Here is a 56,566-nt window from a genome sequence, read left to right as displayed (position 1 = left end):
GTCGGCATGGCCTTCGCGGTCTCCGCGTCGTCGTTCTGCCCCCTGCTCGTCCTGGGCATCTGGTGGCGGCGGCTCACCCCGCCGGGCGCGATCGCCGGCCTGCTGCTCGGCGGCGGCTCCGCGCTGCTGTCCGTGGCCATCACCGTCAGCGGCGTGGTGCGCCCGCCGGGCTGGCCGCACGCCCTGCTGGCCTGGCCCGCCGTCTGGTCCGTACCGGTCGGCTTCCTCGCGATGATCCTGGTTTCCCTGGCCACTCCGGGACGGATACCCCCTGGCACCAACGCGGCCATGACCCGCTTCCATCTGCCGGAGGCGCTGACCTCGGGACGTATGCGATGACCGGGGCCGGGATCGCCGTCATCGCCGTGCTCGTACTGCTGCTTTTCGGTACGGGCTTCCTGCTGGGCCGCACCGCCCGCCCCGTACGCACGAGCGATGTGGGCACGCCGGTCGAGCACGCCACCTTCGAGACCCTGCACACGGCCTCCCTCGCGGCACCCCCGCTGCGCGCGGGCCTCACCGAGGAGAGCGCGCGCAGGTCGGCCCGGGGGCTGCGCTCGTTGCTCGGCACCGATGCCCTGTGTCTTACCGACCGCGACCGGGTGCTGGTGTGGGACGGCGAAGGGGACCACCACGGCAAGGACGTGATGCAGCAGGTCGAAGGACTCCTCGCCAGCGGCAGGGACACCGCCTTCCACACCGGCTGCGGCGACCTCGACTGCCCGCTGCGCTGGGCCGTCGCCGTCCCGCTGACGGTCGACCACCGGGTGCTCGGCACGCTCGTCGCCTACGCCCCCCGGGAGTCGGCGGTGCTGGCCAGAGCGGCGGGGGAGGTGGCCCGGTGGGTCTGCGTACAGCTGGAACTCGCCGAGCTGGACCGCTCCCGTACGCAGCTCATCGAGGCCGAGATCAAGGCACTGCGGGCCCAGATCTCCCCGCACTTCATCTTCAACTCACTGGCCGCGATCGCGTCGTTCGTCCGGACCGACCCCGAGCGGGCGCGTGAGCTGCTCCTGGAGTTCGCCGACTTCACCCGCTACTCGTTCCGCAGGCACGGGGAGTTCACCACCCTGGCCGACGAACTCCACTCCATCGACCAGTATCTGGCCCTGGTGCGGGCACGGTTCGGCGAGCGGCTCTCCGTGACCCTCCAGGTCGCCCCGGAGGTGCTTCCCGTCTCGCTCCCGTTCCTCTGCCTCCAGCCCCTGGTCGAGAACGCCGTCAAGCACGGTCTGGAGGGCGCCGTCACCCCTTCCCGGCCTGTCGGCGCCGCCCGTGCGGGCGACGCCCCGATCCGCATCACGATCAGTGCGCTGGACGCGGGCGCCGAGGCGGAGGTCGTCATCGAGGACGACGGCACCGGGATGGAACCGGAGCGTCTCCGGAAGATCCTGCGCGGCGAGGGCGGCACCTCCAGCGGCATCGGTCTGCTCAACGTGGACGAGCGGCTTCGCCAGGTGTACGGGGACGACTACGGCCTGGTCATCGAGACGGGAGCCGGAGCGGGCATGAAGATCACCCTGAGGCTGCCCAAGTACCGTGCGGGCGTACACGGTTCATGACCGGCCGTCCGTCCCGTGCTCAGTACAGATGGACGGCCAGATGACCCAGCGGCAGCCCCAGCTGCCACGCGGGCGTCCACACCTGGGTCTCAGCCTCCTCCCCGTCGTCGTCCACCGGTTCCCACGGCGGCGGGCTGATCGCGTCGAGGTCCGCGGCCAGCAGCTCGGTCTCCTCCAGCCACCGCCAGGCGGCCCGCGCCATCGAGAGGTCGGGATCGGGGGCCCCGGCCGGGGCGGTCGGGCGCTCCAGCGCCTCCAGTCGCGCGCAGACCCAGCGCCTCCAGCCGGCGCCGTACGCCGTGAGCAGCCGCAGCTCGTCCACCCGCGCGGCGGGGAGGTCGTCGGCGCCCGCCCCGTCGGAGAGGAAGATCGTCAGGGCGAGCGCGTCGCGTCCCGCCCGGTACTCCAGGGTCGTCGGCTCCATCAGGTCGCCGGTCACCAGGACCTCGTCAGCGATGTACTCGGAGTACATCCAGGCCATCGGGACCGGCAGCCCGCCCCCGCCGGTTTCCTCATGATGTTCGGGACGCATCCCGTCTCGCCTCTTTCGTCTACTCGGCACCGGGCTACACGCAGCATTGAACCGGGGGCACGCTCCCCGCGTGGGCAGAAGGGCAGGATCCGTCGGGAGATTCGAGGTGCGATGACCGCCGACCGCGGCGACGACCCGCATGTGCGGCAGCTGCTGGGCGCCTACGTACTCGATGCCCTGGAGCCGGACGAGAGCCGTCCGGTCGCCCGGCATCTCCAGCGGTGCGCGGCCTGTGCCGCGGCCTATGTGGAGGTCGCGGAGGCGGTGTCCCTGCTGGCGCTGCTCAACGTGGACGACCTGCTCGAGTAGCCGGGCAGATTGCAGCTCAGCAGCCGCAGCGCGTAGTACGAGCGGGACTTCACGGTGCCCGCGGGTATCCCCAGGGCCTGCGCGGTCTCGCCCACGCTGAGCCCACGGAAGTAGATCTGGACGAGCACCGCCCGGTGCTCGGGGCTGAGCGTGCTCACGGCCTCGCGCACATCGAGGGCGTGGACCGCCGAGTCCGCGGTGTCGTCCTGGGCGGGGGCGCTCTCCAGAACCGTGTCGCTGACCTCGGTTGGGCGGGCCTGGCGGGACCTGCGGGCGTCGATGGCCAGCCTCCGCGCCACGGTGAAGAGCCACGGGCGCATCGAGTCGTAGGGAGCGTCGAACGCCTCGGGGTGCTGCCAGGCGCGTACCAGCGTCTCCTGCAACAGATCCTCGGCCCGCTGCCGGTCGCCGAACGTCAGTCCCAGCAGGAAGTGGAACAGCGCGGGCCCGTGTTCCCGCTGCAGCTCCGCGATGGCCCGCTCATCGGCTGTCGCAGTGATCATCGTGAACGTCCTTTCCCGAAGAGGCCCTGACGCCTCGCTCCCGCCTGGCGTATACGAACGCATCGGGACGTGGGGGAACAGGCGGTGCACCGAGGTGTGCGCCGAGCGGTCGCACGGAGCGGCGAGTGGTGCGGTGAACGGTCGGCAGAAGCCGATACGGCCGATTCAGGTACTTAGATGCTTTTGTTCTTGACTCACCGATATGAATATATGTGTATTCGGATGGCCGAAATCATCCGAACTGGGAGTCGTGCCGATGACGATGCGCATCCGACAGGGCGCGGCGATCGCCGTCGCCGGTCTTCTCGCCACCGCAACAGCCTGTACCGGCCAGCAGTCGTCACCCCCCGGTTTCGCGGGCCGGCACCTCTCCGCCGAGCGGGGTGCGGGCGGCGCGGGTGCCGACGGAGCGGAGAGCGCGCGCGCCTTCACGCTGCTGGCCTCGGGTGACATCCTGCCGCACTCCTCGATCATCGACCGGGCCGCGGCCGACGCGGAAGGCAGGGGTTACGACTTCGCCCCGATGCTCAAGGGCGCCGCTCCCGCGGTCTCGGGTGCGGATCTGGCCATCTGTCACATGGAGACGGTGTACGGCCAGGACGGTGGGCCGTACACCGGCTATCCGTCCTTCAAGTCACCGCCCGAGGTCGCGGCCGGCCTGCGTGCCACCGGCTTCGACTCCTGCTCCACCGCCTCCAACCACACCCTGGACGACGGCGCCCAGGGGATCGGACGCACACTCGACGCACTCGACCGCGCGGGCATCGCCCATGCCGGTTCCGCGCGTTCGGCGAAGGAGGCGGCCCGCCCCACCCTGCTCCGGGCGGGCAAGGGCAAGAACGCGGCGAAGGTCGCCCACCTCGCCTACACCTACGGCACCAACGACATCCCGCTGCCCGCCGGGCAGCCCTGGGCGGTCGACCTGATCGACAAGGACAAGATCGTCGCGGACGCCCGTGCCGCCCGTGAGGCGGGCGCCGACGTGGTCGTCGTCTCCCTGCACTGGGGCACCGAATGGCAGGACGCCCCCGACGACGTCCAGCTCGCACTCGGCCGCGAACTCACGGCCTCCGGCACCGGAGAACGCCCCGACATCGACCTGATCCTCGGCACCCACGCCCATGTCCCGCAGGCGTACGAGAAGGTCAACGGCACCTGGATCGTCTACGGCATGGGCGACCAGGTCGCCGGTGCCATGGTCAACCACGAGGGCGCCCAGGACCCGCGCGCCAACGAGAACTCGATGGGCCGCTTCACCTTCGAGCCGCCGGCGAAACCAGGGCAGCGATGGGCGGTCAAGAAGGCCGAGTTCATTCCGCAGTGGTTCGACCCCGAGGCGGCGCGCGTCGTGGACCTGGCCCCCGAGGCCTCAGGCTCCGCCAAGAAGACCGAGGGTCGACTGCGGGAGATCCGCGACCGGATCCAGGCCGTCGTCCTCAGCCGTGGTGCGGCCCAGGACGGGCTCGTGGCCGGGAAGTGACATCCGGCACCCGCCGGTGTGTCCATGGGGCGAAGGGGGGCACCCGCAGGCGTCACGGCACCACGGTGACGGGCCAGCGCCCGGCCTTCACGAGCCGGACCGCCACCGAGCCGACGAAGCGGTGCCCGGCGGACTCCGACGCGCCCACGATCACCGCGTCCGCCGTCAGCTCGTCGGCCGCCGTCACGAGTCCGTTGTACGGATCACCGTGGAAGGTATGGAACTCCCACCGGACATTCCATATGTCCTTGAGCCGCTCGGTCGCCGTCCTGATCTCGCTCACCAGCCCTTCGGCGACCTCGCCGGTCGCCTCGGCGACCGGGGCTCCCAGGGAGGCGCCGGCCGACATCACCGGCTGGACGTAGACAAGGGCGAGCATCGCGTTCTGCCGACGGGCGAGGCCCGCGGCGTACGCCGCGGCCCTCATCGAGGACTCGGATCCGTCGATGCCCGCGACGATCACCTTGGGGCCGTCCGTGCCGCGCTCGAAGCGTTGGTGTTGCTGGTCAGTCACGGCCCTGAGGGTAGCCGCTCGCACGGTCCGCCCTCCGGGCGCCTCCGTGGAACCCGGAGCCTCCCCGCCGGATACCTCCGGGGCACTCCATCCATCGGGTGCAAAACATTACATACCCGGTGTCGGCGGTGGGCGCAGGCGTCGCCCCGTGCGAGCAGTTGGTCATGAAGCATGATCAGATTCCAGCGGAACGCCGCACCTTGCTGCGTCTCGCCCTCGCGCTGGGGGCGGCCACCGCGGTGCACACGATCGCAGCCGATCCGGCCGGGACGCCATCACGCCCCGGTGGTGAGCCGTCGGCTCCGGCCGCCGGGCCCCAGGCGAGGGCCCAGGCGGGCCCCGGCTCCTACCGGCTGCGGCCCATGACCTCGATCACACCGTCCCGCTTCCGGCCGGCCGCGCCACCCGTCCGAACCCGGCCCTTCGAGGAGCTGCCCGAGCTGGGCAGCGACGCCATGGTGCTCAGCTTCGACGACGGCCCCGACCCGCGGTACACCCCGGACATCCTGGCCACACTGCGCAGGTACGGGGTCCGGGCGATGTTCTTCGTCTGCGGCGAGATGGCGGACGGCAACCGTGATCTGCTCCGCGAGATGGCCGACGACGGGCACGTGGTCGGCAATCACTCCTGGTCGCACCCGCTCGTCCCGAAGCTCTCCCGAGGCGCGATCCGCGACGAACTGGGCAGTACCAGCGAGGTGATCGAGAAGACGCTGGGGGCCCCGCCGCTCTGGTACAGGGCCCCGTACGGCGCCTGGAACCGCAATTCCTTCGAGATCGGTGCCGCGATGGGCATGGAGCCGATGGCCTGGACCGTCGACACCCTGGACTGGACCACGCCGGGCACCGACGCCATCGTCCGCCGGGTCAGGGAGGGCGCGGCACCCGGCGTCGTCGTGCTGTCGCACGACGCGGGCGGAAACCGGTCCCAGAGCGTGGCCGCCCTGCGCCGGTATCTGCCCGCGCTCATCGGTAGTGGCTACCGCCCGACCGTCCCGCACCGGAGCTGACGACGGACGCCGGGTGTCCGGCCCGGCTAGCGCGTCTCGACCAGGCGCGCGAAGACCACCACGTTCCCGTCGTAGCCGTCGGCCTTCGAGTAGCCGCCACCGCAGGTGATGACCCGGAGCTCGGCGTGCCCGGTGTCGCCGTACACCCGAGGCCCGGGGAAGTCGTTCTTGGAGAAGACCTCGACGCCGTAGATCTTGAACACCGCGACCCGGCCGTCGTAGCGGGACACCTCGATCTGCTGCCCCTTCTTGAGCGAGCCCAGTCCGTAGAAGACCGCCGGGCCGGCGAGATTGTCGACGTGGCCGACCACCACGGAGGTCCCACGCTGGCCGGGGGCGATGCCGTTCTGGTACCAGCCGGCGAGGTTCGGGTCCTGGGCGGGCGGCGCCTCGATCCAGCCGGCCGGGTCCAGGTTCACGTCGACCATCGGTGCGTCGACCTCGATCGACGGAATCTGGATGCGCTCGGCGGGGGCGTACGCGAGCGGCTGTACGGCGTCCCCGTCGGCCGGTGCGGACACCGTGGTGTCCCGGGGGCCGGCCACCGAAGCGGCGGCGGCCGGCTGCGGCGGTCCGGGGGACGTCTCCACGCCGTTGCGCATGAGGGCGAGCCCGGTGAGCATCACCAGGGCGATGGCGCCCCACGGTGTACGTCTGCTCCGCTCGGCGCCCCACTGGTCCCGGCCCATGGTTCTCCCTTCGTCGCGACACCGTCACGCTAGGCGCGGCTCCGCGCGGCGGCGATCAGGGAAGGGCGAACGGGTGGCTGCCGGCCGGGAACCGTCGGCCTCGTCTTCTCTTCGGAGTAATGAGCGGATAAAACTTCTGACGGTCCGTGACCTGCGGCTCCGTCAGATTTCCGACTCGGCCCACGGCGTGTCGCCTCACCGGGGTGGAGCAGTGCCGAAGTGCGACACCTGAGGTATCTGGTGAGGGTTCGTCATGGGAGGCGTTCTCGCCAACTCCCGGATACCAAGACTCCGGGGCGCTTCCCGCTGGAGGTTCAAAGATGCGTGCTTCACGCACTCTCGCGGTGACCGCTACCGCGTTCGCGGCGGTCGGGCTCGCTGCCCCGCTGGCCGCCGCCGGCGGCGGCCCGGGCAGCAACCCGAGCAACTTCCCGACCAATGTCACCGTCAACCCGTCCTCGGTCCACCAGGGCGCCACGACGCAGGTCAGCGCAGAGGGCTGTGGTCGCTCCGGCGGCAAGGTGTGGTCGAACGCGTTCCCGACGGTCAATCTCTCGCCGGGCCGGGTCGGCTATGCCACGGCGCACATCCGGAACAACGCGACGCCGGGGCAGTACAGCCTGTCCGTGAAGTGCAACGACAGTGACAACAACTTCGGCGGCGGCAACGGAGGTGATGGCGGCCAGGGCGGCAACGGCGGCCAGGGCGGAAACGGAGGCGAGCGTGGCCAGGGCGGCAACGGTGGCCGCGGTGACCAGGGCGACCCGGTCGCGACGGCCCGCTTCACCGTGCTTCCCTCGCGGGGCGCACAGGGCGGACTCGGCGGCTCGATGGGCCCCAGCTCCGTCGAGATGCAGGTCGGCGGCGGTCTTGTCGCGGCGGCGGCCGTCGGCGGAGCCGTCTTCCTCGTCCGTCGCCGGATGAGCAATGCGGCGATCTGACGCGTCCGACCTCCCGCCCGGCCCGATACGCCCGTCGCCCCGAGTCCTGGACCAGGACCCGGGGCGACTGTCGTGTGCCTGTATTCGGTGGCGAACCGTCAGTGCTGGCGGCTGGTGCGGCGCCTGCGCAGGATGTAGAAGGCGCCGGCCGAGGCGGCCGCCACCAGTGCGGAGCCGGCCGCGATCTCCGCGGGGTCCATCGTGTCGACGCTGCCGCCGAGACCGCCCAGCACACCGCTGGGAGAGGCGGTGGAGCTGGTCGTGGGGGCCGTGGTGGGGCTGGTCGTGGTACCGCCCGTGATGGTCAGGTTCGCGGACTTCGTGGCGGTGCCGCAGCGGAAGGTCACCTCGTAGGCAGCGCCCCGTTTGGCCTCCCGGTCGACCGTGGCCGTGGCCGACCTGCCGCTCGGGATCGTCGTCGTGTCGAACACGCCCGAGAAGGCGGTCGCATTACTGGTGCACCCCATGGCGCCGAGCGTGACCTGGCCTCCCGGCGCGACCGTCGACGGAGTGATGGTCGGCGTGAACGAGGTGGACGTGCCGCCGTTGAGCACATCGGCCGACGCGGCCGGTGCCGTCAGGAAACAGGCGGCGGCGCCCAGCAGGGCGACGGGTGCGACACGTATCGCGCGCATGGTGAATCCTCCGGGTCCCGAGGAGCAGCCGCGGAACGGTTTCCGCGAGGTATGAGAAATGCACCTCGATGACCGAAACGGTAGAAGTGCCGCATACCACCCGCGATCGGTGTCAGGCGAATGGGGCAGCCTTGTCCCTCGGCCGGCTCACCGGCCGAGGGACAGGACCGGGCGTACGCGCTCCTATCCGCCCGTGGCGTGCGGGAAGAGATCGATGAAGGGCGCGGTGGTCGCGGAGATGCCCCGGCCGAACGGGGCGTCGAAGTCCCAGATGAGGAAGAGCAGGAAGGCGATCAGGACGCTGAAGAGGCCTGCCAGCAGCAGTTCACGGAAGGTTCTGCGGATCTGGAGCGTGAAGATCAGCCCGACCGTGACCACGGCCCCGGTGATCAGACCGAACCAGACCACCCCGGGCATGGTCGCCCCCGCGTTCTGCCCACGGGACCCCCGTGCGTCGTCGACCGCGGCCACCTGGTCCACCAGCGGCTGGTAGGCCTGCCCTTCGTGGTCCGTCCGTGGCTTGTACTCCGTCACGTCGGCCCGCACCCGGTCGAGAAGTCTGGTGCCCTCCTCGGTGAGACTCTGGTGGTCCGTCATCGACCGCCATTCGTCACCGACGACATGAGCCACGTACGCGTCGACGTCGGCGCGGATGCGGTCGCGGACCTCGACGGGGTAGACGGCGGACCGCGCGCTCACCTCGTGCAGCGCCTGGGCCTCCAGGCGTACCGACTCCTGGGCGGCGCTACGGCCCTCCCAGACGCCCGCGATGGCCAGGCCGAGCACGATCGCGTACACGACGCCGATCATCATCGTCATGTACTCGATGACGTCGGGCGTCTCGGACGGATCGTCGTCCTCGGCGATGCGCCGGTTGCTGAGGACGGCGGTGGTCAGGACGACGGCGCATGCCGACGCCATCGCAATGGTCAGAACAAGCCATTCAGACATGAGTTCCCTTCTTCGGTCAGCGGGACGAGCGGGGCCGCAGCACGGCCACGGCGAAAACGGCGGGCGCGGTGATGAGAAGGGTGAGCGAGACCAGTGACGGCCCGGTCCGGGGTGATTTGCGGGGCGGCTTCCGGTAGGTGGGCAGCGCGACGGGCGCGGGGGCGGGAGGAGCGGGGCGCACGGTGGCCGGCGGCGGCGCGGGTTCCGGCTCCGGCTCCGGTGCGGGTGGCACGGGCGCCGGAGGCGGCGGTGGAGGCGGTGGTGGTGGAGGAGGCGGCGGCGGTGGTGGAGGAGGTGGTTGAGGCGGCGGGGGAGGCGGCGGGGGAGGCGGCGGTGGTGGTGCGGGCTCCGGTTCGGGTTCGGGCTCGGCGATGACCGCCCCGCACCGCCCCTCGCCCGCCACCGCGACGGACGGGCCGCCGTCCCCCTGTCCGATGGAGGCGACGGCGCAGTCGTCACCGGCCGCCGGCAACGGGACGGCGAGCAGAAGGAGCAGGGTGGTGGCTGTCAGCCGCCATATGCGTGATCCGTACACGCCGGGGAGCATGTTCCCCCTGGCCGCCGGACACGCGGAGCAAGGAGTTGATTCGCCTGATGGAGGGGACATTCGGCAATTCACGTTTGCGCCCGCCAAAACTTGTCCGGGCCTCCGTTGAACGCCGGGGTACCGGCCGCCCGTACCAAGGGCCACCAAAGGCGCGGACTCGCGTCCCGGACGGCAGAAGGACAACGGGAGTCGACATGAGTACCTGGCGGAACGCCTCGCTCGCGGTGACGGCGGCGGCCATGTTGGTGCTGACGACGGCGTGCGGTCAGAAGAAGGGCGACGCGTCCCCGAACGGCCAGGCGGTGGAAACGCCGCGCCGGCGCAGCAGTCGGCCGACGGCGGCTACGGCTCGGACGCGACCGCGGGGGACGCGACGAAGGAGGCCGGGCAACTCGCGGTGTGGGACAGCAGGAAGCTGGGCAAGGTCCTGACCGACAGCGAGGGTTTCACGCTCTACCGGTTCGACGGGGACGCCGCCGAAGCCGCAGCGGGGACCGATCCCTGGCTGATCGGAGCGGCCAGGAGGACCGACGGAACCAAGCAGCTGACCGTCGCCGGCTGGCCCGTGTACCGCTATGCCGCGGACACCGGACCTGGTGACGCCGGCGGGCAGGGCGTCGGCGGGACATGGTTCGCCGCCGCTCCGGACGGAAGGAAGGCGGCGGTGAACGCCGACGCACCCTCCGGCGGCCAGGCCGGCCTCGCCGGACTTTCGGTCCGCAAGGATCCGGAACTCGGGGACATAGTCGTCGACAAGCGCGGCATGACGGTTTACCGCTTCAAGAAGGACTCGGCGTGGCCGATGAAGTCCGCGTGCAATGGCGACTCTCCGAAAAAGTGGCCGGCCGTCGCCCCCGTGCCGAAGAATGACGTCGAAGGCGTCACCACCAGGGGATTCGTCACCTTCAACCGTCCGGACGGCATCGAGCAGCAGTCGCTCGACTCCTGGCCCGTCTGCACCTTCTCCGGCGACCTGCGGCCGGGAGACACCAACGGCCAAGGCATCGGGGGCACATGGTACGCGGTGTCGCCCGCCGCGAAGCTCGTAGGGGCCCCCAAGTGGCCCCGGGAAGAGCCTTCGTGGTTCCGGTCCGTCGCCGAATGCGCACAGCCAGCGACGGACCACCGCACATGCCTTCGGTGTGTGACCAATAACGGATCTCTAATTTCCGTTTCCACTCGCTCTCCTGGCGGTCGATCAGTAGCCTCTGGTCAACACTGACCATGAACATGGCCGGATCGCCGTGGCGACTTGTTGGAGACATCGATGGAGCGTCCCGCCTGGGCACCGCAAGGCATTGACATCTCGGTGCCGAGCGTGTCTCGCATGTACGACTTCTATCTGGGCGGTTCGCACAATTTCGAGGTGGACAGGGAAGCGGCCCGTAAGGCCATGGAGTTCATGCCGGGCCTGCCCAAGGTCATGCAGGCCAATCGTGCCTTTATGCGCCGGGCCGTGCACTACGCCACTACTTCAGGCGTCAACCAGTTCCTGGACATAGGGTCAGGCATACCGACCTTCGGCAATGTTCATGAAGTCGCCCAGGCGGCCGATCCCGAGGCCCGGATCGCCTATGTCGACCACGACCCGGTCGCGGTCGCACACAGCCAGGCGGTGCTCGAGGGCAACGACCGGGCGGTCATAGCAGCCGCGGATCTGCGCAAGCCGCAGGACATCCTGGCGAACCCGCAGATCAACAGCCTCCTCGACCTGAAGAAGCCGGTGGCGCTGCTCCTGGTGGCGGTGCTCCACTTCATCGAGGACTCCGACGATCCGTACGCGGCGGTCGCCGAGCTGCGCGACGCGTTGGCCCCCGGAAGCCTGCTGGTCCTGACCCACGCCTCGTACGAGGGGATCCCGCTGACCCCGGAGGAGGCGGGCGGGACGGTCGGTGTCTACCGCACCATCCGCAATCCGCTGATCATGCGTTCGCGCACGGAGATCAGCCGCTTCTTCGAGGGGTACGAGATGGTCGAGCCGGGGCTCGTCTCCATGCCCGAGTGGCGTCCGGAGTCCTCCGGCACGCTCGCGAACGAAGATCCGTTCGCCTTCTCGGGCTTCGGCGGGGTTGGGCGCAAGGCGTGAGCATTCCCGCCCAGTCGTCAGGCGCGCCGGACGCGGAACCCGACGGCCCCGAGGGCCGGCTCCGGAGATTCGCCACCATCTGGAGCCGGGCGATCTTCCCGTCCACGGCCACCTCCATGTCCCGCCCGGAGTTCGAGGAACATCTGCTGCCGCTCGCGCGGGAGCTCAACGACATCCTTCACACCCGGATCTTCGACGCGACCCCCGCACACGGTGTCGGAGCCTCGCTGGTCGCCGCGCACTGCACGGATCCCGACGCGCTCAGCTCCACGCTCGGCGTCGTCGACTCCTACCTGGTCCTCTACTGCGGCGGCAACGGGCCGGTGGAGCTCTCGACTGAGGACAGCCGGGCCCGTTGCGCGCGGATCCAGCACGCGCTGGCCGGCGGGTTCACCCAGGCACTGCGTGAGCGGACACTCGCCGAGCAGGAAGCGATCGCCCGCTCGGCGCTCACCGCCCGCTCGGACGCAGAGCAGGCGTTGCACGCCACAGAGGCGCGCTTCCGTGCCGTGTTCAAGGACGCCGCCGTCGGGATCGGCATCGCCGACCTCGACGGGAACATCCTGGAGATCAACGACACCCTCACCCGGATGTTCGGCGGCCTGGAGAATCACGTCCGCAGCCACAGGGTGAACGAATGGGTCCACCCCGAGGACTCGCCGTACGTATGGAAGTACTACGACGAGCTGGTGCGCGGCGAGCGAGAGCACTACAGCGTCGAGAAGCCCTACTACCGCAACGACGGCACCGTCCTGTGGACCAACCTCACCGTGTCGCTGCTGCGCGACGCGGAGGGGCGGCCCGAGTACCAGCTGGCCCTCATGGAGGACACCACGGAGCGGCGGCTGCTCAACCTGCGGCTGCGCTACGAGGCCACCCACGACGCGCTCACCGGCCTGCCCAACCGGACGCTGTTCTTCGAGCGTCTGGAGAAGGCCCTCGCGCCCAGGGAAGGCATGCGTTTCGGGCTCTGCTATCTGGACCTGGACGGCTTCAAGGCGATCAACGACAGCCTGGGCCATGCGGCGGGGGACCGGCTCCTGGTCGAGGTCGCCGACCGGCTGCAGAGTTGTGGGACCGCCCCCGGCGAGATGGTCGCGCGGCTCGGCGGTGACGAGTTCGTGGCTCTCACGACCGGACCGCGTACCCAGGACGAGGTCCACGAGCTGGCCGGACGTATCCTCTCCGCGCTCGCCACGCCCATCCGTCTCGACGGCCGGGAGCTGACCGTACGGGGATCAATCGGCGTCGTCGAAGGCCCGTCGGGCGAGCGCACCGCGGCCGAGGTGCTCCGCAGCGCCGACATCACGATGTACCGGGCCAAGGCGGCGGGCGGCAACCGCTTCGCACTCGCCGACGCCGAGGCGGACGCCCGCGCCATCACCCGCCATGGACTGACCACGGCGCTGCCCGCGGCGCTGGACCGCGGCGAGTTCTTCATCGAGTACCAGCCGCTGGTGCACCTCGGGGACGGCAGCGTGCACGGCGCCGAGGCGCTGGTGCGCTGGTGTCATCCGCAGCACGGCGTGCTCGGCCCGGACCGGTTCATCCCGCTCGCCGAGCACACCGGGCTGATCGTGCCTCTCGGCCGCTGGGTCCTGGAGGAGTCCGTCCGGCAGGCGAACTTCTGGCAGGAACGTCACAGCGACGGCGGCCCCCTGCGGATCAACGTCAACCTCTCCCCGACCCAGCTGCACCACCCGAGTCTGGTCGCCGAGACCGTAGACGTGCTGGAGCGCTCCGGTCTTGAGCCCGGCGCACTCTGCCTGGAGGTCACCGAGTCCGCGCTGATCGGGGCGGACGACGATCTGCTCAAGCCGCTGCGTCAGCTGGCGGAGATGGGCGTCGACATCGCACTGGACGACTTCGGCACCGGGTACTCGAATCTGGCGAACCTGCGCAGGCTGCCGGTGAGCATCCTCAAGCTGGATCGTTCCTTCACCCAGGGTATGCAGCACCATCCGGCCGACCCGGTCGACCTGAAGATCGTCGAGGGAATCGTCTCGCTCGCCCACAGCCTGGACCTGACGGTCACGGTGGAGGGTGTCGAGACCGGCGCTCAGGCCGAGCAGCTGCGCCGGATCGGCTGCGACACCGCCCAGGGCTGGTACTACGCGCGGCCCGGCGCCCCGGACCGGATCCACTCGCTGCTGCTGGCGGACGCGGTGTGACGGCTCCGTCCTCAGCCGCCGTCCGGGCCGGACCCGCCGGCGGCTGAGGACACGGCGGGCGGCCCCGCTCCCAGGAGCATCCGCTGGAGCTCGCGTGCCGCGCGCGGCGGTTCGACGTCGCTGCGGTGCGCCAGCGCGATCGTGCGCCGCAGACCCGGCGAGGCCAGCGGGGTCGTCCGGAGGTCCTGGCCCGCCCGCACGGCGACCATGCGGGGTACGACGGCGATCCCGAGACCCGCCCGTACGAAGCCGAGCACGGCGTCCATCTCGCCGCCCTCCACCGTGAACGAGGGCTCGAAGCCCTCCGCCCGGCAGGCGGCTACGGTCAGCTCCCGCAGGTCGTATCCGTGCCGGAACATCACCAGCGGTTCGTTCTCGAGATCGGCGACGTGCACGGCGCCCTTCCGTCCCGGTGCGGGCCGTGACGCCGACGACACCACCACCAGGTCCTCGTGCAGCAGCTCCACCGTGGTGAGCGCCGGTGAGGCCGCGGGCAGCGGCAGCACGAGCAGCGCGAGATCCAGGGCGCCCCGTGCCAGCTGCCGTACGAGGTCGTGGGAGCCGCCCTCCTCGATCAGGAGCTGGATCCCCGGGTGCGCGCCGTGGAAGGCGCGCAGCACATCGGGAAGCAGGCCCGTGCAGACACTCGGGGTGGCGCCCAGTCTGATCCGCCCACGGCGCAGCTGCACGAGCTCCTGCACCTCGTGTCGCGCGGTGTCCGCGTCCGCCAGGATCCTGCGGGCGAGCGGCAGCAGAGCCTCGCCGGCGTCGGTCAGCGCGATGTTGCCGCGCGCCCGGCTGAACAGCTCGGCGCCCAGCTCGTTCTCCAGGGCCTTGATCTGCTGGGAGAGGGAGGGCTGCGACACGTGCACCTCCTCGGCGGCCCGGGTGAAGTGTCTGGCCTCGGCCACCGCCACGAAGTAGGAGAGCTGCTGAAAGTGCATGCGGCCGACGATAGCGAACTCCATAGCTGTTGCCTATGGAGATGAGTCATTTCATGTCTTGGACTGATGATGCCCTTCGCCTCTAGCGTCGTGTCCATGGCATTGGCAACGCGGACGGACCGACGGCCGTCCATGACGCGTACGCTCTGGGACTCGTCCGTCGGCAAGAAGACGATCATGGCTGTGAGTGGCCTGATCATGCTCGGCTATCTGGCGGTCCACATGTTGGGCAACCTGAAGATCTTCTTCGGATCCGGCGAGTTCAACCACTACGCGCACTGGCTCCGGACCCTCGGCGAGCCCTTCCTGCACTACGAGTGGGCTCTGTGGATCATCCGCGTGGTGCTCGTCGCGGCCGTCGTCCTGCACGCCGTCTCCGCGTACCAGCTGAGCCGACGGGACCTCAGGGCCCGCCCGACGGCGTACGTCCACAAGAAGGCGCGCTCCAGCTACGCAACGCGCACCATGCGCTACGGCGGCATCATCCTCGCGCTGTTCATCGTCTGGCACATCCTGGACCTCACGACCGGCACCGTGCACACCGGGGGATTCCAGCCCGGGCACCCCTACCAGAACGTGCTCGACACCTTCTCGACCTGGTACGGCAACGTCATCTACATCGTCGCCGTGCTCGCCCTGGGGCTGCACGTCCAGCACGGTTTCTGGAGTGCGGCGCAGACCCTCGGTGTGGGGAGCGCGACCCGGGACCGCGTCCTGAAGACCCTCGCCAATGTCCTCGCAGTGGTGCTGACGGCCGGATTCGTCTCCGTGCCCGTCGCCGTGACGACCGGAGTGGTGAGCTGACATGAGCGACTACACGAACTACCGCACCGGCGAGCCCGTCTCCGACGCCAAGGCGCCGGAGGGCCCCGTCGCGGACCGCTGGGACACCCGCCGCTTCGAGGCGAAGCTCGTCAACCCGGCCAACCGCCGCAAGCACACCGTCATCGTCGTCGGCACCGGCCTGGCAGGCGGATCGGCCGGCGCCACGCTCGCCGAACAGGGCTACCACGTCGTCCAGTTCTGCTTCCAGGACTCGCCCAGGCGCGCCCACTCCGTCGCCGCGCAGGGCGGGATCAACGCGGCCAAGAACTACCGCAACGACGGCGACTCGGTGCACCGGCTCTTCTACGACACCGTCAAGGGCGGCGACTTCCGTGCCCGGGAGTCCAACGTCCACCGACTGGCCGAGATCTCGGTGGAGATCATCGACCAGTGCGTCGCCCAGGGTGTCCCCTTCGCCCGCGAGTACGGCGGCCTCCTCGACAACCGCTCCTTCGGCGGTGTGCAGGTCTCCCGCACCTTCTACGCCCGCGGCCAGACAGGGCAGCAGCTCCTCCTCGGCGCCTACCAGGCGCTCTCGCGCCAGATCGCCGAGGGCAACGTCGAACTGCACTCCCGCACCGAGATGCTCGACCTGATCGTCGTCGACGGCAAGGCCCGCGGCATCGTGGCCCGCGACCTCGTCACCGGGAAGATCGACACGTACTTCGCCGACGCCGTCGTCCTGGCGAGCGGCGGCTACGGCAACGTCTTCTACCTGTCGACGAACGCCATGAACTCCAACGCCACCGCGATCTGGCGCGCCCACCGGCGCGGCGCCTGGTTCGCGAACCCCTGCTTCACCCAGATCCACCCCACCTGCATCCCGCGCACCGGCGACCACCAGTCCAAGCTCACGCTGATGAGCGAGTCGCTGCGCAACGACGGCCGCATCTGGGTCCCCAAGGCCAAGGGCGACGACCGCCCCGCCGACCGGATCCCGGAGGACGAGCGGGACTACTACCTGGAGCGGATCTACCCTGCCTTCGGCAACCTCGTGCCCCGTGACATCGCCTCCCGCGCCGCGAAGAACGTCTGCGACGAGGGCCGCGGCGTCGGCCCCGGCGGCCAGGGCGTCTACCTCGACTTCGCCGAGGCCATCGCACGCATGGGCAGGAAGAAGGTCGAGGAGAAGTACGGCAACCTCTTCGACATGTACGCCCGCATCACGGCGGAGAACCCGTACGAGACGCCGATGCGCATCTACCCCGCCGTGCACTACACGATGGGTGGCCTCTGGGTCGACTACGACCTCCAGACCACGATCCCCGGCCTCTTCGCCATCGGTGAGGCCAACTTCTCCGACCACGGTGCCAACCGCCTCGGCGCCTCCGCGCTGATGCAGGGCCTCGCCGACGGCTACTTCGTCCTGCCGTCGACCATCAACGACTACCTCGCCCGCAACCCGCACACCGAAGCGGTGGACGCCGGACACCCGGCGGTCACGGAGGCCGTCGCCGAGACCGAGGACCGGCTCAACCTCCTCCTGGCGGTCGACGGGGACCGCACCCCGGACTCCTTCCACCGCGAGATCGGCGAACTCATGTGGGAGTTCTGCGGGATGGCCCGCACCGAGGAGGGGCTCCGGAAGGCCCTCGACCGGATCCCGCAGATCCGCGAGGAGTTCTGGCGCCGCATCAAGGTGCCCGGTACCGGCGAACAGTTCAACCAGTCGCTGGAGAGGGCCAACCGCGTCGTCGACTACCTGGAGCTCGCCGAGCTCATGTGCCTCGACGCCCTGCACCGCGTCGAATCCTGCGGCGGCCACTTCCGCGAGGAGTCGCAGACCCCGGACGGTGAGGCCGCCCGCCGGGACGAGGAGTTCTCCTACGCCGCGGCCTGGGAGTTCAGCGCCACAGGCGACGCCCCCGTCCTGCACAAGGAAGACCTCGTCTTCGAGTACGTCCACCCCACCCAGCGGAGCTACGCATGAAGCTCACCCTGCGCGTATGGCGCCAGCAGAACGCCGAGGCGCCCGGCGCCATGGCCACCTACGAAGTCGACGGCATCTCGCAGGACATGTCGTTCCTGGAGATGCTCGACACCCTCAACGAGGAGCTCATCCTCGGCGGGGACGAGCCCGTCGCCTTCGACCACGACTGCCGCGAGGGCATCTGCGGCGCGTGCAGCCTCGTCATCAACGGCGACGCCCACGGACCGGAGCGGACCACCACCTGCCAGCTCCACATGCGGTCCTTCGACGACGGCGACACGATCGACATCGAGCCGTGGCGCGCCTCGGCCTTCCCGGTCGTCAAGGACCTCGTCGTCGACCGTTCCTCCTTCGACCGGATCATCCAGGCCGGCGGATACATCTCGGCGCCCACCGGCACCGCACCCGACGCGCACGCCACTCCGGTGCCCAAGCCGGACGCCGACTCGGCCTTCGAGCACGCGGAGTGCATCGGCTGCGGCGCCTGCGTCGCGGCCTGCCCGAACGGTTCGGCGATGCTCTTCACCTCCGCCAAGGTCAACCACCTCAACGTGCTCCCGCAGGGGGCGCCCGAGCGGGAGACCCGGGTGCTCGACATGGTCGCCACCATGGACGACGAGGGCTTCGGCGGCTGCACCCTCGCCGGTGAGTGCGCCACGGCCTGCCCGAAGGGCATCCCGCTGCCGTCGATCACCGCGATGAACAAGGAGTGGCTGCGCGCCAACCGCAAGGTCCGCCGCTGACCCGGCGGCGGGGAGTCAGTCCGCTCTCAGCGCCTTCGCCAGGTACGCGGCGGTCCGGCTCCCCGTCGCGCGGGCGACCTCCCGGGGCGTGCCGGTGGCGACGATCCGGCCACCCCGGTCGCCGCCGCCGGGCCCCAGGTCGATCACCCGGTCCGCACCGGCCACCACCGCCATGTCGTGCTCCACGACCACCACCGTGCTGCCGGCGTCCACGAGTCCGTGCAACTGCCGCATCAGCACCTCCACATCGGCCGGGTGCAGCCCCGTCGTCGGCTCGTCCAGCAGATAGAGCGTGTGCCCCCGCCGGGCACGCTGGAGCTCCGTGGCGAGCTTGATCCGCTGGGCCTCACCGCCCGACAGTTCCGTGGCGGGCTGGCCCAGACGCAGATAGCCGAGCCCCACGTCCAGCAGGGCCCGCAGACTGCGCTCGGCCGCCGGCGTCCCGGCGAGGAACCCGGCCGCCGCCTCCACCGTCAGGTCCAGCACCTCGGCGATCGTGAGCCCGCGCAGAGTCACCTCCAGCGTCCGCGGGTTGTAGCGCGCCCCGTGACAGTCCGGGCACGGGGCGTACGTACTGGGCAGGAAGAGCAGCTCGACGGAGACGAATCCCTCGCCCTGACAGGTCGCGCACCGCCCGCCCGCCACATTGAACGAGAACCGGCCGGCCGGGTACTTCCGGGCGCGTGCCGTCTCGGTGTCCGCGAACAGCTTCCGTACGACGTCGAACAGCCCTGTGTACGTGGCGAGGTTGGACCGGGGCGTACGGCCGATGGGCCGCTGGTCCACCTGTACGAGCCGGTCCACCGCGTCCAGTCCCTCCGCCGACGCGCAGCCCCGTACCACCGGCGCCACGGTGTCCTCCGCCGTCTCCGTCGGCCGCCGGTCGGCGAGCACCCCCGCCAGGACCTGGCCGACGAGGGTCGACTTGCCCGACCCGGACACTCCGGTGACCGCTGTCAGCACGCCGAGCGGGAACGCGGCGTCGACATCGCGCACGTTGTGCAGGTCCACCCCGCGCAGCGTGATCCAGCCGGTGGGGGTGCGTGGCTCGCGCACCGGAGCCGGGCCCTCGTCGAAGAGGAAGCGCCGGGTCGCGGATCCGGCCACCCCGGCGAGGTCGGCCGGCGGACCGCTGTGCAGGACCAGGCCTCCGTGCTCGCCCGCGAGCGGCCCGACATCCACCAGCCAGTCGGCCTGTCGCACCACATCCATCTGGTGTTCCACCACGAACACCGAGTTCCCCGCGTCCTTGAGCCTGCCGAGCACGCCGAGCAGCGCCTCCGTGTCGGCGGGGTGGAGGCCTGCCGACGGCTCGTCCAGCACGTAGACGACGCCGAACAGCCCCGACCGCAGCTGGGTGGCGAGTCTCAGCCGCTGCAGTTCGCCCGACGACAGGGTCGGGGCCGTACGGTCGAGGCTGAGATAGCCGAGACCCAGCTCGGTGACGGGTCCGATCCTGGCCAGCAGGTCGGCCGTCAGCACCCGTGCCGTGTCACTGCCGCCGCCCGCCTCCAGCAGTACCTCGGTGAGGGCGGTGAGAGGGAGCGCGACGAAGTCGGCGATCGTACGGCCGGCGAACGTGACGGCCATGGCCTCGGGCCGCAGCCGGCTGCCCCCGCACACCGGACAGGGCGCGCTCGTCAGGAAGCGCTCCGCCTTCGTCCGCAGCGTCCGGCTCCTGGAGTCCGCGAACGTGTGCATCACATAGCGGCGCGCGCTCATGTACGTACCCTGGTAAGGGCGATGGATGCGGCCCGCGTCGCGCACCGGATGGACCGTCACCACCGGCTGCTCGTCGGTGAACAGGATCCATTCGCGGTCCGCCGGCTCCAGCTCCCGCCACGGCCGATCGATGTCGTACCCGAGAGCGTCCAGCACATCGCGCAGGTTCTTGCCCTGCCAGGCTCCCGGCCAGGCCGCGATCGCGCCGTCGCGGATCGACAACGACGGGTCGGGGACGAGCAGTTCCTCCGTGGTGCGGTGAGTGCGCCCCAGGCCGTGGCAGCCGGGGCACGCCCCGGCCGCTGTGTTCGGGGAGAAGGAGTCGGAGTCGAGCCGTTCGGCACCCTGCGGGTAGTCACCGGCGCGCGAGAAGAGCATGCGCAGGGAGTTGGACAGCGTGGTGACCGTCCCGACGGAGGAGCGCGACCCGGGCGCCGACCGGCGCTGTTCCAGGGACACGGCCGGCGGCAGACCGGTGATCTCGCCGACGTCGGGTGCCCCGACCTGATGGATCAGCCTGCGGGCGTAGGGGGCGACCGACTCGAAATACCGGCGCTGGGCCTCCGCGTAGACAGTGCCGAACGCCAGGGAGGACTTCCCCGAGCCCGAGACGCCGGTGAAGACCACCAGGGTGTCGCGCGGAATGTCGACGTCCACGTCGCGGAGGTTGTGCTCACGCGCGCCGCGTACCCGGACGTACGGATCATGAGGGGTCGACATCGGCGGCACGGCTCCGTGGGGGATCGGTGGGGTGGGCATGCTTCTGCCGGTGATCCTCCCGCACGCGGAAGGACCACCGGCAGCGCGGGGCGCCGGACCTACACCATCGGGTCCATGCCACGGTCCGTCATGGAGCTCTCCTGCTCGCTCTGCTCGCGCAGGCGACGGGCCTTGTCCTGGAGCCGCTGGCGCTGCTCCGGATCGGTGGCGCGTTCCGCGGCCTCGTTCAGTTCCTGCGACTTGGCACGCAGCTGCTGGGCACGGCCGCCGGACTCACCTGCAACGCTCATGATCACTCCTGGATCTGTGGGGGAGCGGACCCCACCAGCGAAGCAGCGCCCGGCCCCGTCTGCATCTCGAACCGCCACGCTCCGCCAGGGGCGTGGGCCGGCGCCGTGCCCCGTTCGGACCTCTCGCCCGGCAGGCGTGGACACGACGGTGTGGGGTAGGGGGTGCGGCGGGTCACCTCCGTCGTCCGGAAGCGAGGAGAGGTGCCATGCCCGCAGGATCCAGCTCGAAGCGTGAACGTCAGTACGAGCACATCAAGGACGGTGCCGAGGAGCGCGGCACATCCACGAAGCGCGCCAAGGAGATCGCGGCGCGGACGGTCAACAAGGAGCGCGCCCGCTCGGGGGAGTCCGGCACCGCGAGCCGGACGTCCCTCAGAGACCCCAAGTCCGCCTCCTCGCGCGGTGGACAGCGCTCCCACAGCGGAGCGCAGGGGCCGACGAAGGACCAGCTGTACGAGGAGGCCAAGAAGCGCAACGTCGAGGGCCGCTCCTCGATGACCAAGGACCAGCTGCGCAAGGCGCTGGGGCGCTGAGGTCCAGGAGCCGCCGGGAAATTGCCCCGGGGGACGCCCGCCCGCAAGCCGGCGGCTCCCCGTACCCGGTCAGGCGTCTTCGTCGAGCCGGAAGCCGACCTTGAGCCCCACCTGGTAGTGGGCGATCCGGCCGTCCTCGATATGGCCCCGGACCTGCGTCATCTCGAACCAGTCGAGATTGTGCAACGTTTCGGCGGCTCTCGCGACGCCGTTCCGGATCGCCGCGTCAAGGCTCTCCTCGGAGGTTCCCACGATCTCGGTTACCCGGTAGGTGTGATTAGACATCTAATGTCTCCTTTCGTGGTTCCACGGTGCCTCACTCCGGGGTGGAGCGCGAGGTATCCGCCCGGCGACCCACAGCCGGTCAGGGCTTGACCTGCCCATTGGTCCATACCAAACTCCGGTCCATACACCCGTGCGAGCGCCGCCCGCAGTCCCCCACCCGGGTCCTGTCATTCGTCGTGCCGTTTCGCAGAAGGTGACCCCCGTGAAGATCCGCATACTGGCCGGAGCCGTCGCGCTCGTTTCCTCCGTCGCGCTGAGCGGCTGCGGCTACCTTCCCGGTGCGGGCGCCGGCAGCAGCACGGTGACGGTGTGGCTGATGAAGGGAAGCACGTCCCAGGGCTTCCTGGACCGCTTCAAGGAGTCGTACGAGGACGAGCACCCCTCGGTCGAACTGGAGTTCATCCTTCAGGAGTGGGGCGGTATCGGCCCCAAGGTCATGAAGGCGCTCGAGGGCGACGACGCACCGGACGTCATCGAGGTCGGCAACACCCAGGTCGCTCAGTACGCGGAGAGCGGTGAACTGCGCGATCTCACACTGGAATCCATGCGTGAACTGGGCGGGGAGGACTGGCTTCCCGGCCTCGCCGAACCGGGCAAGGTCAACGGCGGACAGTACGGAATCCCCTGGTACGCGGCCAACCGTGTCGTGATCTACAACAAGGACATCTTCGCGCAGGCGGGGATCACCGAACTCCCCAGGACCCGTGAACAGTGGGTGGACATCAGCGAGCGGCTGAACACCTCCGGCCGGCAGGGCATCTACCTCGCCGGCCAGAACTGGTACGTACTCGCCGGGTTCATCTGGGACGAGGGCGGGGAGCTGGCCGACGACAGCGGCGGTGACTGGGAGGGCGCACTCGACTCGCCCGCCGCGCTGCGCGGAATGGACTTCTACAGGACACTTCAGGCGCTCGGCGGCGGACCCGAGGACGCCGACGAGCAGTCGCCCCCGGAGACCGATGTGTTCGCCGAGGGCGATGTCGCCCAGATCATCTCCGTGCCCGGCAGCGCCGCACTCATCGAGCAGGGGAACCCCGAACTCAGGGGAAAGCTCGGCTACTTCCCCATCCCGGGCAAGAGTGCGAAGAGGCCGGGGTCCGTCTTCACCGGGGGGTCCGACCTGATCGTGCCCGAGAACGCCGACCAGCGGAGCGAGGGCATCGAGGTCGTCAAGGCCCTCGCGGGGGAGAAGTGGCAGACGGAACTCGCCCGGACCATGAGCTACGTGCCGAACAAGCCCGCCCTCGCGAGAGTCGTCGAGGGCGAGGAGGGGACCTCCGCGATGGCGGAGGGCGCCACCGAGGGCCGCGCCACCCCCAATTCGCCCCACTGGCCCGCCGTCGAGGCGGACAACCCGATCAAGCCGTACATGACGGCGGTGCTGGAGGGCGGCGATCCGGCGGAAGAGGCGAAGAAGGCGTCCGACCGCATCACGTCCAAGCTGATCACCGGCTGACCGGCGCGGGAGGGGCCGTCCGCCGGGTGCCCCGGGGATTCAGCCGTCGCACATCCCCTCGCTCCACAGCGGTCATGTCGAATCCAGCCGGTCACGGAAGAAGTGAGAGGGGCCGGGCCGTCGCACTCTTGCGGCAGCCGCCGGCCGCCCCGCTGATCCGTCCCCCGGAGACCGCCATGACCGTGCTGCCGCTCCTCACTTCCACCTCCGCTCCCCTCGCCTCCTCCACCCCCGCCGTTGTGCCCGCGCCCCGGCCGGCCGCGACCGGTGCTCCCTCGGGATACCGGGTCTCCCTGGCCACCTGCCAGGACGACGTACGGGCCGCCCAGCGCCTGCGGCACCTCGTGTTCGCCGGAGAGCTCGGCGCCCGGCTCGACAGCGCCGAACCCGGCCTGGACAGTGACGCCTTCGACGCGTACTGCGACCACCTGCTGGTGCGTGAGGTGGCCACCGGAGAGGTGGTCGCCACCTACCGGCTGCTGCCACCCGAGGGGGCCAGGCTCGCAGGCGGCCTCTACGCGGAGCGCGAGTTCGACCTCGCGCGCCTCGCCCCGATCCTCGACGACCTCGTCGAGGTGGGGAGGTCCTGCGTCCACCCCGCCCACCGCGACGGCGCCGTCATCGCCCTGATCTGGGCCGGACTCGCCCGCTACATGGAGCGCACCGGCCACACCTGGCTGGCCGGCTGCTGCTCCGTACCCCTGAGCGACGGAGGAGCACTCGCCGCCAGGAGCTGGGACACCGTACGGACCCACCACCTCGCTCCCGAGGAGTACTGGGTCACCCCACACCGCCTCTGGGACACCACGGGCCACCCCGGTGGCGGCGCCGGCGGGCGCGCCGGACTGCCTCCGCTGCTGCGCGGCTACCTGCGTCTCGGCGCCTGGGTGTGCGGAGCGCCCGCCCACGACCCGGACTTCGATGTCGCGGACCTCTACGTCCTGCTCCCGATGCACCGTACGGACCCGCGCTACCTGCGCCACTTCCTCTCGCTGGCACCGCTGCGATGAGTGCCTGGCTGCCCGTCGCTCCCTGCACCCCACGCGACTGCGCGCACCACGAGGGTGCCAGGCGGCCGCCACCACAGGCCGTGGCCCTCCTGCTCGCCGGGTGCGCCCTCACCTTCTTCGGGGTGCTCTGCGTGCCCGCGGTGCTGCTCCTGGGACCGTCGCTCCGCGACCGGCTGGTCCGCCGGTGGGCGTACGCCGTGGTGCGGGCCTTCGGCGTACGCATACGGGTCACCGGCCGTCCGGTGGAACGGGCCCGGCCACCGGCGGGCGAGCTCGTGGTCGCCAATCACGTCTCGTGGCTGGACATCCCGCTCGTGGCGGCCGTGCTCCCCGCCCGGATGGTCGCCAAGAGCGAGATAAGGGACTGGCCGCTGCTCGGCCCGCTCGCCGCGCTCGGCGGCACCCTGTTCATCGAGCGGGACCGGCTTCGGGCGCTGCCGCACGCGGTGCGGGCCCTCGCCGGGGCTCTGGCCTCCGGGTCACGGGTCGCGGTGTTCCCGCAGGGCAGCACGTGGTGCGGCCGGAGCGGCGGCGGCCGGTTCCGGCCCGCCGCCTTCCAGGCGGCGATCGACGCCGGCGCCGCCGTCCGCCCGGTCCGCATCAGCTACCGGACGGCGACGACGAACGCGGCGGGAGCCGCCGCGTTCGTCGGTGAAGACCCGCTCGCCGCCTCACTGTGGCGCGTGGTGACCGCCGCGGGGCTCACCGCCGAGATCCGGGTCCTGCCGCCGGTCCGCACGGACGAGCGGCCCGACCGGCGTTCACTGGCGAGGGCGGCTCAGTCCGCGGTCGCCAGCGACAGCGCGAACCTGCCCGCCGTATCCGTCCACCACTGATCCAGCCGCAGACCCGCCACGGCCAGCTCGTCCCGCACCCTGTCCTCACGGAACTTCGCGGAGATCTCCGTGCGCAGTTCCTCGCCCTCCTCGAACTGCACCACCAGATCCAGCTCCCGGACCTTGACCGTCAGGGCCCGGCGGGCGCGCAGCCGCATCTCGATCCACTCGTTGTCCGGGTCCCAGAGGGCCACATGGGTGAAGTCGTCGGGCGGGAAGTCCGCCCCCAGCTCACGGTTCACCACGGCCAGCACGTTCTTGTTGAACTCGGCCGTCACCCCGGCCGCGTCGTCGTACGCCGCGACGAGGGTCGCCTCGTCCTTGACCAGGTCCGTACCGAGCAGCAGTCCGTCCCCGGGGGCGAGCCGCGCCCGCAGGGAACGCAGGAACTCCGCGCGCTCCTCCGGAAGGAGATTGCCCAGCGTCCCGCCGAGGAAGACCACCAGCCGGGGGCCGGGGCTCTCCGGCAGCTCCAGGGCCTGCGTGAAGTCGGCTACGAGCGCGTGCACGGAGAGCCCCGGACGTTCGGCCAGCAGTGGCTCGGCCGCGCCCGTGAGCGCGCTCTCACTGACATCGACCGGCACATAGGTGTGCAGCGCCGGCATCGCGTCCAGCAGGTGCTTCGTCTTCTCCGAGGAGCCCGACCCCAGCTCGATCAGGGTCCGCGCCCCGGACGCCGCGGCGATGTCCCCGGCACGGGCGATGAGGATCTCCCGCTCGGCACGGGTCGGGTAGTACTCGTCCAGCCGGGTGATCTCCTCGAACAGGTCACTGCCGCGCGCGTCGTAGAACCATTTGGGCGGCAGCGTCTTCGGGTGCCGCGTCAGACCGCTCAGCACATCGGCGCGCAGCGCCGCGTCCGTCGCGTCCGCAGGCAGGGTGCGGGTCAGCAGATAGGGACTCACGCGGTGGGCTCCTTGAGCGGGGTCAGCAGGACATCGGTGCGCGTCGCGGTCAGCAGAGTGCGGTCCGGGACCTCGCGCCAGTACGGATCGTCGTCGTAGGGCTCAGAGGCCACCACCGTGCGGCGGCCCGGCTCGTGGAGGTACCAGAGGGAGTCACCCCAGGTGGTCGCCACGATCGTGGAACCGTCGGTGAGCAGGAGATTGAGGCGTGAACCGGGGGCGGCCGCGCCGACATCACGGACCGTGTCGGCGACGGCCTGGGCTATCTCGTCACCCTGCGCGGCCCGGTGCAGCACCAGCGCCCAGATCAGCGCCGAGTCGCTCCGCGCCGCGAGGGCGAGCAGCCTCTCCGGCGGCAGGCCCCCGGCGAGCCCTGCCAGGGAGCCGGGCCAGCCCCGCACCGCACCGTTGTGGCTGAACAGCAGACGTCCATCGGCGAAGGGAGCCGCCGCGGCCTCCCCGTCCGCCCCGGCGAACGTCGCGTCACGGACCGCGGCGAGCAGCGCCGTGCTGCGCACCACGCGGGCCAGATCGGCGAAGGTCTCGTCGCCCCAGACAGGCCCGGTGCGGCGGTACCGGCCGGGCACGGGGTCCCCCTCCGCGTACCAGCCGATGCCGAACCCGTCGGCGTTGACCGTGCCGTTCTGCTGGCGCCGGGGCTCCCAGGACTGGCGCACGAGCCCGTGAGCGGGGGAGACGAGCACCTCTCCCAGTGCCACCGGGGGCCCGAGATACGCGATATGACGGCACATCAGGCATCCCTCGCAGTGCGGAAGCCGGAGAAGATCTGGCGCCGGACGGGAAGGTCCCAGTTGCGGAACGTGCCGCGGCAGGCCACCGCGTCCACGGCGAACGAACCACCGCGCAGCACCTTGTGCCCGGGTCCGAAGAACACCTCCGAGTACTCGCGGTACGGAAACGCAGCGAAGCCGGGATAGGGGAGGAAGTCGCTCGACGTCCACTCCCACACGTCGCCGATCAGCTGGCCGGCTCCCGCCGGGGACCGGCCGGCCGCGTACGCGCCGGCGGCGGCGGGCCGCAGATGGCGCTGGCCCAGATTGGCCCGTTCGGGTGTCGGTTCCTCGTCGCCCCAGGGGTAACGCAGCGAACGTCCGGAGGCGGGATCGTGACGGGCGGCCTTCTCCCACTCGGGCTCGGTCGGCAGACGCCGGCCCGCCCAGCGGGCGTACGCGTCCGCCTCGTACCAGCTGACATGGAGCACCGGCTCGTCCGCCCGCACGGGCTCGGTCACCGCGAAGCGCCGCCGCAGCCACTGGCCCGCGTCCCTGTGCCAGAACAGAGGCGCGGTCAGGTCGTGCTCGCGGACCATCGCCCAGCCCTCGGGCGCCCACCAGCGTTCCTCGGTATAGCCGCCGTCCTCGATGAAGCGCTGGTACGCCCCGCAGGTTACCGGGGCGGTGTCGATGTGGAACGCCGCCACCTCCCGCCGGTGGGCCGGCCGCTCGTTGTCCAGGGCCCAGGGCTCGGTGGAGGTCCCCATGGTGAAAGGGCCTCCGGGGACCAGGACTTCGGCGGGCAGCGTGACGGTGTCGGTGGAATCCGGAGGCTCCGGAGCACCGAGCACCGCCGGTCCCGAGCGCAGCTGATGGGTGATCAGCATCGTCTCGTCGTGCTGCTGCTCGTGCTGGGCGACCATGCCGAACGCGAACCCCGCCCGCTCCAGCGGACGTCCATCGCCGTGCAGCGGCGCGCCGCCGAGGATGTCCAGGGCCCTGCCGCGCACGTCGGCGGCGTAGGTGCGTGCCTCCGCGGGTGCCAGCAGGGGCAGCGAGGGGCGGCTGGCCCGGGAGTGCTCGAAGGCGTCGTACAGCCCGTCGATCTCGGGGCGCATGGCCTCGCGGCCGCCCACGGCGCGCAACAGCCACAGCTCCTCCTGGTTCCCGATGTGCGCCAGGTCCCAGACCAGGGGTGACATCAGGGGAGAGTGCTGTGCGATGAGCTCGTGGTCGTCGACGCTGTCGGTGAGGAGGGCGGTGCGCTCGCGGGCGGTGAGGAGTGCGGCCAGGGCACGCTCGCGCAGCGTCTCCGCGTCGGGTTCCTGGCCTGTGTGCGGAGCAGAGGTGTCAGTCATCGGGCCAAGCCCTTTCCGTACGGAGCCCGTGTCGGGTCGATGAGATCGTCGGCCGGAGATCGGCCCCGGGCCACGTAGCGGTCGTGGAAGGCGGCGACGGTCCCGATGACGTGGTCACTGGCTCCGATCCTCGGCAGCGCCTCCATCGCGGCCGTGAAGCAGGCCGCTGCGGCCGCCGCCAGCTCCGGATCGCCCAGCCCGTCACGGGCGGCAGCCTCCCAGAGCGGATTGCGGGGCGCGGGCGCCGGGCCCGCCGTCTCGGCCAGGGGTTTGACGGTGCGGTACACGGTTTCGGCTGCCTCCGGGTCGTCGAACATCGCGGTGGTCACGGCCAGCGGCACCAGCCAGCCGTCGGGGCCCGACTGGGCGTCGATCATGCGCAGTTCCAGATGTCCGCGCGGGCGCACCGGCGGGAACAGCGTCGTGAGGTGATAGTCGAGATCGGCCCGCACCGGCGGCCTCGGCCCACCGCCACGGATCCAGTCACGGAACGTCAGGCCGTGGGGTACGGCCCAGGGTCCGTCGTCGCTCCGGACGCACATCACCGGCGTGGCGAGCACATGGGCGGCCCAGGCGTCCCGGGGTGCGAGACGGCTCTGCGGAGCGAGCGTCCTGGCCGGATCGAGCCCGGCCCACAGCGCCTGGCGGGACGACCGCCAGCCGGTGCGCCGGCCCTGTCGTAAGGGCGAGTTGGCGAAGGCGGCGACCAGCACCGCGCCCAGGAGATGCCCGAGCTGCCAGCGCCGTCCGTAGCCCAGCGGCCCCGGCTCCTCCTCACCGGCGTCCAGGCAGACCTGGACGGACGCGGAGGTGCACATCATGGCGCGGCCGTCGGAACCCGACCGGTCGAGAGCGGCTTCCATGGCGTCGTAACGTGGCTCCCGGAGCAGACGGCGCGGCGGATGCCACGGGTCCACGCCCAGCCCGGACAGGGTCAGCCCGGTCCGGCCGAGGGTGTCACGTACGGACGCCAGATCGGCGCCCGTGGCGTCGATACACGCCATCAGGGAGCCGGCCGGCTGCGAGCTGAGCTCCAGCTGACCTCCTGGCTCGAAGGTCAGGGCGGCGTCCAGCGGGGTCGCGCGCACCGCGTCGGCCGCGGCGCGGAGGCGGTCGTGGGAGACGGCGACCTCGGGATGTTCACGGTCGTGAATGAGCCATTCCAGCTCCACACCTACCGTCCGGGGCGGTCCCGTCTTGAAACATATGCCGCGGAGCAGGTCCTCCGCTTCTTCCTCACCGAGCGGCGCCGCGCCGACGGGCGGGCCGTGCTGGCCGAGAGTGTCCGGGGGCATTGCTGGCCTCCTTTTCGGGTGCTTGTGTTCCACCCAAACCCTTACCGGGAGTTCGCACAAGAGTGCCCCTGGGCGACGGAAAACCGGTTGCGTCCATGCCGCTGAGGCGTCCAGCATGCCCCGTATGCACCACACGGGGGCGCGCCCATGAGCGCACGACTGCGCGGCATCGCGCGCGAGACCGAGTCCATCGTCCTGGCAGGCCGGTACCGCACGCCCGAGGGGCGCGAGGTGACGATCGAGCGTGCCCTGGCCGTCGCACTCTCCGGCACCCGGCTGTACGGCCCCGAGCCCGTCCACGTGGCCGTCCTGGACACCGACCGCAGCCCGGTCGTCGAGGTGACGGGCGAGACGAGCCTTCAGGCGGCACACCGGATGGCGGGTGAGTCGGCGGCCAAGGTGGCCGTGCTGAACTACGCCTCCGCCCGCAATCCCGGCGGCGGCTATCTGAACGGCGCACAGGCCCAGGAGGAGTCCCTCTGCCGGGGTTCCGCACTCCACGCCACACTGCTGCGGGTCCCCGAGTTCTACGCGCACCACCGTGCCGAGCGCAGCGCGTTCTACACCGACCGGGTCATCCACTCACCCGGCGTGCCGGTCTTCCGCGACGACCGGGGAAGGCTGCTGGAGTCCCCGTACACGGCCGGATTCCTCACTTCGCCCGCACCCAACGCCGGAGTCATCCGCAGCCGGGACCCGGACCTGGTCCCCCGCATACCCGCCGCCCTGGCGAGCCGCGCCGAACGGGTGCTCGAAGTGGCCGCCGTCCGTGGCTACCGACGGCTGGTGCTGGGCGCGTGGGGCTGCGGCGTCTTCATGAACGACCCGGCCGACGTGGCGGGCGCCTTCCGCGCCCTGCTCACCGGCGGCGGGCGGTTCTCCGGCCACTTCGAGCAGATCGTCTTCGGCGTCCCGGACCGCGATCCCGACTCCGCCGTCCGGGCGGCCTTCACCCGTGCGTTCGGCAGTCAGCTCCAGCCGTAGCGCTCCCGCAGCCGCCCCACGACCAGGTCGAACCTGCCCCGGTCCAGCTCACAGGCCTCGCGCCGCATCCCGTCCTCGTGTACCCGCAGGACCCGGTCCAGGTCCACCCAGGACGGCCGTCCCGAGCTGTCCCAGGGACCCGCGCCCAGGGAGACCCACTCGTGGTCCCTGTCGTGCTGCTTGCTGGACAGCTGGACGGCGAGAACGGTGCCCTCCTCCTCCCGGGCCACGACGAGAACCGGCCTGTCCTTGCCGCGCCCGTCGTTCTCCTCGAACGGCACCCAGGTCCACACGATCTCGCCTGGGTCCGGATCACCGTCACGGTCAGGGGTGTACGAGGTACGGACGGGCCCCACATCGCGCGGTTCGGCCTCCGTGGTGGCGGCCGGGCCGCTGCGGCCGGGGAAGTCGGTCGTGCTGTCGCTGCTGTGGTTGGTGTGCTGGAACGTCATCGCAACACCGTAGGACCTTTCCGGCCCGGTTCGTGGAGCGGGTCGGCGAAACGGGGCGCGGTCTCGATCCCATGAGGGCGTGCCGCCGGATCCGGCCGGTCGTCACCGGCAGCTGACACCGCCGTTACGGTGCCCCGGCCCGACGACGGGACAAAGGGGTCTGGAAGACTGCCGGACGCCATGAGCCAGTTATCCGAGCAGCCCGCGGACATCTCCGTACCGACCAGCGCCGATGTGGCGCGGCTCGCAGGAGTCTCCCGGGCCACCGTGTCCTACGTACTGAACAACAACACGACCGTGCGGATCAGCGAGCCCACCCGTCGCCGGGTCAGGGAAGCCGCCGCCGGCCTCGGCTACGTCCCGCACGCGGCGGCACGCAGCCTTCGGGCCGGGCACACCAGAATGGTGCTGCTGCCCGCCGCGCAGGCCTCCGCGGCCCCCCTGTACCAGCGGTTCTTCAGCGGGCTCGAATCCGGTCTGCGCCGCCTCGACTACACCGTCGTGCAGTACGGCAGCGTCGGCCTGGACGCCGACGAGGCGGCCCGGGCCTGGGCGGAACTACGCCCCGTCGCCGTCGTGTCGCCCGGGGACATGGCCCTCACTCCGTACGGCATAGGAGTGCTCACGCGCTCCGGTGCCAAGGCCGTGATCACCCTGGGCCCGCAACCGGTGGACGGCGCACACGCCCTCGTCGTGGACCAGCGCGAGGTGGGCGGCTGCGCGGTCCGGCATCTGCTCGCACGCGGACGGCGCAGGATCGGGGTGGTCGTGCCCCAGGAGACGGACCTGGCCCTCTCCGCCGAACCACGCCTCGCCGGAGCGGTGCGCGCCGTGGAGGAGTCGGACGCGGACGCCCGCATCCAGCCACTGCCCCTGCGGTACGAGGAGGAATCAGCCGAGGACCTCGCCGCCCGCTGGCGGACACTCGGCCTGGACGCCGTGTTCGCGTACAACGACGAATACGCCATGCTGCTGATGAGAGCGCTCCAGGACGCCGGTGTCGACGTACCCGCCGAGACGGCCGTGATCGGCGCCGACGACCTGATGCTCGGCAGGCTCCTGCGGCCCCGGCTCAGCAGCGTCACCGTGGAACTGGCGGCCGAGCAGTCACCGGCCGGGCTGATCGACCGCCTGGTGCAGAACCCCGGCGGAGCGCCTGAGCGCCACGACCTGCTGCGGGCCGCGGTGGTGACACGCGAATCCAGCTGACCGGGCCGGACGGGCGGCGTTGCGACATGCGCGGGTGGCCGCCGATGTCTAGCGTCGACGGCATGAGCCATCCGCAGAGCTACGAGATCCTGCTGTTCCCGGAACCGGAGGAGCCCGTGACCGGGGCGCCCGCGCCCGGCACCGCCATTCGCTCCGCGGTGGTGGCGGCCATCGGGGAGACCGGCACATCGGGCTATCCGCGTTACGCCGGGGACGGCATGGAGGCGGACATCGACCCCGCCTCGCACACGGTGGAAGCTCTGCTGGTGGACGGCGCGGAGCTGGACTACGGGCTCACGGCCAGGATCGCCGAGCGCATTCCCGGCCCGGAGGACGCAGTCGGTGAGGAAGCGGGCCCGGAGCAAGCCGGCACGGAGCAAGCAGGGACGGGGGCCGGCACGGAGCAGGCCGGGAGGGACAGCTGAACCGGCGCCGCCCGTGACGAAGGCCCGGCCGCCCCGGCCGGGCCTTCACCACGTCTGCCGTAGGTCCGCAGGGACTACTGCTGCTCCTGCTGTGCCTGCTTCTGTTCCTCGACGGACTTGCGCACCTCGTCCATGTCCAGGTTGCGGGCCTGGCCGATGACATCCTCCAGCGCCGACTCGGGGAGCGCCCCGGGCTGCGAGAAGACCGCCACATTGTCGCGGACGATCATCAGGGTGGGGATGGACTGGATCTCGAAGGCGGCCGCCAGCTCCTGCTGCGCCTCCGTGTCGACCTTCGCGAAGACCAGGTCGGGGTGGCGGTCGGACGCCGAGTCGTAGACCGGTGCGAACTGCTTGCACGGACCACACCAGGAAGCCCAGAAGTCGATCAGCAGGAATTCGTTGTCGCTCACGACCTGATCGAAGTTTTCCTTGGTGAGCTCTACGGTGCTCATACTCTCTTACCTCTTCCTGGGACCGTTCGGACCTGTCCGGCACAACGGTGACGTCACTTGCGCTATTCCGCCTGCCCATGTGGCCGCCGCGCACACCCACGAGGACACTGTTCCCATGACTGATGCGGATGGTGTGCGGAGCAGCGAGTACGACGTCGTGGTCATCGGGGCCGGCCCGGTGGGGGAGAACGTGGCGGACCGTGCCAGAGCGGCCGGGCTGAGTGCCGCGGTGATCGAGTCCGAACTCATCGGAGGTGAGTGTTCGTACTGGGCGTGCATGCCCAGCAAGGCACTGCTGCGCCCGGTCGTCGCACGTGCCGACGCGCGCCGGGTACCCGGGCTGAGCGGGGCGGTGCGGGGGCCGCTCGACGCGGACGCCGTCCTCGCACACCGGGACGAGCAGACCTCCCACTGGAAGGACGACGGGCAGGTCGGCTGGCTGGACAGCATCGGCGCGCACATCTACCGCGGCATGGGCCGGCTGACGGGAGTCCGGCAGGTGTCCGTCACGGCCGAGGACGGGTCCGAGCAGCGCCTCACGGCGCGCCACGCCGTGGCCGTCTGCACCGGGAGCCGGGCCGTGGTCCCCGCGCTGCCCGGCATCGCGGACGTCCGGCCGTGGACCAGCCGCGAGGCGACCAGCGCCAAGGAGGTCCCGGGCCGGCTCGTCGTCGTCGGCGGGGGAGTGGTCGGAGTGGAGATGGCCACCGTCTGGCAGGGGCTCGGCGCCCAGGTGACGATGCTGATCCGCGGCAAGGGTCTGCTCCCCAAGATGGAGCCCTTCGCCGGTGAGCTCGTCGCCGAGGCTCTGACCGAGGCCGGCGCGCGGATCCTGACCGGAGTGTCGGCAACGGACGTACGCAGGGCGGGCCACGACGGGCCGGTCACCGTCGAACTCGACAACGGGGAACGGCTGGAGGCCGACGAGATCCTCTTCGCGACGGGCCGGGCCCCACGCACCGACGACCTCGGCCTCGACACGGTGGGCCTCCGGCCCGGGTCCTGGCTCTCCGTCGACGACAGCTGCCTCGTGGAGGGCAGCGACTGGCTGTACGCGGTCGGCGACGTCAACCACCGCGCGCTGCTGACCCACCAGGGCAAGTACCAGGCCCGAATCGCGGGAGCCGCGATCGCGGCCCGCGCGCAGGACACCCCTCTGCTGGAGACGGACCCCTGGGGCGCGCACGCGGCCACCGCGGACCACGCGGCCGTCCCCCAGGTCGTGTTCACGGATCCGGAGGCTGCATCGGTCGGCCTCACGCTCGCGGAGGCGGAAGCGGCGGGCCACCGGGTCCGCGCCGTCGACTACGACCTGGCCTCGGTCGCGGGCTCCGGCCTGTACGCACAGGGGTACAGGGGCCGGGCCAGGATGGTCGTCGATCTGGACCGCGAGGTCCTGCTCGGCGTCACCTTCGTGGGACCCGGCATCGGCGAACTCCTTCACTCCGCGACCGTCGCGGTCGCCGGCGAGGTACCGATCGAGCGGCTGTGGCACGCGGTGCCCGCCTACCCGACGATCAGCGAGGTGTGGCTGCGGCTGCTGGAGACTTTCAGGGGGTAGGAACCGCCGTTAAGTGCACACAGCAGGAGCAGGTCAACCCCTGTCCAAAGTGGCGAGCATCGGTGGGGCGCCGAGCGCACCACTGGGCCCCGCTGACCAGAGGCCCGGGAAGGGATCAGCGAACGCTGTGCCCTGCCGCTACGAGTGGCTGATGGCTGCTGACCTGTGCTAACGGAAGGGATGCAGTCGGTAGTGGCCTTGAGTGAGGAAGTGGCCGCGCTAGTGGCTCGTCTCGCATCGTTGGCCAGGTAATCGACGTGCTGTCCGGCGGCCAGCAGACTTGCCTCCAGGACTGATCTTGGAGGTGGTCGTGGGACGTCGATCGAGTGTGTTGTTCGTCCGACCGGTCAGCATGGACGAGGGCCGCAAACTGCAGAGGATTAGCCGGACCGCGAAGGATCCGGTGCGGCTGAGGCGGGCGATCGTGGTGCTGATGTCCGCCCAGGGCCAGACGGTCAAGGACATCACCTCGCTGATGCGGGTCAGCGAGGACTGCGACGCGTTCAACGAGCGGGGGGTTTACCGCGCTGGACCCAAAATGGAGCGGGGGACGCCCGAGGGCGATCAGTGAGCGGGTGCGTGAGCACATTCGCTTGATCGCCCGGACGTCCCCCGCCGACTAAGGCATCACCGGCTTCGCCACCTGGAACCTGTCCAAGCTCGCCGACCACCTGGTGCAACGACACGTGGTGCCGAGGATCAGCCGGGAGACCCTGCGCCGCATCCTGCGCGAAGGCAAGGTCTCCTGGCAGACCACGACCACCTGGAAAGCCTCCACGGATCCGGAATTCATCGCCAAGATGAACCGGGTTCTGGCCCTGTACGACACCCCGCCGGCCGACGGGCGGGTGATATGCGTCGACGAGTTCGGGCCGCTCAACCTGCAGCCCCGCAAGGGCAAGGCATGGCGCCCGGCGGGCAGGCCACGCAGGCTGCGGGCGACCTACCTTCGGTTGGCGGCGTGATGCACATGCTCGCCGCCCTCGATCTGGCCACCGGCAAGATCTACTACCGGATCCGCAAGCGCAAACGCTGGCGGGAGTTCCTCGGCCTGCTCAAGAGCCTGCGGGCCCGCGGCCCGAAGAGAAGCTGTGGGTGGTGCTGGACGACTTCTCCCCGCACAAGCACGCCGAGGTCCGCGCCTGGGCCGCCGACAACGACGTCGAACTGGTCTTCCTGCCGACCTGAACTGGATCGAGTCCGAGTTCGCCGCCTTGCGCTACTTCGCGCTGAACGGTACCGACCACCGCACCCACGACGAGCAGAACGCCGCCATCAACGCCTACACCCGCTGGCGGAATACCCGCGCCGAGCCCAAGCTCACCTTCGCCCCCGACTCACCCGTCCGGACCTGGCCCAGTACCCGACCCACGCTGTCTGACCGGCAACCCCGGGTGGTTTCACAGGCAGCGGTTTGCTCGCCCCTATCGGGCGAGGGGCGACGTGTCGCTCGCAGCCAGACGACGGGCCAATACGCGGGTGGTGCTGCCGTCGTCTTCTTCGATGTCCCGGACATGCTCGAAACCGATTCTGTCCAGCAGGGTCAGTGAGGCCTTGTTCGGTGCAGCTACGGTGGCGTGCACCTTGGTCAGTCCGAGCGTGTCGAAGCCGTAGGCGACGATCGCCTCTGCCAGCTCGGCCCCCAGGCCAAAGCCCCATGCCGCCGGCGCCAGAGCGTAGATGATCTCGTGGCCTGCGACGACGTCCGTCGGCTTGATCTCGGCATGCCCGACCAGGAGTCCGTCTCGACGAACAGCCCAGACATCGAACAGGTCCTGGGCATAGACCTTCGTGAAGATCCGCCCGAACAGAGCCCGGTCTGCTGCTTCGGAAGCAGGGCCGTCCCCCATCCACTGCGACATCCTGGTGTCCTGGAACAGAGCGACGAAGCCCTCTTCGTCCTCGGGGACGTACGGCTCTAGGAGCAGCCGCTCGGTGCGTAGAGTCGGGGGCACAGACGGCGACGCTACCCACGCAACACCCAGGTCAGCAAATCACTTTCGCCTGCGCCGATATCGCCCTCCCTGAGCGCCATGCCGACCATCTTCCGGAGCAGTAGACCGAGCCCTCATGCTCAGCCATTTACACGGCCAACGCTCCGATCCGAGCCACTAGCGCAGGGAGGTTCGGGGGACCCCGTTCGGGTCGGCCGATTCCGGCTCGCGGGCCACCCTAGTCGGACGGGTCGAGGGGCCGAAGCACTGCGGATCTCGGAGGAGAGCTTGCTGGGGGTGATCGCGTCTCCGCACTGGCATATGAGCTATCACGCCGTCAACGTTGTCTTGTGGGCGCCATCTGGCGTACAGGAAAGCGCTCCGCTTGTTCGGTTTAGGTGTATTCGGCCGTGAGGAAGATGCGGAAGCGCCCGCTGTGTGCTCAGGCAAAGTGGTGAATGTGCCGCAGGAATGCCAGGAGTGGGCATAGCCTTCGTAATCACCGCAGACGAGCCGGGGCGGGCTTGTGGTGGGGGTGGAGGTGCCATGGGTGGGGACCCGCATGAGCCGACTGCGGACAGTCAGCGTGGAATGGATGTGCCCGACCCGTATGGGGAACGGGCGCTGCTCACGCCCGCCATGACGGCAGGGCACGACTCGGTGCCCGAGCACGAGCGGGAGCGGCTGCGAAGTTTCCTTGAGGCTGTCGTGGCTGCCCGTCTGGCGCCTGTGCACACTGCGGTTGCCTTCAACGCTGCGTATTTCGGGTACGACCTCGGCGGCGAGGGGTACGGCGCGAGCCCGCTGCGCCCCGAGGACTTTCCTGTGGTCACCCTCGGTGAGTGCGCCCCGGTGCTGCCGGTCGGTGCGATGGTGTGTGTGACCTCAGGGTCGGATCCGCTCTTCGCGGAGATCGTCTACCGGGAGGGCGCTCACCCTGAGGCGAGTGCGCACGGTGACGTGCCCGCGTGGGTGTCGGGAGCGCCCGCGGGGGCCACAGGGCCGGGCGAACCGGGGGAAGGGGCCGCGCCGAGACGCAGGGAACTGCTGGTACCCGACCTCGATGCCTTTGGACCAGCCCTGCGTCTTTCGCCAACCCAGCTCCACCGCCTGCGTACCCGTCAGAGATGGATCAACGCGAACGGACATCTGGTGGTCGACGTCTGCTACCCCTCCCAGGAGGCTGCCCAGCGCGACGAACTGTCCGCGTACGCTGAGCATTTGCTGAGCACAGCCCGGGACCAGCTACTCAGCCCCTTCGTGCCCGTCTCCATCGCCGAACTGGTCGGCGGGACGCGTGACGAGAATCTGCGGGCAGGGCTGGCCGGCATCTTCGACACCATCCGGGACGTCCTCGACTCCAGCGAACTGCTGCGTACATGGGGTCAGTACGCCATGACCAGAACCTCCCTGGCCGAGTGCTGGCGGGACACTGGCCCGCTGGGCGGCGACGACCTCAGATCCCTGGCGGCGACGTTGGAGCACGCGGCCGTGCCGGTGAAACGGCGTTACATGCACACTTCCGCGCACCCCGTGTACACCGCCGTCGGCCCGAAGCTGCGCGCCTTCCCCGGGGCGGCGGATCTGCTCACCGGAACTGGATACGCTGCCGCGGTGTGCCGGGCGAACCTGGCGCTCGCCGATGTCATCCAACGGGACAGCGAACAGGGCCTGTTTGCGAGTGGATCCCAGATCACCCTTGACGACGCCTTCGAGAGCGGAGGCGTCTGGCGGTCTCACCACTCCGGTGCTTCGGAGCCTTCGGGGGACCCCCTCAGGCCGGCCGGGCGCGGCTGGGCCTCGACCCTCCCCCCGGAGGCTGAGGCCGGCATGGACCTGGAGCCGGTCGATCTGCCGCTTGCTGACGACACTTCTCTCGGCTCTGGTGAGCTTTTGCGCAGAGACAGCACCGATGTCGTCTGGTCGGCGCCCCTGCGACTGGCCCACCTCAGCGAGGGTTATTTCCCCCTGCCCTCAGAGGCCGTAGGCGACCTCTGCTGGTCCCAGGGCCGGTGCCCGACTCTGCGTCTAGAACTGAGCCATCCGGGGCAGACGGTGAACGAGAAAGAGGCGAAACAGGACGTCGCTGTCGGCATCGAGCAGGAGGCGCCACGGCTGACCGGGATCCTCTGGCCGCTCGACTTCTTCCCCGGCCTGATGATCGAGGTCCACCGCAGTCTCGGCGGCGCCACGATCCGCATGACCACTAGGCCCCTCCGCGAGCGGGTACTGATCGGAGACCGCGAGACCGGCCACCGCTACGACCCGCGTGTGCTCACCCGCGAAGACGTTCCGGGAAGCGACCGCCACGGAGACAGTGCGGCCGGACTCGGCCCACGACAGTTGGTGATGCGCACCGTGCGGCGCTGTGGCTTGCTCACTCCGGACGGGCACGCCCTCATGGACCGCGTGGCACTGCCGACGGCCGCCTACGGGCAGCTTCCGGTCGGCGCGGAGACCGTCTCCCTCGAGTCGGCCGTTGTGGAACTGATCGAGGAGCGGGTGCTGGAACCAGCCCTCGGTAGCCGGGATGCCCTGGGGCAACCCCACCACCCGGCGTGCGATGGACAGCCGGTCATCGCGCTGATCGGCTACCGACCGCTGGAACGACGAGTGATACGCCCCTGGAGCGGTGCGGAAGAGGGCGGTGCGCTACTCGGCGTCCAGTTCGTTCCTGGTCATCTGCGCCGCCTGCGCCCGGGGTGCTCTCCTAGCGAGGTCCAGCGCCAGGCCTTCCGCGACTATTGCCGCCGTCTCGGCAAGGCGGACGGTTGGGAACTGCCATACGGCTACACATTCGTTACCGAGCACACGCGCGGACATTGAAAGGCCGCGCGTCCGTGGTCGACCCCCGAGATCCACACCGATTGTGCGACCTCTGGCTGTCCCCGAGCCCGCCCTCAGGCACCTCACCTGCCATGGCGGGCCCGTATCTGTCAGATCGGATCAGCCGAGCCCGGCCCGCACACCGTTCAAGCACGAGGAAACGGAGTACCCCCGTATGAGAGATCGCTACCACGTTGTCACGGGGCCACCGTTGTCCCCGCAAGGCGTCCCCGCCGAGGAACTCGAAGGTCTGGCGGAGGCGCTCAGGGCCTTGACATCGCCAGCTGCCGCCGCAGTGCACGACCTCCCCGTCAGCGCGGTGGAGCTGGCGTTCAACTCTCTCTTGCCCAAGGGACGTCAGCATCTGCTGGACAGCCTGGGTATCCGCATCGCGGCACCACGGCGAGCGAGCAAGTCCCTGTGCCGGGACGTGCTCGGCAGGCTTCAGCGTGACGCGCGGCAGAAGGCGTGTACCTGCGCGGTCAAGACACTCACGCACACCGTGATGAACCAAGTCGGCCAACATGCCTGCGCCCCCTCGGGGGACGCTGCGTCCGATCCTGTGTCCCGCTGGGGAGAGCCACTGGTCAGGGCCACGGTCTTCGTCTGGTGCAACGCCTCGGTCGGCGACGCCCACATACTGGCCTGGGCCGCGGACCAGGACTGGTTCGCCGGGAACCCGCACGAGGAGGAGAAGGCACGTTTCGACAGGGTCGGCGAGCTTGCCAGGAAGATCGCCGCCACCTACCCCACCTTCCAGCCCGGCATGCCCGGAGAGCGGGAAACCACGCCCGAGGACAGCGCGCAGCGAGGGATGCCGCCGACGGCTGCGGACATCGTCGCTGCCGAGGCTCCTGGGGCAGGTGAGAGGGCGTGGCCGGAGCTGGGCGAGATTTGCCGAGAGCTGGAGGCGGGCCTTGCCCTCGCCCGACAGGCCGCTGAGAAGGTGTTGGTCGCGGTCGCGGACGGAAGTCCGCCACTGGGCGAGGACATGCTGCGGCTGACCGGGCTGAACGTCCTGTTCGACCGTGCGGAGGCGGCGTTCCGCGCGGCCGGAGTCAAAGGGGTGCCCCGCCGCCTGGAGGACATGGTCAGCGCCGCGGATTCGCACCGGGCGGCGAGTCAACAGGACGTCCTTGCGCGGGAGGCCCTGCGGGAACTGCTGGATGTTGTATGCCGCCCCGACAGCGCTGCGGCCTTGGCCACAGAGGCCGCACGGGAAGCGGCGCGGAGCCTGCTGAGGGATCAGACATGGGGGGAGGAACAGCGCGAGGAGAGCGTGGCTCTCCTGGCGCTGGCGCGGATCGTGCGACTGGGGAGACAGGCGGAGGCGGCGGCGGAGATCCTCGCTCTGCAGGAACAAGTCGTCCGGGTACTACCTGCTTGTGCGATGGCTGCCGTCATGGTCACCGATCTGTCGTTCCCGCAGCTCGAGGCGCCTCTCCGCACGTCGGGTGGGGCGGAAGCGAAGGCGGAGACCGGCGAGGGACAGGTCGGCGCGACGGACGGGGAACCTGCGGAGGGACCGCCTCCCGCATCGGCAGATCTGATTCCGGTGGATGACGCTGCTGCTCAGACCCGCAAAGCCACGTCCGACTCCGCCTCCGGGAAGCGGACCGCCCTGCCCGCGGTGATGGTTCCCGCACCCTTCAGCCTGGCAGCCCCGCCGCCCACGGCATCCGCGGACAGCACCTCGGCGCCCACACTCGAGCCCGTCACCGAGCCCATGCCCACCAGTGCAGTCGAGAGTCCAGGCGCGCCCACCGTGGCATCCGCGAGCGTAGCCGCGGACATGCCCGGCGAAGGCGTGTCCTCCCCTGGGACAGCCCACGCTCAGGAGCCGTCCCGGCATGACGACAGCCCTTCCGTGGACGGAGAGCCGGATGAGGAGAGCGCCGAGGAGGCCGCGGGCGAGCGGGTCCTCTCCCGCCTGATTGTCGAGCGGCGCTTCGGGCTCGCCCATCACATGGCGCGTGCCGTGGGTCGTCCCGAGCCGCAAGCCGCGGCGCTCCGGCTGGCCGGTGCCGCCGCGCTGCTCAGTTCCGGCGACAGCCGCGGCGCGCGACTCACCACCGACCTTCTGGACAGCTATGGAGGTTACACGGGTCGCGACACCGAAGGCAGCGAACTTTTGCTGCTCCCCGCTTTGTTGCGGACAGCGCTGATCACCGGAGACCACTTGGCGGGGGCCCAGCTCAAGGCGCTGGGAACCCGTCTGCCCGACCAGCTCGGCGGCGCGGCGACCGCGGTCGCTGACCGGGCGCTCAGCGGTGCCCTGATTGCATCGCCGCTGGTCGTCATCGCCGATGACGCCGAACGGGACGCACGCCTTGCGGAGTTGCGCGATCACTGCAATACGTTGCTGGCGCCGCAGCGGTTGCGGTTCGCGCGGGCGACGGAGATCGCCAAGCGATGGTTGGCGCCCGAGGGTGGGCTGCTCGGCTCGCTTCTGACGGCCGTCGCGCTGGACGACCGGGCCGCGATCCTGCATGTGCGAGAGCAGGCGGAACGCCTGTCGAAACTGGCCGAGGTCAACAGCGAGATCGATCGGATGGATCGTAAGTATCGCTCGTCGAGCGGCAAACCCCTTCAGGGATCCGGACGGCAGGACCTGGTGCACTTGGTGGAGCGTGCCGTCGGTCCGGCCAAGGAGTGGTGCCTGGTGGTCGACGGCACCCGTCGGGGCGACCGGTCCGACCGCAATCGCGCGGTCAAGGAGATCTCCGCCCTTCGGCAGTCGCTCCTGGACGGAAAGGACGGCGTACTGGCGGAATTGAAGCAGCTGGCCGACCGCTCGGCAGGTCTCGCCGCCGCGACGGCGTGGGCGGCCCGTGCCTCGATGGAGGAGCTCTACGCCCTGCTGACCGGGGACAATGCGACCATGCGGACGGGCGGACCGATCCCTCCTGAAGTCGTGCTGGATGCGGAACTGCTCAAGGTGTGCGACTCGGTGGAGGAGCGGCCGTCGTCGGCCGCACTGCTCGCCGCGGTCGACCGGGGCTGGCCGGAAGCCGTCGCCGAGCGATTGGATCGTGACGCCTTCACCGCAGTCCGTACCATCGTGGAACTGAAGGGCCGGGGGCTGCTGCCCGCAGCCCGCGCCGGGGAGTTCCTGCCGCTCTCGCTCACCGAGGTCGAGGAGCGCGAGAGCGGTCGACGTGTGGAATTGCGCGGGCAGCACGACGAACTCGTAGCCGAACTGCACCGTGCACAGGCTGACGGCGCTGTGACTGACGATCAGGATCTGCGTCTTCAGGAACTGCTCGCGGACGCCGGGGAGCGGCTCGACAAGGCCGAGACGCACGACCTGGTCGCCGTGCGGCGCGGCCTCGACACGGTACGGAGCGGCCTGCCCGACTTCCGGCGGGAGGCGGCTGACCGAATCCGGGCCCGGCTCGAGGTGCTGGACAGTACCGCGGACCAGCGGGCACAGGTGCTGCGAAGCCTGGAGACCAACGACCTGGCCACCGCCGCCGACCTTGTCTACTTCCTAGAGATCGGCGAGGACGTTCCCGAGATCGAGAACGGTGAGTCCCACCTGGCGGAGTTCTTCCCGGCGGTGCCCGACGGATTGCGCGGCGGTATCGACCGCGCCCTGATCGGCTTGGTGCGATCTTGCGGCACTCATCCCGCCGTTCCCATGCTGGACTACAGCGCGCTGTCCACTGACGAGGCGGCACTCGCGGCCGACGCCCTCGACGAGTGGAAGCTCATGGGCACCACCGAGCCGAAGGACAGGCTGCATGTGGCACACACACGGCGGGTGCCACCGCTCCTCAAGCTGCTCGGATACGACGCCAAGAGCGCACGACAGCTCGACGAGCGGTCCCAGAACCGGCGCGAGTATCGGCTCTTCGAGGCGACCGACGTGGTGATCAACGGCAGGGCCAAGGCGCCGGCCTTCGGCTCCCAGATCCGGGAACACGGCGGGAACCTGCGGGTAATGCTGGTGTGGGGTCGGCCGCCCGCCAAGGTCGTGATGAGCTGGGCCGAGCGCGACACCAGTGGAACAAGCCTGGTCGTGCTCTACTTCGGCATCCTCAGCCGCGAGGCGCGCATCGAGCTCGCCGTGGGCTCGGGGCGGCTGTCCCAGCCGTTGCTGGTCGTGGATGACGCCGCACTCGCCTACCTCGCGGCCCACGGCAACCGCCAGGTCAGCATCGCCACCCAGACTCTGCTGCCGTTCTCCGGTGTCAACCCGTACATCAGGGAGAAGCGGGGCCGGATCGGTGGTGAGATGTTCTACGGCCGGGACGCCGAGCGCAAGAGCATCCTCGACCCGCGCGGCACCCAGATCATCTTCGGCGGCCGAGGTCTCGGCAAGTCGGCACTGCTCGCCGACGCCGGAGACAAGTTCATGGAGCAGTACCCCGACTACCACCTGTCGGTGTACGTAAACCTTGACCAGGAGAACATCGGCAAGGGCAGCTCACTTGGGCCGGAGACGCTGTGGAGCGTCCTGGACCGGAAACTCACCGAGGCGCAGGTGCTTGGTCTTCCCCAAGGCCGTAAGCCCGTGAAGGACATCTCCGAGCGGGTGCGCGCGGGGATCCAGGCATGGACTGACGGTGACACACGTCGACGGCTGCTGATCCTGCTCGACGAATGCGACCAGTTCTTCGAAGCGGACGCTCCCCGATTCAACCAGACCAAGAAGCTCAAGGGCTTGGGGGACGACACCAAAGACAGGGCCAAGGTCGTCTTCGCCGGCCTGCACTCCGTGCAGCGGTTCTCCAAGATGGCGAGCAACGGACCGTTCGGCCATCTCGCGCAGACCCCCAAGGTGATCGGGCCGCTCGCTCCGCAGTTCGCCGCCGAGCTGCTGGTCGAACCCATGCGGGCTCTCGGCTTCGAGTTCCTCGACCTGGACCTGGTCAACCGGGTGCTCGGATACTGCTCCTACCAGCCGTTCCTGCTCCAGATGTTCGGGCACCGGCTGGTGGAGGTGATGCACCGCAAGCGGGCGCGGCGTGGGCCCAACGGGCCGGTGGGGCCGTTGTACAAGGTGGAACTGGCGGACATCGAGGTCGTGGAGTCGGACACCGGGCTGCGGGATAGCATTTCGGCCGCCTTCAAGGACACGCTTAGCCTCGACCACCGCTACGACGTGATCGCCAACGTGCTGGCCTATCACGCCCGGCACCACGGCCTGGAGGTACGACTGAGCGACACCGAACTGCGTGAGGAGTGCGAGACATACTGGCGCAAGGGCTTCGAACAGCTCGACACCGAGGGTTTCCGCGCCTACCTCTCCGAGATGGTCGGCCTCGGTATCCTCGCCCCCAACCACGACGGTCTCGGCTGGCACCTGCGGGGTCCTAGCGCCCTGCGGATGATCGGCAGCTCCCACGAGGTGGAGGCCCGACTGCTCAGGGCGGAACAGGACTGTGAACTCCAGGAGAGCATCGTGCTGGAGGGCCGTCCCGAGCTGCCGGACGGCCGGCCCGCCCCGCTCACCATCACCCAGCTCGACGACCTGCTCGGGGAGCGTTCCAACCAGGCGCGGGTTGTCCTGGGCAGCGCCGCAACGGGTGTCACCGACGTCGGCGACACCCTGCGCAGGGTCGCAGGACGCATCGCCGACTGGAAGCTGCCGACTGTCGGCAACGGGCGCGTGTACCGGCAGGAACTCACGGGCGGAGCGCCGCGCGAACGGAGGGTCGTCATCAGCGACTTCGCCAGCTATCCGGCCCGTCCAGAAACGTGCCGGGAGGCCGTCGATCAGGCCGAGACGCTGCTGCCCGGCACGCCCGGCGTGACTCGCGCGGTCGTCCTCGTCACTGATGTCGACCAACTGGATCTGTGGCGCGCGCTGTTGACGGGCGCCGAGCGCACCCCTGCGGCTCCGGTCGTGCTGCGCCGCCACGATCGCCGCAGTCTGCGGGGCTGGGCTCAGCGCGTCGAGATGTTCCACACCGAGGACCGTCTGGACCGACTCCACGAACGGACCGGAGGCTGGCCGCTCCTGGTCGGCCGAGCGCACCGGCTGCACGGCGAACTGGGCGACGCCGATGAAGTGTTGCGCCAGCTCGCCGACATCCGCATGGACCGGGCGGACGCCCGCGCCTTCACCGAGGCGACCGGGGTCTACACGGACCCCGTGCTCGCTGCCGGTTATCAGGCGCTATCCACCGAGTTCAAGGAGGACCGGTTCGACCTGGTGAGCGCGGTGACCGCTGTGGCACTCGCGGTGGCAGGGCTGGAGGACGAGGAGGAGGCCAGATGGATCGTCTCCTGCCTCGATGCCCTTCAGGTCTTCGACCGGGAGGACGGTCACCTTCGACTGGAACCGCTCCTGCGGGAGTGCGTGACGCTCCACAGATGAGGCCGTGACCGCGGCCGAGCCGCGTCGTCCGGCCCGAGGACGGAGGAGGAGCAGAGCGACAGAGGAGCAGAGCCCGGAGCGGGCGGTGCCGGGTGCCGGGGCCGGTAAGACACGATCCGGCCGCAGCCCCTTGTTTTTGCCCACGAGGGATGCCGGCCCCGAAGGGTCGGCACGGTGTGGATGACCTGCTACGCACCGTGCCGAACGCAATACAGACGAACAGCCTCTGCCTGCCCTGGCCGCCAGATCGGCAACTAACAGAGATGGAGCGGGTGCTTAGAAGCCGTATCTCAACCGAACGTGATCGTTTGATTTTTGCTGGTCAGGAATGGTTTCGGCTTGGATGAGGGAGAGTTTCGACGTTCTGTTCCGCCTGTTCGGTGAGGGGTGTGCGGTGGCGTCGATGCTGGGGTTGTTGGAGGCACGTGAAGCGGCTGCTCGCGTGCGAGTCGAGGATCTGCGGGAGGCGGCGGCCCGGGCGGCTGCCGTGCTGGAGGCGGCGGAGATCGAGCTGGACCGGCGGGTGATCGCGCGGGAGGAACTCGTCGAAGCTCTGGCCGTGTCCGCTGCGGAGACCACCGCAGTGACCGAGCCGGAGGCGAAGGCAGAATTGCCCGTGCCCGTGCCCGTGCCCGTGCCCGTGCCGTTGCCGGGGAGGACGGTGCCGTTCTGGCGGGAAGGGCTGCCTGCGACTGTTCTCGCGCCGGATTACCAGCGGATCCTGGGCACGGTGGCGGGCCGGCCGGGCCAGGGGCCGGTGCGGGCGAAGGAGATTTCGGTGGTGCTGGGGCTGGGGTCGACGCCGGCGAAGGTGGAGGGGGTGCGGTCGAAGGCGAGGCGTTTGGCGGAGTGCGGGTGGCTGGTGCAGGAGGCGTCGGGGATGTTCAGTGCCGGCCGTGGGCCCGTGGCCGGGCCAGGCGGCGGCTCATCCGTGTGATCATCGACCACTGGATCATCGCCTCGCTGGTGGCGGTCAGGGTTTCGTAGTCGCGGGCCAGACGGCGCGAATGCATCAGCCATGCGAACGTGCGCTCGACCACCCACCTGCGGGGCAGCACCACGAACCCGGTCATGTCGTCGCTGCGTTTGACGACCTCCAAGGTCAGTTCGAGTTTCTCCTTCGCCCAGCAGACAAGGCTGCCGGTGTAGCCGCCGTCGGCCCAGACCAGGGTGATCTCCCGGTGCACCGAGCCCAGTTGTCGCAGCAGGGGCACGGCCGCATCCCGGTCTCCCACGTTCGCGGCGGTCACCGCGACGGCCAGCAGCAGGCCGAGCGTGTCGGTCACGATGTGTCGCTTGCGGTCCGGGACCTTCTTCCCGCCGTCGTACCCGCTTGAGGCAGTCGGCACGGACGCTGCAGCCCTCACCGACTGCGCGTCGATGATCCCCGCCGAAGGCTCCACCTCACGGCCCTCGTGCTCACGGACCTTGCCTCGCAGCCGGTCGTGGAACTCCGCGATCAGCCCGTGCGCACGCCACCGGCGGAAGAAGGCATAGACCCGGCCCCAGCAGGGGAAGTCCGCGGGCATCGCCCGCCAGGAGATCCCGCCCGCGACCAGGTACCGGATCGCATCAAGCATCGCGCGGTGGCAATAGCCCTCGGGCTGCCCGCCCCGGCCCTCCAGCCAGGCCGGCACCGGCAGCAACGGCCGCACCACCGCCCACTCCGCGTCCGTCATATCCGACGGATAGCGGCGTACCCGGTCCGCGTGATCAGCCGCGTTCCCGTACACGTGCGCGAGACAATCACACGATCGGGCGGCCGAGTTGAACGATGCGGGCGCGGACGCGTAGAACTGCGACAACAGGGCCTCCTGGAACTGCTCGTTCGGTTCGCACCTCCGAGCTACCAAGGGGCCCTGCCTTCATGCGCCTACTGCCGGGAGATCACTCCGGCGGGAAACCCGTTCGACTCATACGTTCCATCATCGGTTGAGATACGGCTTCTTACTGAAGGTGCGTTTCGCGACGGCATGCCTGAAGTAGTTGGCCCATCCGTGGGTGACCCTGTTCAGATTGATCAGTACCACGGCCAGGTCCTGCTGCGACGTTCTGTGGGTGAGGGTACGGATCTTCGCCTTCACCGACCGGACGGGCCGGTCAGCGATGAAGGTGTAGACGTACCGCTTGTCCGTACCGCGTTTGCGGCGCCACTGGATGTGGAACCCCAGGAAGTCGAACCGCGGATCGCCTCGACCGATGCCGACAGCGAGGTCCCGCCCCGCTGGCTCGCCCGCCAGCGGGCCTGCGCCGAGAAGGGCTGGGACGCTGTGATGGGCACCGTCCCGCCGCAAGGATGGAACCCGGCGTTCACGGCAGCACCTCGACGTCGACTTCAGCCCACTTGACGCCTAAGGCGACGTCCACCCTGCCGTCACGCAGCCCGAAGAGAACGGCCCGGCCGGGGCCCCCGGAGCGCTGCTCCGGAGGCCGGCCAGGCCGCACCCAGGCCCTCACCAGTCGTGCACGGTCCCGTCCGTGAGGCGGTTGACCGGGAGGTACGCCGGTTCGTAGGGGAACCGGGCAGCGGCCCGGTCGTCCAGCTCCACGCCGAGCCCCGGCTGTTCACCGGGGTGCAGCAGGCCGCCCTCGAACCGGTAGGAGGTCCGGAAGACCTCCAGGGTGCGGGGGGAGTGGCGCATGTACTCCTGGATGCCGAAGTTGTGCACGGCCAGGTCCAGATGGAGTGCCGCGGCCATGCCGACGGGGGAGATGTCGGTGGGGCCGTGCATCCCGGATTTGACGCCGTAGACGGCGGCCAGGTCGAGGAGTCTGCGCATCGCGGTGATGCCGCCGGTATGGGTCACCGCCGAACGTACGTAGTCGATGAGCCGGTCGTGAAGCAGCGTGGTGTAGTCGTGGACCGAGTTGAACACCTCGCCGATGGCCAGCGGGGTGGTGGTGTGCCGGCGGATCAGCCGCAGTGCGGCCTGGTCCTCGCCCGGTGTGGCGTCCTCCAGCCAGAACAGGTCGTACGGCTCCAGGTCCTTGCCGAGCCGGGCAGCCTGGATCGGGGTCATCCGGTGGTGCCCGTCGTGCAGCAGCGGCAGTTCGGGCCCGAACTCGTGGCGCACGGCCTCGAAGACGGTGGGCATGTGGCGCAGATAGGCGCGGGTGTCCCAGACCTCCTCGGTGGGACGGGCGTGGCCGGAGCCGCTGCGGCGGGCCGGTTCGTAGTCGTAGCGTTCACCGCCGCCGGCGGCGGAGGCGGCCACGCCGTAGACGGAGTCCAGGCCAGGGATGCCGCTCTGCACGCGAATGGCGCGGTAGCCGTCCGCCAGGTGTGCGCGGACCGAGTCCAGGAGTTCGGGGATGTCGCGCCCGGAGGCATGCCCGTAGGCCAGTGCCCCGGTGCGGGACGCGCCGCCGAGCAGCTGGTAGAGCGGCATTCCGGCGGCCTTGGCCTTGATGTCCCACAGGGCGGTGTCGACGGCGGCGACGGCGGCCATGGTGACGGGTCCGCGCCGCCAGTAGGCGCCCCGGTACAGGTACTGCCAGGTGTCCTCGATCGCACTCGCGTCGCGGCCGATGAGCAAGGGGGCGACGTGTTCGCGCAGGTAGGTGTCGACAGCCAGCTCACGGCCGTTGAGCGTGGCGTCGCCGAGGCCGGTCAGCCCGTCGTCGGTGGTGATGCGAAGGGTCACGAAGTTCCGGTCGGGGCTGGTGACGACGGTGTCCGCGGAGATGATCTTCATGGGTGCTCCTCGATGACGTGCGGGGCAGGCATGCGTGGGCGGTGCGTCGTCACGGCTCCCGCCTGGCCACGACGACGCCGTAGGGGGTGAGTGATACCTCGTCGAGCTCCCCGCCGTCCAGGCCGGTGAGCTTCCCCTCGCGTACCTCGGGGCGGACGGTCAGGTCGCCGGGGTGCTGGCTGACGAACCAGACGAAGGAGTGTCCGTCGGGGTGCGCCATCTCGCCGGTCACCACCCTCCCGTCGGCCACGGTCACCACGGGTGTGACACCCGCCTCCGCGGCCAGCGCCGCGTAGAGCCGCCAGGTGGGCTCCGGGTTGACCGCGGCCGTGACGGCGGCCATGTGCTCCAACGGGTAGGTGCAGAGGATCATCTGACCCGATCCGACCCGGTGCCGCAGCAGCGCAGGCCGGCCGTGCCCGTCGGTGGCCACGACCTCGGCACCGTCCGGCACCACCGGCAGATAGGTGCGGGAGTGCTCGGTGCCGCCCACGGGGAAGACCAGCTCCTCACCGGCCGTGAGGGTGCCGAAGTCCTCCAGGAAGGTCATGCGCAGCTGGTCGTCCTCGATGGTGTCGGTGAGGCCGTAGCGCAGCTGCTTGGTGACACCGAAGGTCTCGTCCAGCTTCGGCCACCAGGATCCGCGCTGGGTCTGATGCGTGCCGACGAAGTAGGACGCGTATACGGTCGCGCCCCGCGCGGCCTCCTCTCGCAGGGTGCGCCAGCCGGGTGCGGTGAGCTGCTTGGCGCTCGGCAGCAGATACAGCGCGCTGTCGGCGGGCAGCCCGGCCGCCTCCCGGGCCACTCCCACCGGCAGGTCGGCCTCCCGGGCGGCCACGTAGGCCTGGCGGGTCACCGACAGGACGGCTGCGGCGTCATCGGGCTGGGTGAACGGGTACATCTTCTCCAGGAACGAGGAGACGACCAGGGTGACGCCGGAGTCGGGGCGGGTCAGCCGGGCGAAGTCGGTGCTCCGGAGGACCTCCGTGAACCTCTTGACCTCGCGCAGCTGTTCCTTGGGCCGGCCCCGGTCGTCGGTGAGTCCGAAGTGCATCTCGAAGGGGTGGTGGCTGTAGGGCTCCTGGTCCTCCAGCGCGTCGTAGTCGGTGTTGTTCCACGGGATCCAGCCCGTCGCGCCGGCCAGCAGCGTGTTGTGCAGGATCTGCCGGTAGTAGTGGGCGGCGTGCTCCTCGGAGGTGTAGTCGGACGTCACCCCGAACTCCTCCATGATCACCGGCTTGCCGCCCAGGTCGAGGAGCTCGCAGGTGAAGGCCGCGCCGAGATTCTGACGTACCGGATCGTTCTCCATGCGGTACACGTGCGGGCCGTGGAAGTCGATCAGCGGCTCCAGGTCGCGCCCCCGGAAGCCGTTGTCGGCCCCGGTCATCTCCACACCCCAGGCGCCGTCGCCGACCGAGACGGGCTGGTGCGCGCCGGCCGCCCGCAGCGCACCGATCAGGGTGTCCGCCCACGCGGTGACGTGCCGGTGGTCCACGGTGCCGATCCCGCGGGAGCGCCAGTCGGCGTAGATGGGGATCTCGTTGGACAGCAGCCACCCGGCGACGGCTGCGTGATCCTTCCAGCGGGCCGCGCACTCGCTGACGTACCAGGCCTGCCGCTCGACGAACCACTCGTCGGCGAACACGTCGCGTCCCTCGCGCCAGACGGGATCCCAGTTCTGGCCCGACATGTGTCCCACGATGAACGTCGGGACGGTCGTCATGCCCAGTGCGCTGTGCCGCTCCAGGAAGTCGTCGAAGCGCTCCAGCATCACGGGGTCGAGGCGGTCGGGCTCTGGCATGAAGTCGGGCCAGTACAGAAAGCTCCGGGTGAGGGTGATGCCGTGGTCCCGCAGGGTCCGCAGTTCCTCGTCGATGACCGCGCCGTCGTAGGAGCGCCACATCAGTGGACCGCCGGTCCGGGACCAGAAGTTGACGCCGACCCAGATCGTGGGGTCGTCGGCCGGGCCGAGTTTGGATGCGTTGCGATGCATGGATGCCCTGTCCGTCGAAGTGGATCGATCCCCACAGGTATATCGATTGACTGACCAACTGTCGAGTCATTGCCAGCTCGTGACAGTGCTGTTAAGGTCCGGCGCAATCTCAAGTAAATCGTTTTCCCGCCCAGTGTGGGGCGGTGACGGACAGGAGCGCCGATGAAACGAAGGCTGACTGTCGCGGCGGCGACCGCTGCCGCGACCGTCCTGGTGGCTTCGTGCGCAGGACCCCTCGATCCCAAGACCGACGATCCGCGGACCCTCGTCGTGCACAGCCGGCTCTCCGCCGGGACCCAGGGAGCGGACGTCTACGCCTCGGTGGTGAAGCAGTTCGAGCGGGAGAACCCCGGGATCCACATCAAGAACCTGTACAGCGGCGACGACATCTTCAACTCCTTCGAGACGGCCCGCCTCGCCGACAAGGAGGCGGACGTGCTGCTCGTCAACCTCTACGACAAGTCCTTCTCCTGGACGGACCTCGACGCCACCCCGCCGGTCAACAGCTACCTCAAGGACTGGGGGCTGACCGGCCGGGTGCAGCCCGAGGCGGTGAAGGCGTGGTCGGACGACAAGGGGCGGCTCCGGGCCTTCCCGTGGATGGGCTTCACCTGGCCGGTCCTGGTCAACACCGAGTTGCTGCGCAAAGCGGGTGTCAGCCATCCGCCGCGAACCATGGACGACCTGATGGACACGGTGCGCGCGCTCAAGTCGAAGAAGATCCCGCCCATGACCATCGGCGGGAACGACTGGTCGGGGCAGAAGTTCCTGATGCAGGTCATGCAGGGCTATCTCCGGCCGGACGTCGCCCGGCGGGTGTTCAGCGAAGGCGGCTACTGCGCCGAACCCCAGGCCATGAAGGGGCTGGAGCTCTTCGCCGGCCTGCGTGACGCCGGACTGTTCGTCAAGGGCGCCCAGGGCCTGGGCGCCGACCAGATGAACGCGGACTACTTCGAGCAGCGTGCGGCCATGATGCCCGCGCTCTCCTCCACGATCGCCGCCGTCCCCCCGGCCGTCGCCGAGCACACCGAGGTCACCGGCCTTCCCGCCCCGGCCGACGGCACCTACGACAAGCCCACGCTTTACAACGGCGCGACCTCCACCGGGATCTGGGTCACCCCCAACGGGACACAGAAGCTGGGGCTCAGCGAGAAGTTCGTGAAGTTCCTCTACCGCAAGGACATCGTCCAGAAGTTCATCGACCGGTCCGGATACGTGATGAACATGCGCGGTCAGCGCCCCTCCTCGCAGCTTCCCCTGGTCGGCCGCTCCGTCGACGTCTCGCACAGCGACGGCGTCAGCGAGGTCGTCATGCCCGACAACTACGTGCCCGCGGCGGTCTCCACACCGCTCAATCGCGCCACGTCCATCGCCTACACCCCCGGTACCAGCGCCGACGCCATGTGCAAGGCCCTCGACACCGCCTACCGCAGCTGACCGGAGGGTCACGATGGCCACGACAACGATGTCCACCACAACGCCTGCGCCGGCCTCCGGCGTGCTTCGCACCCCGAGTCGCACCCCTCGTGTCACCGTGATGGCCGTGCCGGCCCTGCTCTGGTACGGCGTCTTCATGATCGGCCCGATCGGCGCGATCTTCGTGATCTCGGTCCTGCGCTGGCCCGGCATGCTCGCCGAGGTCGGCTTCGCCGGACTGGACAACTACCGCGCGGTCCTGACCGACACCCTGTTCTGGGACTCGGCGCTCAACAGCGTCGTCCAGCTGGTCGTCGCCGTCCCCGTGATGATCCTCGGCGCGTTCATGCTCGGCTACTTCATCTCCACCAGGCCGCGCGGGCACCGGGTTCTGAAGGTCATCGTCTTCACTCCGGCGCTGATCTCCGCCTCTGCCAAGGCCATGATCTTCTGGGGCATGTTCGCGCCCAACGGCATGATCAACAAACTGCTGTCCGGCATCGGTCTCGACTCCCTGCAACACGCCTGGATCGCCGACACCTCCACCGCGTTCGGCTGCATCATCGCCATCGACGTCTGGAGCGGCATCGGCTACACCGCCACCCTCTACGCCGCCCGCCTGGACGCACTGCCCGCCTCCGTCTACGAGGCCGCCGAGCTCGACGGCGCCGGACACTGGCGGCGCATGTGGCAGATCGCCTTGCCGATGGTGCGTGACTACGTCGGTGTGACGGTGATGCTGCAGTTCCTGTGGACGCTGTTCACCTCCGCCCAGAACGTGCTGCTGCTCACCCAGGGCGGTCCTGGCAACAGCTCCACCAACCTCTCCTTCCTCGTCTATCAGAAGGCCTTCGTCCAGTCCGACCTGGGCTACAGCCAGGCCGCGGGAGTACTGCTGTTCGCGGTCGGGCTGGTCGGCATGCTCGTCATCCGCCGGATCTTCCGCCAGCCCTACTGACGCCGCGCGTCGCCCCCGCCCGCCTCCGATCCGCCCCCCTGGAAAAGGACCCACAGCCATGGCCTTTCACTCCATGAGCCGAACCCGCCGTCGTCCCGGCGTCGGACGAGTCGCCGCCTACGCCGGTGCCTGGGGCTACGCCCTCGTGCTGCTGCTGCCCCTTTATTACCTGCTGGTGTCCTCCTTCAAGGACAACGACGAGATCTTCTCGGATCCGCTCGGGCTGCCCGACTCGCTGTCCCTCACCAAGTTCTCCACATCGATCCATGACGCGCGTCTTGACCTGGCCATCATCAACTCGCTGATCGTCACGCTGTGTTCGCTGGCCGTGGTGCTCATCCTGGCGATTCCCGCCTCCTATGCGCTGGCCCGTGCCAAGGGGAAGGTCGCCACCGCAATCGAGCGCGCCTTCTCGCTCGGCTTCCTGATCCCCACCTTTGCAGCCCTCGTCCCCACTTTCCTCCTCGCCGCGCAACTGGGTCTCTTCCATACACGTACCTTCATCATCCTGTTCCTGCCCGCCACCCAGCTGCCGCTGGCCGTGGTGCTGCTGACCCAGTTCATGCGTACCGTGCCCGACGAGGTGGAGGAGGCCGCCCGGATGGACGGTGCCGGCAACTGGACGGTCCTGGTCCGCATATACCTGCCCATGGTGGTGCCGGGCATCGTCACCGTGCTCATCCTGAGTTTTCTGGCCTTCTGGAACGAATACCTCTACTCGCTCGTGATCATCGGGCCGGACCAGGCCCAGCGCACCATCCAGGTCGCGGTGCCGACTCTCCGTTCCTCGCTGTCCACGGATTTCGGGGTGCTCTCGGCTGGTACGGTGGTCACTCTCATTCCCGTGTATGCCGTGTACGCCGTTCTGCAACGGCGTATGGAGGGGGCCCTGATGGGCGGCGCGGTGAAGGTCTAGTGGGGAAGGGGCACTCGCCGCTCGCGGCGACAAGGACGAACGTGGCCCAGCGCAAGAGCAACCGCACGACGATCAGCGATGTCGCGGCGCTGGCAGGTGTCTCGGTCTCCGCCGTCTCGAAGATCGTCAACGGCAAGGGATCGTTCCCCGAACCCACCCGCGAACGGGTGCTCTGGGCCGTCAGCCAGCTGAAGTGGTCCCCGTCGGCCGCGGCGGTCGCCCTGCGCGGCGCGAAGACCCGGGCCATCGGCATGGTCGCGAGCCGCGCCCCGGACGTCCTCAACACCGACCCGCACTTCGCGCTGCTGATCGCGGGCATCGAGAGCGAACTCGCGCCGCGCGACTACGGCCTTCTCCTGCACATCGTCGGAGAGCACTCCGCGGCCGAGGAACGCGCCTACCGTCGGCTGGCCGACGAGCGGCGCGTCGACGGGGTGATCCTCACCGAGAGCCGCATCAACGACCACCGGTTCTCACTGCTGCGCGGTCTTCGGCTGCCCGCCGTCCTGGTCGGCACGCCGTGGCAGCAGGATCCGATCCCCACGGTGCAGGCCGCCGACCAGGACCAGGGCATGAAGGACGCCGTCGAGCACCTGGTGGCGCTCGGTCACCGGCGTGTCGCCTACGTCTCCGGGCCCGAGGACCGTGTGCACACCGGCCATCGCCGGCTGGTCTTCACCGAGACGCTGGAGCGCCACGGACTGTTCCCCAGCCACATGCTGACCTCGGACTTCGCGGCCCACACCACCGACCAGGTCGTCGAGCAGGCCCTGCGAGCCGAGAACGCCCCGACCGCGATCGTCTTCGCCAACGACATGATGGCGCTCGCGGGAATCTCCGCGGCCCGTCGCGCGGGCCGGGACGTCCCCGGCGACCTGTCCGTCATCGGCCATGACGACCTGCCCATCGGTCAGCTGATGCATCCACGTCTGACCACCATCCGGCAGGACCTGGAGAGGCTCGGCCGGGTCGCCGCGCTGAGTCTGCTCCAGCAGCTCGGCGAGGAGGAGATCCCGCCGGTGCCCACAGTGGTCCCTCCCCAGCTGATCGTGCGGGAGTCCACGGCGCAGGCCCGCTGAGGGCCGGCCGGCGGATACCCCACCGTACGCGGGCGGCTCGAACGGCTTCCTGACGCCGACGGCGCCCCGGCCCGTGCGTGTCCGCAGGGGTCGGGGCGCCGTCGGCGCGATGGGTGTCAGCGGGTGACCATGAGCTTCTTCACCGCGTAGTTGGTGCCGAGGACGTCCATCGGTACCTCGTCGACCGGGACTGCCAGCCGCAGGTCGGGGAAGCGGGTGAACAGCCGGGGCAGCACCGTTTTCAGTTCGGCGCGGGCGACGTTCTGGCCCAGGCACTGGTGGACGCCGTAGCCGAAGGCCAGGTGGCGGGTCATCTTGCGGTCGAAGTCCGGGATGTCGGGGTCGGTGAAGATCCTCGGGTCACGGTTGGCAGCGGGCATCGCCACGACGACGAGGTCGCCGGCGGCGATGGACTGCCCGGCGATCTCCACGTCCTCCAGCGCCACCCGGCCGAGGCCGAACTGCACGATGGTGAGGTAGCGCAGCAGTTCTTCGACCGCGGGGCCCGCCTTCTCCGGGTGCTCGACCAGGTCGGCCCGCTGTTCGGGGTGGGTGAGGAGGGTCAGTGAGGAGAGGCCGAGCATGCTGGCGGTGGTGTCGTGCCCGGCGAACAGCAGCAGGACCCCCATTCCGATGACCTCGTCGTCGGTCAGGAAACCGTCCTCGGCGTCGGCGTGCCCGATGAGTTCGGACAGGATTCCGTCGGACACCCCGGTGCGGCGCTTCTCGGCGACGAGCTTGGTGATGTAGTCGATGAGCCAGTGCGCGCCCGCGTCCCGCTCCGCGCGGGGCCTGCTCATGTCCATGAGCTGCTCGGTGGCT

General features: G+C 69.9%; 51 protein-coding genes and 1 pseudogene (2 of these 52 cut by a window edge). 29 read left to right on the top strand and 23 right to left on the bottom strand.

Translation table 11 applies throughout. From position 1 onward, the window contains the following. Positions 1 to 339, top strand: the 3' portion of a protein-coding gene (locus ACIREO_RS07275) for a cation acetate symporter (protein ID WP_404106278.1). Its footprint begins 1,152 nt before the window's first position; the window shows 339 of its 1,491 coding nt (coding positions 1,153-1,491); its start codon lies off the left edge, out of view; it ends in the stop codon at positions 337 to 339. After that, positions 336 to 1,562 (top strand): sensor histidine kinase, encoded by a 1,227-nt coding sequence (locus ACIREO_RS07270; RefSeq protein ID WP_404106276.1) that lies wholly within the window; start codon positions 336 to 338, stop codon positions 1,560 to 1,562. Before ACIREO_RS07275 ends, ACIREO_RS07270 begins: the two co-directional genes overlap by 4 nt. A 19-nt stretch (positions 1,563 to 1,581) precedes the next feature. On the opposite strand, the gene ACIREO_RS07265 is transcribed toward ACIREO_RS07270, so the two are convergent. After that, entirely contained in the window at positions 1,582 to 2,094 is a 513-nt protein-coding gene (locus ACIREO_RS07265; protein WP_404106275.1) for a hypothetical protein, read from the bottom strand. Between the two features lie 111 nt (positions 2,095 to 2,205). Here ACIREO_RS07265 and ACIREO_RS07260 point away from each other — a divergent pair, with 111 nt between their 5' ends. Continuing rightward, the gene (locus tag ACIREO_RS07260) at positions 2,206 to 2,403 is read left to right on the top strand and encodes a zf-HC2 domain-containing protein (RefSeq protein ID WP_404106273.1); all 198 of its coding nucleotides are present in this window, start codon (positions 2,206 to 2,208) and stop codon (positions 2,401 to 2,403) included. On the opposite strand, the gene ACIREO_RS07255 is transcribed toward ACIREO_RS07260, so the two are convergent. Beyond that, the gene (locus tag ACIREO_RS07255) at positions 2,337 to 2,906 is read right to left on the bottom strand and encodes a sigma-70 family RNA polymerase sigma factor (protein ID WP_404106272.1); all 570 of its coding nucleotides are present in this window, start codon (positions 2,904 to 2,906) and stop codon (positions 2,337 to 2,339) included. The two genes, ACIREO_RS07260 and ACIREO_RS07255, sit on opposite strands and share 67 nt — an antisense overlap. A gap of 256 nt (positions 2,907 to 3,162) precedes the next feature. Here ACIREO_RS07255 and ACIREO_RS07250 point away from each other — a divergent pair, with 256 nt between their 5' ends. Then, positions 3,163 to 4,386, top strand: coding sequence for a CapA family protein (locus ACIREO_RS07250; protein WP_404106270.1), 1,224 nt, complete (start codon positions 3,163 to 3,165; stop codon positions 4,384 to 4,386). A 52-nt stretch (positions 4,387 to 4,438) separates the two neighbouring features. Here ACIREO_RS07250 and ACIREO_RS07245 read toward each other — a convergent pair whose 3' ends face one another. Further along, the gene (locus tag ACIREO_RS07245; RefSeq protein ID WP_404106269.1) at positions 4,439 to 4,900 is read right to left on the bottom strand and encodes a universal stress protein; all 462 of its coding nucleotides are present in this window, start codon (positions 4,898 to 4,900) and stop codon (positions 4,439 to 4,441) included. 164 nt (positions 4,901 to 5,064) lie between these two features. Between ACIREO_RS07245 and ACIREO_RS07240 the strand changes: the two genes are divergently transcribed. Further along, positions 5,065 to 5,910 carry a polysaccharide deacetylase family protein gene (locus ACIREO_RS07240; protein WP_404106267.1) on the top strand — a complete coding sequence of 282 codons (846 nt, stop codon included), beginning with the start codon at positions 5,065 to 5,067 and terminating at the stop codon, positions 5,908 to 5,910. 26 nt (positions 5,911 to 5,936) lie between these two features. Here the strand turns inward: ACIREO_RS07240 and ACIREO_RS07235 are convergent, their stop codons facing one another. Beyond that, positions 5,937 to 6,599 (bottom strand): class F sortase, encoded by a 663-nt coding sequence (locus tag ACIREO_RS07235; protein ID WP_404106265.1) that lies wholly within the window; start codon positions 6,597 to 6,599, stop codon positions 5,937 to 5,939. 320 nt (positions 6,600 to 6,919) lie between these two features. On the opposite strand from ACIREO_RS07235, the gene ACIREO_RS07230 reads away from it, so the two are divergent. Beyond that, a complete protein-coding gene (locus ACIREO_RS07230) occupies positions 6,920 to 7,540 on the top strand; it encodes a hypothetical protein (protein ID WP_404106264.1) in 621 nt (206 codons plus the stop codon). A gap of 98 nt (positions 7,541 to 7,638) precedes the next feature. Here ACIREO_RS07230 and ACIREO_RS07225 read toward each other — a convergent pair whose 3' ends face one another. The 3 genes from ACIREO_RS07225 to ACIREO_RS07215 all read right to left on the bottom strand — a co-directional run bounded on the left by ACIREO_RS07225 (position 7,639) and on the right by ACIREO_RS07215 (position 9,661). Next, positions 7,639 to 8,175, bottom strand: a complete 537-nt coding sequence (locus tag ACIREO_RS07225) for a hypothetical protein (protein ID WP_404106262.1) — start codon at positions 8,173 to 8,175, stop codon at positions 7,639 to 7,641. A 183-nt stretch (positions 8,176 to 8,358) separates the two neighbouring features. Further along, a complete protein-coding gene (locus tag ACIREO_RS07220; RefSeq protein ID WP_404106260.1) occupies positions 8,359 to 9,126 on the bottom strand; it encodes a hypothetical protein in 768 nt (255 codons plus the stop codon). A gap of 16 nt (positions 9,127 to 9,142) precedes the next feature. Further along, positions 9,143 to 9,661: a hypothetical protein gene (locus ACIREO_RS07215; protein ID WP_404106786.1), complete on the bottom strand. Its 519-nt coding sequence runs from the start codon at positions 9,659 to 9,661 to the stop codon at positions 9,143 to 9,145. 206 nt (positions 9,662 to 9,867) lie between these two features. On the opposite strand from ACIREO_RS07215, the pseudogene ACIREO_RS07210 reads away from it, so the two are divergent. From ACIREO_RS07210 to ACIREO_RS07200, 3 genes and pseudogenes are all read left to right on the top strand, one after another. Beyond that, positions 9,868 to 10,733, top strand: a pseudogene (locus tag ACIREO_RS07210) (SCO0930 family lipoprotein); the annotation flags it as partial. 207 nt (positions 10,734 to 10,940) lie between these two features. After that, complete coding sequence (locus ACIREO_RS07205) at positions 10,941 to 11,759, top strand: SAM-dependent methyltransferase (RefSeq protein WP_404106258.1); 819 nt, start codon at positions 10,941 to 10,943, stop codon at positions 11,757 to 11,759. After that, on the top strand, positions 11,756 to 13,930 hold the full coding sequence (locus ACIREO_RS07200; protein ID WP_404106257.1) for a putative bifunctional diguanylate cyclase/phosphodiesterase: 2,175 nt from the start codon (positions 11,756 to 11,758) through the stop codon (positions 13,928 to 13,930). The genes ACIREO_RS07205 and ACIREO_RS07200 overlap by 4 nt, the downstream gene beginning before the upstream one ends. Before the next feature lie 11 nt (positions 13,931 to 13,941). Here ACIREO_RS07200 and ACIREO_RS07195 read toward each other — a convergent pair whose 3' ends face one another. Beyond that, on the bottom strand, positions 13,942 to 14,874 hold the full coding sequence (locus ACIREO_RS07195; RefSeq protein WP_404106255.1) for a LysR family transcriptional regulator: 933 nt from the start codon (positions 14,872 to 14,874) through the stop codon (positions 13,942 to 13,944). Positions 14,875 to 14,970: 96 nt separating this feature from the next. On the opposite strand from ACIREO_RS07195, the gene ACIREO_RS07190 reads away from it, so the two are divergent. From ACIREO_RS07190 to ACIREO_RS07180, 3 genes are read left to right on the top strand one after another with little or no spacing between them, the layout of a single operon-like run. Continuing rightward, positions 14,971 to 15,678, top strand: a complete 708-nt coding sequence (locus ACIREO_RS07190; protein ID WP_404106253.1) for a succinate dehydrogenase — start codon at positions 14,971 to 14,973, stop codon at positions 15,676 to 15,678. 1 nt (position 15,679) lies between these two features. Further along, positions 15,680 to 17,629: a fumarate reductase/succinate dehydrogenase flavoprotein subunit gene (locus ACIREO_RS07185; protein WP_404106251.1), complete on the top strand. Its 1,950-nt coding sequence runs from the start codon at positions 15,680 to 15,682 to the stop codon at positions 17,627 to 17,629. After that, a complete protein-coding gene (locus tag ACIREO_RS07180) occupies positions 17,626 to 18,372 on the top strand; it encodes a succinate dehydrogenase/fumarate reductase iron-sulfur subunit (RefSeq protein ID WP_404106249.1) in 747 nt (248 codons plus the stop codon). The genes ACIREO_RS07185 and ACIREO_RS07180 overlap by 4 nt, the downstream gene beginning before the upstream one ends. Before the next feature lie 15 nt (positions 18,373 to 18,387). Here the strand turns inward: ACIREO_RS07180 and ACIREO_RS07175 are convergent, their stop codons facing one another. Beyond that, positions 18,388 to 20,814, bottom strand: a complete 2,427-nt coding sequence (locus tag ACIREO_RS07175) for an ABC transporter (RefSeq protein WP_404106247.1) — start codon at positions 20,812 to 20,814, stop codon at positions 18,388 to 18,390. A gap of 98 nt (positions 20,815 to 20,912) precedes the next feature. Continuing rightward, positions 20,913 to 21,104, bottom strand: a complete 192-nt coding sequence (locus ACIREO_RS07170) for a DUF6381 family protein (RefSeq protein WP_404106245.1) — start codon at positions 21,102 to 21,104, stop codon at positions 20,913 to 20,915. 206 nt (positions 21,105 to 21,310) lie between these two features. Here ACIREO_RS07170 and ACIREO_RS07165 point away from each other — a divergent pair, with 206 nt between their 5' ends. Continuing rightward, a complete protein-coding gene (locus tag ACIREO_RS07165; RefSeq protein WP_404106243.1) occupies positions 21,311 to 21,637 on the top strand; it encodes a plasmid stabilization protein in 327 nt (108 codons plus the stop codon). A 69-nt stretch (positions 21,638 to 21,706) separates the two neighbouring features. Here the strand turns inward: ACIREO_RS07165 and ACIREO_RS07160 are convergent, their stop codons facing one another. Beyond that, entirely contained in the window at positions 21,707 to 21,922 is a 216-nt protein-coding gene (locus ACIREO_RS07160) for a dodecin (protein ID WP_404106241.1), read from the bottom strand. 202 nt (positions 21,923 to 22,124) lie between these two features. On the opposite strand from ACIREO_RS07160, the gene ACIREO_RS07155 reads away from it, so the two are divergent. The 3 genes from ACIREO_RS07155 (at position 22,125) to ACIREO_RS07145 (ending at position 25,224) form a co-directional block, all read left to right on the top strand. Next, positions 22,125 to 23,378 (top strand): extracellular solute-binding protein, encoded by a 1,254-nt coding sequence (locus ACIREO_RS07155; RefSeq protein ID WP_404106239.1) that lies wholly within the window; start codon positions 22,125 to 22,127, stop codon positions 23,376 to 23,378. Positions 23,379 to 23,554: 176 nt separating this feature from the next. Further along, entirely contained in the window at positions 23,555 to 24,388 is an 834-nt protein-coding gene (locus tag ACIREO_RS07150; RefSeq protein WP_404106237.1) for a GNAT family N-acetyltransferase, read from the top strand. Beyond that, positions 24,385 to 25,224, top strand: coding sequence for a lysophospholipid acyltransferase family protein (locus ACIREO_RS07145; protein WP_404106235.1), 840 nt, complete (start codon positions 24,385 to 24,387; stop codon positions 25,222 to 25,224). Before ACIREO_RS07150 ends, ACIREO_RS07145 begins: the two co-directional genes overlap by 4 nt. On the opposite strand, the gene egtD is transcribed toward ACIREO_RS07145, so the two are convergent. Genes egtD through egtA form a run of 4 tightly spaced genes read right to left on the bottom strand, consistent with a single transcriptional unit; the run spans position 25,167 to position 29,516 of the window. Then, on the bottom strand, positions 25,167 to 26,129 hold the full coding sequence (egtD, locus tag ACIREO_RS07140; RefSeq protein WP_404106233.1) for an L-histidine N(alpha)-methyltransferase: 963 nt from the start codon (positions 26,127 to 26,129) through the stop codon (positions 25,167 to 25,169). The genes ACIREO_RS07145 and egtD overlap by 58 nt on opposite strands. Next, positions 26,126 to 26,881: an ergothioneine biosynthesis protein EgtC gene (egtC, locus tag ACIREO_RS07135; protein WP_404106231.1), complete on the bottom strand. Its 756-nt coding sequence runs from the start codon at positions 26,879 to 26,881 to the stop codon at positions 26,126 to 26,128. Before egtC ends, egtD begins: the two co-directional genes overlap by 4 nt. Further along, a complete protein-coding gene (egtB, locus tag ACIREO_RS07130) occupies positions 26,881 to 28,221 on the bottom strand; it encodes an ergothioneine biosynthesis protein EgtB (RefSeq protein ID WP_404106229.1) in 1,341 nt (446 codons plus the stop codon). Before egtB ends, egtC begins: the two co-directional genes overlap by 1 nt. Further along, positions 28,218 to 29,516, bottom strand: coding sequence for an ergothioneine biosynthesis glutamate--cysteine ligase EgtA (gene egtA / locus ACIREO_RS07125; RefSeq protein WP_404106227.1), 1,299 nt, complete (start codon positions 29,514 to 29,516; stop codon positions 28,218 to 28,220). Before egtA ends, egtB begins: the two co-directional genes overlap by 4 nt. Before the next feature lie 147 nt (positions 29,517 to 29,663). On the opposite strand from egtA, the gene ACIREO_RS07120 reads away from it, so the two are divergent. Then, positions 29,664 to 30,500, top strand: coding sequence for a TIGR02452 family protein (locus tag ACIREO_RS07120; protein WP_404106226.1), 837 nt, complete (start codon positions 29,664 to 29,666; stop codon positions 30,498 to 30,500). On the opposite strand, the gene ACIREO_RS07115 is transcribed toward ACIREO_RS07120, so the two are convergent. After that, entirely contained in the window at positions 30,485 to 30,952 is a 468-nt protein-coding gene (locus ACIREO_RS07115) for a type II toxin-antitoxin system PemK/MazF family toxin (protein WP_404106224.1), read from the bottom strand. The genes ACIREO_RS07120 and ACIREO_RS07115 overlap by 16 nt on opposite strands. 180 nt (positions 30,953 to 31,132) lie before the next feature. On the opposite strand from ACIREO_RS07115, the gene ACIREO_RS07110 reads away from it, so the two are divergent. Further along, positions 31,133 to 32,161 (top strand): LacI family DNA-binding transcriptional regulator, encoded by a 1,029-nt coding sequence (locus ACIREO_RS07110; protein ID WP_404106221.1) that lies wholly within the window; start codon positions 31,133 to 31,135, stop codon positions 32,159 to 32,161. A 62-nt stretch (positions 32,162 to 32,223) separates the two neighbouring features. Next, positions 32,224 to 32,586, top strand: a complete 363-nt coding sequence (locus ACIREO_RS07105) for a hypothetical protein (RefSeq protein ID WP_404106218.1) — start codon at positions 32,224 to 32,226, stop codon at positions 32,584 to 32,586. 74 nt (positions 32,587 to 32,660) lie between these two features. Here the strand turns inward: ACIREO_RS07105 and trxA are convergent, their stop codons facing one another. Continuing rightward, positions 32,661 to 33,041 (bottom strand): thioredoxin, encoded by a 381-nt coding sequence (gene trxA, locus ACIREO_RS07100; protein ID WP_404106215.1) that lies wholly within the window; start codon positions 33,039 to 33,041, stop codon positions 32,661 to 32,663. 115 nt (positions 33,042 to 33,156) lie between these two features. On the opposite strand from trxA, the gene ACIREO_RS07095 reads away from it, so the two are divergent. From ACIREO_RS07095 to ACIREO_RS07085, 3 genes are all read left to right on the top strand, one after another. After that, positions 33,157 to 34,602: a dihydrolipoyl dehydrogenase family protein gene (locus ACIREO_RS07095; protein ID WP_404106213.1), complete on the top strand. Its 1,446-nt coding sequence runs from the start codon at positions 33,157 to 33,159 to the stop codon at positions 34,600 to 34,602. Positions 34,603 to 34,912: 310 nt separating this feature from the next. Further along, positions 34,913 to 35,173: a hypothetical protein gene (locus tag ACIREO_RS07090; protein ID WP_404106210.1), complete on the top strand. Its 261-nt coding sequence runs from the start codon at positions 34,913 to 34,915 to the stop codon at positions 35,171 to 35,173. A gap of 103 nt (positions 35,174 to 35,276) precedes the next feature. Further along, positions 35,277 to 35,567, top strand: coding sequence for a hypothetical protein (locus ACIREO_RS07085; RefSeq protein WP_404106207.1), 291 nt, complete (start codon positions 35,277 to 35,279; stop codon positions 35,565 to 35,567). 459 nt (positions 35,568 to 36,026) lie between these two features. Here ACIREO_RS07085 and ACIREO_RS07080 read toward each other — a convergent pair whose 3' ends face one another. Beyond that, positions 36,027 to 36,557 carry a GNAT family N-acetyltransferase gene (locus tag ACIREO_RS07080; RefSeq protein WP_404106205.1) on the bottom strand — a complete coding sequence of 177 codons (531 nt, stop codon included), beginning with the start codon at positions 36,555 to 36,557 and terminating at the stop codon, positions 36,027 to 36,029. A gap of 570 nt (positions 36,558 to 37,127) precedes the next feature. On the opposite strand from ACIREO_RS07080, the gene ACIREO_RS07075 reads away from it, so the two are divergent. The 3 genes from ACIREO_RS07075 (at position 37,128) to ACIREO_RS07065 (ending at position 46,624) form a co-directional block, all read left to right on the top strand. Further along, positions 37,128 to 39,362, top strand: a complete 2,235-nt coding sequence (locus tag ACIREO_RS07075; protein WP_404106202.1) for a hypothetical protein — start codon at positions 37,128 to 37,130, stop codon at positions 39,360 to 39,362. 271 nt (positions 39,363 to 39,633) lie between these two features. Continuing rightward, entirely contained in the window at positions 39,634 to 45,687 is a 6,054-nt protein-coding gene (locus ACIREO_RS07070) for a hypothetical protein (protein WP_404106199.1), read from the top strand. A 403-nt stretch (positions 45,688 to 46,090) separates the two neighbouring features. Further along, a complete protein-coding gene (locus tag ACIREO_RS07065) occupies positions 46,091 to 46,624 on the top strand; it encodes a hypothetical protein (RefSeq protein ID WP_404106761.1) in 534 nt (177 codons plus the stop codon). Here ACIREO_RS07065 and ACIREO_RS07060 read toward each other — a convergent pair. From ACIREO_RS07060 to ACIREO_RS07045, 4 genes are all read right to left on the bottom strand, one after another. Further along, a complete protein-coding gene (locus tag ACIREO_RS07060) occupies positions 46,572 to 47,366 on the bottom strand; it encodes an IS5 family transposase (protein ID WP_404106196.1) in 795 nt (264 codons plus the stop codon). The two genes, ACIREO_RS07065 and ACIREO_RS07060, sit on opposite strands and share 53 nt — an antisense overlap. Positions 47,367 to 47,612: 246 nt before the next feature. Further along, positions 47,613 to 47,981: a group II intron maturase-specific domain-containing protein gene (locus tag ACIREO_RS07055; protein ID WP_404106194.1), complete on the bottom strand. Its 369-nt coding sequence runs from the start codon at positions 47,979 to 47,981 to the stop codon at positions 47,613 to 47,615. Positions 47,982 to 48,140: 159 nt separating this feature from the next. Next, a complete protein-coding gene (gene manD, locus ACIREO_RS07050) occupies positions 48,141 to 49,382 on the bottom strand; it encodes a D-mannonate dehydratase ManD (RefSeq protein ID WP_404106191.1) in 1,242 nt (413 codons plus the stop codon). A gap of 49 nt (positions 49,383 to 49,431) precedes the next feature. Further along, entirely contained in the window at positions 49,432 to 51,375 is a 1,944-nt protein-coding gene (locus tag ACIREO_RS07045) for a cellulase family glycosylhydrolase (protein ID WP_404106188.1), read from the bottom strand. Between the two features lie 162 nt (positions 51,376 to 51,537). Between ACIREO_RS07045 and ACIREO_RS07040 the strand changes: the two genes are divergently transcribed. Genes ACIREO_RS07040 through ACIREO_RS07025 form a run of 4 tightly spaced genes read left to right on the top strand, consistent with a single transcriptional unit; the run spans position 51,538 to position 55,744 of the window. Then, positions 51,538 to 52,812 (top strand): ABC transporter substrate-binding protein, encoded by a 1,275-nt coding sequence (locus ACIREO_RS07040; protein WP_404106185.1) that lies wholly within the window; start codon positions 51,538 to 51,540, stop codon positions 52,810 to 52,812. Between the two features lie 13 nt (positions 52,813 to 52,825). Further along, entirely contained in the window at positions 52,826 to 53,749 is a 924-nt protein-coding gene (locus tag ACIREO_RS07035) for a carbohydrate ABC transporter permease (protein ID WP_404106183.1), read from the top strand. A 58-nt stretch (positions 53,750 to 53,807) separates the two neighbouring features. Then, on the top strand, positions 53,808 to 54,665 hold the full coding sequence (locus ACIREO_RS07030) for a carbohydrate ABC transporter permease (protein WP_404106180.1): 858 nt from the start codon (positions 53,808 to 53,810) through the stop codon (positions 54,663 to 54,665). A 41-nt stretch (positions 54,666 to 54,706) separates the two neighbouring features. Then, positions 54,707 to 55,744 (top strand): LacI family DNA-binding transcriptional regulator, encoded by a 1,038-nt coding sequence (locus tag ACIREO_RS07025; protein ID WP_404106178.1) that lies wholly within the window; start codon positions 54,707 to 54,709, stop codon positions 55,742 to 55,744. A gap of 116 nt (positions 55,745 to 55,860) precedes the next feature. On the opposite strand, the gene ACIREO_RS07020 is transcribed toward ACIREO_RS07025, so the two are convergent. Beyond that, positions 55,861 to 56,566 carry the 3' portion of a cytochrome P450 gene (locus tag ACIREO_RS07020; RefSeq protein WP_404106176.1) on the bottom strand. Its footprint extends 515 nt past the window's final position, so the window shows 706 of its 1,221 coding nt (coding positions 516-1,221); its start codon lies beyond the right edge, outside the window; it ends in the stop codon at positions 55,861 to 55,863.

It is taken from the genome of Streptomyces sp. NPDC102441, from assembly GCF_044765585.1.
Lineage (GTDB): Bacteria > Actinomycetota > Actinomycetes > Streptomycetales > Streptomycetaceae > Streptomyces.
The sequence above is the reverse complement of the archived record's forward strand: the minus strand, read 5'-3'. Positions and strand labels throughout refer to the sequence as shown.

Coding starts and splice junctions, on each gene's coding strand:
- ACIREO_RS07270 (WP_404106276.1), top strand. CDS start 336: ATGACCGGGGCCGGGATCGCCGTCATCGCCGTGCTCGTACTGCTGCTT.
- ACIREO_RS07265 (WP_404106275.1), bottom strand. CDS start 2,094: ATGCGTCCCGAACATCATGAGGAAACCGGCGGGGGCGGGCTGCCGGTC.
- ACIREO_RS07260 (WP_404106273.1), top strand. CDS start 2,206: ATGACCGCCGACCGCGGCGACGACCCGCATGTGCGGCAGCTGCTGGGC.
- ACIREO_RS07255 (WP_404106272.1), bottom strand. CDS start 2,906: ATGATCACTGCGACAGCCGATGAGCGGGCCATCGCGGAGCTGCAGCGG.
- ACIREO_RS07250 (WP_404106270.1), top strand. CDS start 3,163: ATGACGATGCGCATCCGACAGGGCGCGGCGATCGCCGTCGCCGGTCTT.
- ACIREO_RS07240 (WP_404106267.1), top strand. CDS start 5,065: ATGAAGCATGATCAGATTCCAGCGGAACGCCGCACCTTGCTGCGTCTC.
- ACIREO_RS07235 (WP_404106265.1), bottom strand. CDS start 6,599: ATGGGCCGGGACCAGTGGGGCGCCGAGCGGAGCAGACGTACACCGTGG.
- ACIREO_RS07230 (WP_404106264.1), top strand. CDS start 6,920: ATGCGTGCTTCACGCACTCTCGCGGTGACCGCTACCGCGTTCGCGGCG.
- ACIREO_RS07225 (WP_404106262.1), bottom strand. CDS start 8,175: ATGCGCGCGATACGTGTCGCACCCGTCGCCCTGCTGGGCGCCGCCGCC.
- ACIREO_RS07220 (WP_404106260.1), bottom strand. CDS start 9,126: ATGTCTGAATGGCTTGTTCTGACCATTGCGATGGCGTCGGCATGCGCC.
- ACIREO_RS07205 (WP_404106258.1), top strand. CDS start 10,941: ATGGAGCGTCCCGCCTGGGCACCGCAAGGCATTGACATCTCGGTGCCG.
- ACIREO_RS07195 (WP_404106255.1), bottom strand. CDS start 14,874: ATGCACTTTCAGCAGCTCTCCTACTTCGTGGCGGTGGCCGAGGCCAGA.
- ACIREO_RS07190 (WP_404106253.1), top strand. CDS start 14,971: ATGGCATTGGCAACGCGGACGGACCGACGGCCGTCCATGACGCGTACG.
- ACIREO_RS07185 (WP_404106251.1), top strand. CDS start 15,680: ATGAGCGACTACACGAACTACCGCACCGGCGAGCCCGTCTCCGACGCC.
- ACIREO_RS07180 (WP_404106249.1), top strand. CDS start 17,626: ATGAAGCTCACCCTGCGCGTATGGCGCCAGCAGAACGCCGAGGCGCCC.
- ACIREO_RS07175 (WP_404106247.1), bottom strand. CDS start 20,814: ATGTCGACCCCTCATGATCCGTACGTCCGGGTACGCGGCGCGCGTGAG.
- ACIREO_RS07170 (WP_404106245.1), bottom strand. CDS start 21,104: ATGAGCGTTGCAGGTGAGTCCGGCGGCCGTGCCCAGCAGCTGCGTGCC.
- ACIREO_RS07165 (WP_404106243.1), top strand. CDS start 21,311: ATGCCCGCAGGATCCAGCTCGAAGCGTGAACGTCAGTACGAGCACATC.
- ACIREO_RS07160 (WP_404106241.1), bottom strand. CDS start 21,922: ATGTCTAATCACACCTACCGGGTAACCGAGATCGTGGGAACCTCCGAG.
- ACIREO_RS07150 (WP_404106237.1), top strand. CDS start 23,555: ATGACCGTGCTGCCGCTCCTCACTTCCACCTCCGCTCCCCTCGCCTCC.
- ACIREO_RS07145 (WP_404106235.1), top strand. CDS start 24,385: ATGAGTGCCTGGCTGCCCGTCGCTCCCTGCACCCCACGCGACTGCGCG.
- egtC (WP_404106231.1), bottom strand. CDS start 26,881: ATGTGCCGTCATATCGCGTATCTCGGGCCCCCGGTGGCACTGGGAGAG.
- egtB (WP_404106229.1), bottom strand. CDS start 28,221: ATGACTGACACCTCTGCTCCGCACACAGGCCAGGAACCCGACGCGGAG.
- egtA (WP_404106227.1), bottom strand. CDS start 29,516: ATGCCCCCGGACACTCTCGGCCAGCACGGCCCGCCCGTCGGCGCGGCG.
- ACIREO_RS07120 (WP_404106226.1), top strand. CDS start 29,664: ATGAGCGCACGACTGCGCGGCATCGCGCGCGAGACCGAGTCCATCGTC.
- ACIREO_RS07115 (WP_404106224.1), bottom strand. CDS start 30,952: ATGACGTTCCAGCACACCAACCACAGCAGCGACAGCACGACCGACTTC.
- ACIREO_RS07110 (WP_404106221.1), top strand. CDS start 31,133: ATGAGCCAGTTATCCGAGCAGCCCGCGGACATCTCCGTACCGACCAGC.
- ACIREO_RS07105 (WP_404106218.1), top strand. CDS start 32,224: ATGAGCCATCCGCAGAGCTACGAGATCCTGCTGTTCCCGGAACCGGAG.
- trxA (WP_404106215.1), bottom strand. CDS start 33,041: ATGAGCACCGTAGAGCTCACCAAGGAAAACTTCGATCAGGTCGTGAGC.
- ACIREO_RS07095 (WP_404106213.1), top strand. CDS start 33,157: ATGACTGATGCGGATGGTGTGCGGAGCAGCGAGTACGACGTCGTGGTC.
- ACIREO_RS07075 (WP_404106202.1), top strand. CDS start 37,128: ATGGATGTGCCCGACCCGTATGGGGAACGGGCGCTGCTCACGCCCGCC.
- ACIREO_RS07065 (WP_404106761.1), top strand. CDS start 46,091: ATGCTGGGGTTGTTGGAGGCACGTGAAGCGGCTGCTCGCGTGCGAGTC.
- ACIREO_RS07060 (WP_404106196.1), bottom strand. CDS start 47,366: ATGACGGACGCGGAGTGGGCGGTGGTGCGGCCGTTGCTGCCGGTGCCG.
- manD (WP_404106191.1), bottom strand. CDS start 49,382: ATGAAGATCATCTCCGCGGACACCGTCGTCACCAGCCCCGACCGGAAC.
- ACIREO_RS07045 (WP_404106188.1), bottom strand. CDS start 51,375: ATGCATCGCAACGCATCCAAACTCGGCCCGGCCGACGACCCCACGATC.
- ACIREO_RS07040 (WP_404106185.1), top strand. CDS start 51,538: ATGAAACGAAGGCTGACTGTCGCGGCGGCGACCGCTGCCGCGACCGTC.
- ACIREO_RS07035 (WP_404106183.1), top strand. CDS start 52,826: ATGGCCACGACAACGATGTCCACCACAACGCCTGCGCCGGCCTCCGGC.
- ACIREO_RS07030 (WP_404106180.1), top strand. CDS start 53,808: ATGGCCTTTCACTCCATGAGCCGAACCCGCCGTCGTCCCGGCGTCGGA.